We start from the raw sequence: 56,013 nt of genomic DNA, 5'->3' as shown, positions 1-56,013 counted from the left end.
GCCGAGGTGGGCACGCAGGTCGCGGATGTCGACCCGGCCCAGCCGGTGGCCGAGCACGTCCACCTCACCGCGGGTGGGGTGGGAGACCGCGCCGAGCAGGCCGAGCAGGGTGGACTTGCCGGCTCCGTTGGGCCCCAGCAGCGCCCAGTGCTCCCCGGGCTCGATGGCCAGGGTGATCCCGCGCAGCAGGTGGCGGCCGTTCCGGACCACCTCGACGTCGCGGGTGCGCAGCAGCGGGCCCGTGGGCAGCGGGTCGGACGTACTCATGGCGGTCGGTCCTCCGGGGGCTTGGCGCCGGGCAGGGGGCGGGGGCGACGCCGCACCGGACGGGCCGGCGCCGACCCTCCGCGTGCAGAGTACAACCGTCGGCGGGGCGGCGGCCGGTGCGGTCCGAGGCGTGGACGCCGGCCGGCGGGACGCCGTGCGGTGAACGCCGGTCGGCAGGCCCGGGAGCTGGAAGCCCGATCGGCAGGGGCCCGAAAGGTGGGAGCCCGATCGGCAGGGACCCCATCGGTGGGGGCGCGAACGGCCGGGTACACCGTACGCCCCTGTCGCCGGGCCGCAGTTGGCGGCAGGATCGGAGGGAGGCACGGTACGAAGGGGGATGGACGGATGGGGTGGGACGCGGAACCGGCGGGGCGGGCGGGCACGCTGCACGGGCGGTTCGAGGAACAGGCCCGGCAGTCGCCGGAGACGGTCGCCGTCCGCTGTGGCGCCCGGGAGCTGACCTACGGTGAGCTGGACCAGCGGGCGAACCGGCTGGCCCACCACCTGGTCGCGCAGGGGCTGGAGCCGGGCGGCCGGGCGGCCGTGGCACTCGGCCGGGGCACCGAGGTGTTCGTCGCCCTGCTCGCGGTGCTCAAGGCGGGCGGCGCGTACGTCCCGCTGGAGCCGGGCGCACCGGACGCGCTGCTGCGCCACGTGCTGGCGGACGCCGACCCGGTGCTGGTGGTGACCGAGGAGGCGCACCGGGTGCGGCTGACGGACACCGGCGGGCGGAGGGTGGTCTGCCCGGACTCGGCGGCGGAGGCGATCGCGGCCCTGCCCGCCGGTCCGCCGCCGGTCACCACCGGGCCGGACGACCTCGCCTGCCTCTTCTTCACCTCCGGCTCGACCGGCCTGCCCCGGGGCGCGCTGATCGAGCACCGCAACCTGCTGGCCGCCCACCGGGGCTGGCGCGAGGTGTACGGGCTGCGCCCCGCCGACCGGATCCTGCAGACGGCGAGCCTGGAGTTCGACGTCTTCACCGCCGACTGGATACGCGCGCTCTGCACCGGCGCCACCCTGGTGGTCACGCCGCGCAACCTCACCCTCGACCGCACCGCCGACATCGCCGACCTGCCCGCCCTGGTGGCCGCCGAGCGGATCACCGTCCTGGAGCTCAACGTCCGCACGGCACGCCGCCTGTACGACCACCTGGCGGCCGTCGGGGGGTCCCTGCCGGGCGTGCGGCTGATCACGGTCGGGGCGGAGAAGTGGTACCTGGACGAGCAGCTGGGCCTGCAGCGGCTGCTCGGCACCGGCACCCGGGTGCTCAACGTCTACGGGCTCGCCGAAGCGTCCGTCGACAGCACCTACTTCGACGCGGCCGGCGCGACGGGCGGCGAGGGCAGCGAGCGGGTCTCGCTGGTCGGCCGGCCCTTCCCCGGTGCGCGGGTGTACGTCCTCGGCCCGGAGGGCTTCCCGGCGCCGCCCGGGGAGGTCGGCGAGATCGCCGTCGCCGGCCCGGGCCTGGGCCGCGGGTACGTCAACCGGCCGGAGGAGACGGAGCGGCGCTTCGTGCCGGCGGCCTTCGACCCGGACATGCGGGTCCTGCTGACCGGGGACCTCGGCCGGATCCGCGAGGACGGCGTGCTGGAGTTCACTGCCCGCGCGGAAGGCGTGGTCGGCCCGACCGAACGCGTCCGGGCCGCCGGGGTGCTCCGGCGGGTCGCCGAGGCCGCGCGGGCCGAGGGGCTGCTGCGCTCCCACCCGGCGGTGCGGGAGGCCGCCGTCGCCGAGGTCGAACCGGAGCCGGGGCGGCGTGCCCTGGTGGGCTACGCGGTGACGGCACCCGGCTCCGAGGAACCGGACACCTGGCAGCTCTCGGCCCTGCTGGCCGAGGAGCTGCCGGCCGGGGAGGCGCCCGCCGCCGTCGTGGCCCTGCCCGCGCTCCCCCGCACCCGGGCCGGGAAGGTGGACCGCACCGCCCTGCCGCTGCCGGCCCCGCGCGACCACTTCTCCTTCTCCGCGTCGCTGGGCGCCGCCGCACCGGCGGGCGGCTCCGCGCCGCTGCGCGGCAAGGCCGGCCGGGGCGGTGGCAAGGCCGGGGCCGGGAAGCCGGGCGAGGACGAGCCGCTCACGGGCTGCGGCTGGTTCCTGGTGGCGCTGCCGGTCGCCGTGGTCGCCTGGCTGCTCACCTACGGCCTCTGGCCGGGCTCCACGGACGTCTCGGCGGTGCCCGGTCCGTACGCCGGCTGGTTCCGCGTCCTCTACCTCTTCGAGTGGTTCTCGTTCGGCCTGGGGGTGGCGTGGCTCCTGGCGGGCGCCCGGGCCGTGGCCCGGCTCGGCCGGCCGCTCGGGCTCTCCGTCGCCGCGCACGTCTCGGTGTTCTGGCTACTGGCCTCCTGGTGGCCGCAGGACAACCTCTACCGGACCAGCTCGTCGACGGACTGGCCTCGGCAGGCGCTGCTGGTCTCGGTGTTCAACATCGCGCTGATGGTCGCGGCCGCGATCGTGGTCCGCTTCCTGGTCTGGCGCCCGCCCGCGGGGCGGAAGTGACGAGCGGGCGGAAGTGATGGCTCGGCGGAGGTGACGGCTCGGCGGAGGTGACGCCGGACCGCGCCGCCGCGCCGTCGGCCCGCCGGTCAGCGCAGCGCCGCGAACATCCGCTCCAGCGCCTGATTGGCCGCGGCGACCAGCGCCTCCGCGGCGTCCAGCGCCTCCAGCGCCTCGCCCGCCCCGGAGCAGCGGGCGGCGAGCGCCAGGCCGACGACCGGCTCCGGCTCGTAACCGGCCGTCACCACCAGCGGCAGCAGGGTGACGCCGAGGCGGGCGCAGCGCGGCCGGAGCCGGTCCAGGTGGTCGTACAGCGCCTCCTGGGAGAGCCTGGCGCCGAGCCGCAGGCCGTCCAGCGTGCGGACGAGGTGTCCGGGGCCGCGCACCCGGTCCAGCCGGGCGCGCAGGTTGAAGGCGATCGCCGGGCCGGTGAGCCGCAGGTTGGCCTCGGTGGGGGCGAGCCGGCGCTCCCGGTCGGTGACGAAGTCGACGTCGAACCAGCCCCGGTGGCCCGCGGCGGCGAGGCGCTCGCCCACCGCGAGCCCGAACCGCTCGGCCGTGGCGGCCACAGCCGGCGGCACCACGCCGGGACCGACCGTCACCCCCTGGTAGCAGGTGCCGTCGACGGCCATCTCACCGACCCCGACGGGGTGGACGCGCCCGTCCCGGCCGATCACGGCGTCGAAGGTGAGGTCGCGCAGGCGGTCCGCCCGTCCGCCGTCGACGAAGTCCTCCAGCAGCAGTCCGCCGTCCGCGGCCAGCACCTCGGCGCGGGCCAGCCGGCGCAGCAGCGCACGCCCGCCGCCGGCCGCGAACAGTTCGTGCGGCGTCACCACGGCGGTCCCGTAGCCGCCGACGCCGTGCGGGCTCTTCACCACCGTGGTCAGCCCGCGGACCGCCCGGGCGGTCAGCCGGCGGGCGGCGCGCCGCGGTGTGCCGGGCTGCTCCTGGCGCGGCACCGCGATTCCCGGGTGGGCGGGGGCCAGTTCGGCGAAGAGCGCGTGCGTGGCCGCCTTGGACTCGTAGCGCCGCACGGCCGCCAGTGCGGGCCCCTCCCCCTGGGCGGCGGTGCGGCCCCAGGGCAGCACCGGGCGGCCGGACTCCGCGATCCGCGCCGCCAGCGCGGGGCGGGCGGCGAGCGCCTGCGCCAGGGTCCCGCCCGGCGCGACCCCGGCGTACAGCTCGACGGGTTCCCACGCCAACTCCCGCGCCAGCCAGTCCATCCAGGCCGGTTCGACCTCGGCCGGCAGCACGACCAGGGCGGGCTCGGGGCTGTAGCAGGTCGCCATGCAGGCGTAGTGGTGCGCCTGGCGCAGCCGCCGCGCGCGCTGGGCGTCGTCCATGGCGGCGCCGAAGAACTGCTCGTTGAAGTCGGCCACGTTCCCCAGGTGCACGGCCCGCAGCCCGCCCGTCCAGGCCTCCACCCATCCGTCCATCCCGCGAGCCTAGAGCCGGCCGGGGACGGAGGTGGAGGACATCGCGCCAAAGGCCCTAGACCTTCGACTCCGGTTTCCAGTCCCGGGCGAGGAGCCCGAGCACCACCTCGTCCAGGAACTCGCCCATCACCCACGCCGAGGAGCGCAGCACGCCCTCGCGGACGAAACCGTTGCGCTCGGCGGAGCGCAGCATCGCGACGTTGTCCGCCAGCGTCTCGATCTGCAGCCGCTGCAGGCCGCGCACGACGAAGCCGTAGTGGCACAGCACCGCGACCACGTCGGTGCCGTAGCCCTTGCCGCGGGCGGACGGCAGCATCCCCAGCCCGATGTGCGCGGACCGGTGGTGGTTGTCGATGCCCCAGAGCGTCGCAGCGCCGACCAACGTTCCGCCGTCCAACTCCACCACGGAGAACGGGACGTGCCCCTCCGCGGTGTCGTCCACCACGAGCCGAGGGTCGTTCGAGCCGGGCGTGATCGGCCGCCACGGCTTGCTCTCGGCCCGCGAGGAGTTGACCACGTCGTCGTAGAGCTCTGTCACCAGGATCGGGATGTCCTCGGTGTACCGGGCCCGCAGCCCGACATTCTCGCCTCGTAGCATGCGAGCTTCCTACCCGACCCGGCCGACCGGCCGCAATCCGATTGGTCCGGCCACGGGCCGAGTCGCCCGCCCGGTCAGAGCCGGTGGAGGCCGGCGTCGGTGCTGCGGAAGCCGCAGGCGTCGAGGTAGTAGGCCCGGAGGTGGGGTTCGAAGTCGACGTGCAGCCACTCGCAGCCGGCCGCGCGGGCACCGTCGACGGCGGCCGCGATCAGGCGGGTGCCGACGCCCGTGCGGCGGGCCGCGGTGGCGACCACGGTGTCGAGGAGGAAGGCATGGCCGCCTCCGTCCCAGGCGACGTTGACGAAGCCGGTCAGCGGGCCGTCGGCGGCGGGGCGGGCGCAGACCCAGCCGAGGCTGTGCCGCTCCAGGCGGGCGCGCCAGGCGACCGGCTGGACTGGCCGGCCGAAGCCCTCCGCGTGCAGGGCGTCGAGCTCGTCGTCGGTGAAGGATCCGCGCCAGGTGTACCGGGTCGTCATGGCGTGATCGTAGGGCGTCCGCCCGCAACAGCATTCACACCGTCGTTCACACCGGCTTTCACTGCTTCAACAGCGCCTTTCACAGTGAGCATTCACACTCGATCAGTTCTGATCAGCACAGGACACGAAATGGTCAAGATCTGACTCAGCACCTAGCCGGGGTTGGCAGCGCACCGTCAATCTCTGACGCAGCTCTTTCCCTGCAGCTACCCCGACTGGAGTCAGAGTGAGCCCCACCTCCTCTCACCGCCGCCACCTCGCGGCCGGAGCCATCGCGGCCACCGCCGCCCTCGTCGCCGCCACCTTCCAGGCCGGCACCGCGAACGCCGCCCCCACCGGCCGTGACGCGGCGATCGCCCAGGCCCGCGCCAACGTGGCCCACAACGCCGGTGTGTTCGGCTTCGGCGACGGCCAGGACCTCCAGGTCAAGGACGTCATCGTCGACGCCGACGGCACCCAGCACGTCCGCTTCGACCGCACCTACCTCGGCCTGCCCGTCGTCGGCGGAGACCTGGTGGTGCACCAGGACGCCCGCGGCCGGCTCAAGGACTCCACCCGCGCGGCCGCCCACGACGCCGCCGTGAAGTCGACCGTCCCGAAGGTCCCGGCGCAGGCGAGCGCGCGTCAGGCGCTCCAGGCCGCGCCGGGCATCAACTCCGCCACCAGCTCGCCCGAGCTGGTCGTCTGGGCCGCCGACGGCACGCCCCGGCTCGCCTGGAAGACCACCGTCGCCGGCGTCGGCGAGCACGGCCAGCCGGCCGGCAAGGTCGTCGTCACCGACGCCACCACCGGCGAGCAGATCGAGACCTACGACTCCGAGCACCAGGCCACCGGCACCGGCCACTCCGAGTACACCGGCGACGTCACCATCGACACCACCGCGCAGTCCGGCGGCTACGCGCTGATCGACCCGGTGCGCGGGACCATCACCAAGGACGCCCACAACGTCTCGTCCAACTCGCTCAACGCGAACTCGGGCACCCTCGTCACCGACGCCGACAACATCTGGGGCGACGGCAAGAAGTTCTCCACCGACCGCACCACCGCGGCCGTCGACGCCCACGCCAACACCGCCTGGACGTACGACTACTACAAGAACACCTTCGGCCGGAACGGCATCAAGAACGACGGCAAGGGCGCCACGGTCTTCGTCCACGTCGGCACCAACTGGGACAACGCCCAGTGGTCGGACAGCTGCTTCTGCATGATGACCGGCGACGGCGACGGCGTGACCGACCCCGAGCAGGTCGACCTCGACACCATGGGCCACGAGATGACCCACGGCGTCACCAGCGCCACCGCCAACCTGCGCTACAGCGGCGAGTCCGGCGGCCTCAACGAGGCCACCAGCGACATCTTCGGCACCATGGTCGAGTGGTACGCCAACAACGCGGTGGACAAGCCGGACTACCTGTTCAGCGACCAGTCCACCCCGCCGTGGCTGCGCCGGATGGACAAGCCCTCGCTCGACGGCCGCTCCGCCGACTGCTGGACCCGCAAGGTCGGCCAGCTCGACGTGCACAACTCCTCGGGCGTCGGCAACCACTGGTTCTTCCTGGCCAGTGAGGGCAGCGGCAGCCGGACCATCAACGGCTTCACCTACAACAGCCCGACCTGCAACGGCTCCACGGTGACCGGCATCGGCAACCAGAAGGTCGCCAAGATCTGGTACCGCGCGCTGACCGTCTACATGACGTCCACCACCGACTACAAGGGCGCCCGCGCCGCGTCCCTGAACGCCGCCAAGGACCTCTACGGGCTGAACAGCACCGAGTACAAGGCGGTCGCGGCCGCCTGGAGCGCCGTCTCGGTCGCCTGACCTCCCGCTCCGCACCCCCGCTCCTCCCCTGCGGCCCGTCGCCCCCGTGCGGCGGGCCGCAGTCGTGCGCGCGGCCGGGCGCGCGGCCGGGGCCGGCCGTGCCTCCCGGCGCGGCGCCGTCCGCCGGGAGGCACGGCGTCCGGGAGATCGCCCGGCCCGCCGGGAGCTGCCGGTCGGGCAGGGAACATTCGGCACATTCCCTCGTTATGATGATCATTCAACCAACGGGGGAAGGGACACATGCACCACGAGGAGTCCCAGGAGCTGGGGCCGCTGCTGCGCGCACACCGCCGCGCGGCCGGGCTGACGCTGGAGGAGCTCGCGGAGGGCTCCGGCGTCAGCGCCCGCGCCATCGGCGACATGGAGCGCGGCCACAGCCGCGGCCCGCAGGCCCGCACGGTCGAGGCCCTGGCCGGTGCGCTGGCGCTCTCCCCCGCCGACACCGCCGCCCTGCTCGGCGCCGCCCGGGCGGGCCGCCGCCGGCACGAGCGGCCGACCCCGCCCGGCCTCTGCGACCTGCCGCCCGCCGTCCCGGACTTCACCGGCCGCCCGGCCGAGGCCGCCTGGCTCGCCCGCTCCGCCGACGAACCGGGGCGCCTGCCGGTCTCGATCCTCTCCGGCGCCCCCGGCCTGGGCAAGACCGCCCTGGCCGTGCACACCGCCGCCCGGATCGCCGACCGGTTCCGGGACGGCTGCTTCTTCGTCGACCTGCGCGGCCTGGACACCGAACCCGTCACCCCGCACGACGCCCTGGCCCGGCTGCTGCGCGCGCTGGGCGTGCGCGAGCGGGACGTGCCCGTCGAGACGGACGAGCGCCAGGTCCTCTACCGCCGGATGATGCGGGAGCGGAACGCCCTCGTCGTCCTGGACAACGCCGCCCACGAGGCCCAGGTGCGGGCGCTGCTTCCCGGCACCGGCGCGGGCGCCGCCTGGATCACCAGCCGGCGCACCCTCACCGGGATCGAGCACGCACGGCGACTGCTCCTCGAACCGCTGCCCGCCGACGCCGCCACCGCCCTGCTCGGGGCGATCCTCGCCCAGCAGGACGACGCCCGGTGGGACGGCACCCCGGGCGACGGCACCCCGGGCGGCAGCAGCTCACCGGAGGCCGGGGCCGGGCCGGACCCTGCGGCGCTGGCGCTGATCGCCGACCTCTGCGGCCACCTGCCGCTCGCCCTGCGCATCGCCGGCCACCGGCTGCTGAGCCGGCCGGGGTGGACCGCGCACCACCTCGCCGAGCGCCTGGGCGACGAGGACCTGCGCCTGCAGCGGCTCGCCGCCGGCGACCTGCGGATCCGCTCCGCGTTCGGCCTCTCCTACGCGCAGCTGCCCGAGCCGCTGCGGCGGCTGTTCCGCCGGCTGGCGCTCGTCCCCGGGCCAGACTTCGACGCCGCGCTGGGCGCCGCCCTCACCGGGCTCGGCCCCGGCCGGGTGGAGGAGATGCTGGACGAGCTGCTGGAGCTGGGCCTGCTCGGCCAGACGTCCACCGACCGGCTGCTGTTCCACGACCTGATCCGCCTCTACGCGCGCGAGCGGCTGCAGGAGGAGGAGTCGCCCGAGGAGCGGCGCAGCGCGGAGGCGGCGCTGTACGGCTGGCTGCTCGACACGGCCTCGGCCGCCGGCCAGTGGTTCCAGCCGGACCCGCCGCCGGCCGGCACGGCCCCGTTCGCGACGGCGCGGTCGGCGCAGGGGTGGCTGGAGACGGAGAGCGCCAACTGGCTGGCCGCGCTGCACGGAGCGGCGGCCGCCGGCCGGCACGCCGAGGTGGTGCGGACCGCCGAGTCCATGCACTGGTTCTCCGACCGCTGGACCAACTGGGGCCACTGGCACACCGTGTTCGGCCTCGCCCGGGCATCCGCCCGCGCGCTCGGCGACGACACCCTGGAGGCGACCCACGCCAACTACCTGGCCTGGGCGCTGCTGTACTGCCTGCGGCAGCCCGGCGAGTCACTGGCCGTCGCCGAGCAGGCTGCCGAGCTCGCCCGCCGCGGCGGCGACGCCGCCCAGGAGGCGTGGGCCCACTTCTACGCGGCCGCCGCCGGGAACCGCATGGACACCCTCGACGCGGCCGCCGACCGGGCCCGCCGGGCGGCCGAGCTGTTCGCCGTGGCCGGCGACCACGAGGGCCGGCCGCAGGCCCTCCTGGCGCTGGCCGCCGCCCAGCAGCAACAGGGCGACGCCGAGGGCGCCATCGGGACGGCCGACACCATCGTCGCCCTGCTCACCGACCCGGCCACCGCCCCCGCCCCGCACATCACCGACTTCACCATGACCAACGCGTTCAACCAGCGCGGCAAGGCCCAACTGGACCTCGGCCGCGCCCGGGACGCCGAGGGCTCCTTCACGGAGGCACGCCGCATCGGCGCCCGCGTCGGCGTGCCGCTGCTCCAGGGCATCGCCGCCCTCGGCCAGGCCAAGGCCCTCGACGCACTCGGCGATCGCGCGCAGGCCCTCGCCGCCGCCCGCGACGCCGTGACCTTCGCGGAGACCGCCGGCGACCCCGTCCGTCTCGCCGAGGCCACCGCCCTGGTGGAGAACTGGTGGGCCCGGGCGGCGGGCTGACGGGCCGATTCCTCCAAGGCGTGCGCGCCGGGCTCCGGTAACGCCCGGCGCGCACGGCAGCCGGATCGTGCAAGACGAACGCGAAGAGCGAACGAGCTGAAGCCCCGGCATCTTTGGGGTTTCCACCAGTACGCCGCCCCCTCCGGCGACAGGGAGACTTCCGGCCAGGGGCCGCGGCCCGTTCGGAAGGCCGACGCCAACAACAGAGGGGGACGACCCGATGAGTGGTCAGCTGTACGACGAGATCGGCGAGGCGTTCGAGGGCTTCAAGAACCTCCCGCTCGCGCGCTACGGGGAGGTGGCCGGATTCCTCGCCCTCGTCGGCGACGTGAAGGGGAAGTCGATCCTCGACGTGGCCTCCGGAACCGGCTTCTACAGCCGGGAGTTCAAGCGCCGCGGCGCCTCCCGCGTCCTCGGCGTCGACATCTCCTCCGCGATGGTCGAGGCGGCCCGGGCGCTGGAGGAGAGCGACCCGCTGGGCGTGCAGTACGAGGTGGGCGACGTCGCCGAGCTGCCCGCCTTCGAGCAGCCCTTCGATGTCGCGGTCGCCGTCCAGGCGTTCAACTACGCCGAGGACGTCGCCGGCGTCGAGCGGATGTTCCGCAGGGTCCACCGCAGCCTCGCGGACGGGGCCGAGTTCTTCGCCTTCGTCCAGCACCCGGACTTCCGCTTCGGCGGGCCGTCCCTGGCCAAGTACGGCTTCCTGTGCGAATCGCTCGGCGAGGAGACCGAGATCGGGCCGCGCGTGCGGATCACCGCGCTCCTCGACCCGCCGATCTCCTTCGTCGCCAACCCGCCCAGCCGCGAGGTCTACGAGACGTGCCTGCGGGCGGCCGGGTTCAGCGACATCACCTGGGTGCCGCTGGAGATCTCCGCCGCCGGCGTGCGCGAGTTCGGCGAGGAGTTCTGGGAGGACTTCACCGCCAACCCCGCGCTGACCATGCTGCGCTGCCGGGCCTGACCCCGGGTGGCCCGTCCCCGGCCGGTCGACGGCGCGGGGGCGGGCCGCCGTCCTCGGAAGAGGCGGCGGACGCGGCGGACGCGGCCGTGGTCACGCCGGCACCGCGGTGACCCCCGCGTCCGACCGGCGCGGCGCCGGGATGCGGGCCTCCACGGTGTGTACCTCGGCGGCGACGCGGGCACCGGCCTGCCACTCCCGCGGGGAGACTCCGTAGGCCGCCCGGAACGACCGGCTGAAGTGGCTGGCGCTGACGAACCCCCACCGCCCGGCGACCGCCGCCACCGTGACCGGGCGCGCGGTCGGCCGGGCCAGGTCGCGCCGGCACATGGCGAGGCGCTGCCGCTGGATCCAGCGGCCCACGGTGATGCCCTCGCACTGGAACAGCTTGTGCAGGTACCGCACCGACAGGTGGTGGGCGGCCGCGATCTGCTCCGGGTCCAGCCCCGGATCGCCCAGGCGGCGCAGGATGTGGTCCTTGATCCGGGCGAGCAGGGCGAGGGCCGCCTCGGAGGGCTCCGCGCCGGGCGGCCGGCCGCGGCGCTCCTGCGCCAGGACGGCCAGCAGGTCCAGCGCGGTCGCGGCCAGCCGGACCGCGGTCTGCGGGTCCAGCGCACCCACCGCCCGGGCCAGCCGGCCCAGGTGGGCGGCGACCAGCGCGGCGGTGCCGCCCTCCGCCCCGAAGTCCGTCGCCGTGAGCTCCCGCAGTTCCTCGTCGGAGACCCCGACGGCCGCCCGCGGCCAGTGGAAGGCGGTGAAGGAGAACGGCTCCGCCAGCTCCTTGCTGAACGGGCGCCCGGCGTCGGAGACGGCGAACGTCCCGGGCCGCAGCAGCACCTGACGGCCGTCCTGGACGAGTCGGGCCGTGCCGCGGTGCTGCAGGGCCAGGGTGACGTGGTCCTCGCCGCCGCGGGCGATCAGGCCGCCGCTGCGCACGACGCGCTGGGGGCCGGCCTGGACCAGCGAGACCTGGAGGGCGCCCAGGCGGTGGCTGGTGATGGTCCCTACGGAGGGCGCGGGTTCGAGCAGCCTGACGTCCAGCGGGATGAAGGTGTGCGCGATCGCCTCGTGCCAGTACTCGGCACGGTCCGGCGTCGGCAACGCGGTGGTGGAGAGGGTCGTGGCGGGCGCAGCGGCAGCGGCGGCAGCCGCAGCGGCGGGCGCGGTCACGGCGGCGGACTCGGCGGCGGATTTGGCGGCGGTGGCAACGGGAGGCATCTGATTACTCCTGCGACGGCCGGCGGGGCGGGCCCGGACATTCCGTCGGGTGAGGTCGGGGGGATGGGGACGGGACGCGGTACGGCCCCTCGGCCTCCTCCATCACACCCTGCCGGGCCTCCGGCCACCAGGAAGAACAGCAGGAAGAACTTCACCCCCGGCGACGACTGCGGCAACGAACACGGCGGCGACGGCAACGACCACGGCGACGCCCGCGGCGACGGCATGCAGTGCGGGGACAGCGGCAGGGCGCGATGGGAACAGAACGCCCCTGGACCCTCGCCTAACGTCAACTCTGCGACGCGGCAAGGAAGTCCGCGCCGGACGCCGAGAGGGTCGAAGGACCTTCCGGGCCGTCTCCGGCGCGCCGCCCTGCGCCCGCCGCCGTCACCCTCCCGCTCCGCCTCGCCCTGCCGCGAGCGCGGGGACCAGCTCCGAAAGGACTCCCCCATGATGGACTTCACCCAGGTCAAGGCCGCGCCCAGCCCCGACCTGCTGACTCCCGACAACGCCGTGATGCTCTTCGTCGACCACCAGCCGCAGATGTTCTTCGGCGTGGGCAGCGGCGACCGCACCGCGATCATCAACAGCACCGTCGGCCTCGCCAAGGCCGCCCGCGCCTTCGACGTGCCCGTGGTGCTCACCACGGTGGCCGCCGAGTCGTTCTCCGGGCCCCTCCTGCCGCAGCTGGCCGAGGTGTTCCCGAAGCACGAGGTCCTCGACCGGACCAGCATGAACGCCTGGGAGGACGCCGCCGTCGTCGAGGCGATCAAGGCGACCGGCCGCACCAAGATCGTGCTCTCCGGTCTCTGGACCGAGGTCTGCCTCGTCCTGCCCGCCCTGTCCGCCCTCGGCCAGGGGTACGAGGTCTACGTGGTGGCCGACGCCTCCGGCGGCGTCAGCCCGGCCGCCCACGAGCACGCCCTCCAGCGGATGACCGCCGCCGGCGCCGTGCCGGTCACCTGGGTGCAGGTGCTGCTGGAGCTCCAGCGCGACTGGGCCCGCCAGGAGAGCTACGGCGCGGTGATGGAGATCGTGAAGGAGCACGCCGGCTCCTACGGGCTCGGCGTGGTGTACGCGCAGAGCATCCTCGGCGCCCACGCGGCGGGCTGAGCCGGTGCACCACCGGAACCCCCACCCCGAGCGGGGGCGGCGATGAACCTCGGCCTGTTCGTCCTGCGCGTCGTCGTCGGCCTGCTGATCGCCGGCCACGGGGTCCAGAAGGTGAGCTTCCACCTCGGCGGCCAGGGGCTGGCGGGCGGCACCCGCGAGTTCCGCGGCGACGGCTTCCGCGGCGGGTGGCTCACCGCGCTCGCCGCCGGAACCGGGCAGATCGGCTCCGGCCTGCTGCTCGCCGCGGGCCTGCTCACCCCGCTCGCCGCCACCGGCGCGATCGGCGTCATGACCGTGGCGCTGACCGTCAAGCGGCCGCACGGCCTCTGGGTCCAGAACGACGGGTACGAGTACCCGCTGGTCCTCGTCGTGACCGCCGCCGCACTGGCCGCGACCGGGCCGGGGGCGTGGTCGGCCGACCACGCGATCGGTCTGACCCCGTATCCGCTCTGGTGGTCCGGCGCCGCGCTGGTCACCGGCGTCGGCAGCGGTCTGCTGACCAGGCTCGTCCTGCACCGGCGGTCGCCCGCCGACCCGGCGGGCGAGCCGGCCGAAGGGCCGGCCACCCGGCCCGGCACCGTCGAGCACGCGGGCGTCTGAACGGCTCCCCCGGACCACGGCCGCCCGAACCGTCCCCCGGTTCGGGCGGCCGTCGGCATGCCCGGACGCGCCCCCGGCGCCGCCCCCGCCCGACGCCGTACACCTGAGTGCCCCTCGACCGCGTCAACGGTCGAGGGGCACTCAGGTGTACGGCGAGGGCCGGGTCCGGCCCGACCCCAGCCGTCCGGCCTCGGCCCGGCCTCAGTCGGGCCAGCGGTGGAGGGCGACGTGCAGGGTGTCCACCGCCTGGATCAGCGCGGCCCGGGCCGTGGGGGCGTGGCGGCAGGCGTCCAGCAGGACGAACCCGTGCACGACGCCCTGGTAGCGGGTGGCCACCACGGGGACGCCGGCCGCCCGGAGCCGGGCGGCGTAGGCCTCGCCCTCGTCCCGCAGCACGTCGGCCTCGGCGGTGATCACCAACGCCGGCGGCAGGCCGGCCAGTTGATCCAGGGAGGCGCGCAGCGGGGCGGCCGTCGCCTCGTGGCGGCGGGCCAGGTCGGGCAGGTAGGCGTCCCAGTACCGGCGCATGTCCTCGCGGTGCAGGAGGTACCCCTCGGCGTACTCGCGGTAGGAGGGGGTGTCGAAGTCCGCGTCGGTCACCGGACAGATCAGGACCTGGTGGCGCAGCGGCACCGGGCCGTGCCGGCGCGCGAGCAGCGTGACGGCGGCCACCAGATTGGCGCCCGAGGAGTCCCCCGCGACGGCCATCCGCTCCCCGTCCAGGCCGAGTTCGCGGCCGTGGGCGCGGATCCACTGGGCCACCGCCCAGCACTGCTCGACGGCGACGGGGTAGCGCGCCCGGGGCGCCCGGTCGTAGTCGACGAAGACGACGGCGGCGTCCGCCCCCACCGCGAACTCGCGCAGGACCCGCCCGTACGAGTCGGCGTCGCCGAGCGCCCAGCCGAGGCCGTGCAGGAAGAGCACCACGGGGACGGGCTCGACGGCGCCGGCCGGTCTGACCACCTGGACCCGCACCCGCCCGGTCGGTCCGCCGGGCAGGGCGAGCCATTCGGCGGTGGTGTCCGAGACGTCGTCCAGCAGGTCCTCGGTCAGGTCCACCAGCAGGTCGGCGGGGGCCTCGCCCGGCCCGACAGGCTCGCCGTCCCACGTGCTCGCCGCGGGCTCGGAGGCCCCGGGCGGCCAACCGGCCGGGAACGGGCGGCCGGCGAGGGCGTCGAGGAACGCCTGGACCGAGGGTTCGAGGGCCGGGCGCCGGTCGGGCGAGGGGGTGGTGTCGGACACGCTTGTCTCCTGGCGTAGCGGCCGGTCGGCCGGATTCCACGGTGGTCGTCCTCGTTCCGGCGGCCCGACCCGGTTGACCCCCCGTGCCCCACGGCCCCTGCCCGGCGGGCCTTCGCCCCGCGGCCCCGCGCCGCCGGCCCCGGGGCCGGTCGGGTGGGGAGCGTACGCCCCGGCGCCGCGCCCCGGGCGGGACTCTCCGAGCCCGCGCGGGCACCCCGCCCAAACTAGGCGTGCAGAGAGCCGTCACCGTCCCGAGCGGGAACCACGGTTTGCCCCACAGTGCACACCGCGGGGCGCTCTGCGGCCGCGTCGGGCCGGCTCGGGCCCGGGGCCGGGGCCCGTCGGGCCGGCTCGGGCCGGGGGTCAGGCCCGGCGGCGGGCCGCGTCAGGCCCGGTCGGTGGCGCGGAGCGCGCGCCACTCACGCGGGGAGACCCCGTACGCGGCGCGGAAGGCCCGGCTGAAGTGCGCCGGGTTGACGAACCCCCAGCGCTGCGCGACCGCCGACACCGTCGGCACGGCGCGCCCGCGCCGGGACAGCTCCCGGGCGCACTCCTCCAGCCGGCGCTGCTGGACCAGCCTCCCCACCGTGACGCCCTCCCCCTCGAAGATCCGGTGCAGGTAGCGCACCGAGATCCGGTGCGCCCGGGCGATGCCCTCGGGCGAGAGCGCCGGATCGCCGAGGTTCCGGTCGATGTGCTCGCGGACCCTGCGGACGAGGTGGGCGTTGGCGCTGGGCTGCTCGGTGGCGGCGGGCCGGGTGAGCTGGGCGACCAGGGTGATGAACAGGTCCGCGACGCTGCCGGCCAGCCGGTCGCCGACGGACGCGGGGTAGGCGTGCGCGGAGTCGGCGAGGGTGCCGAGGAACGGCAGCAGGACGGCGCCGAAACCCTCGTCGGCGGTGAGCGCGCTGCCGGCCACCTGCCGGGCCTCCCGCTCCGAGACCCCGAGCAGCCGGCGCGGCACCTGGAACACGTGGGCGCGGAAGCGCTCCGGGTAGTCGATGGAGTAGGGCCGCGCGGTGTCGTAGACCACCAGGCCGCCTTGCCCGACCTCGGCCCGGCGTCCGTCCTGCACCAGCACGGCGCGGCCGGACTCCTGCACGCCCACGCCCAGCTCCGCCTCCGCCCCCGCCTCGGCGGAGCGGGCGACCAGACCGGCCGTGCGGGAGAGCCGGGCGGCGTCCGCCTCGATCGTGGACACCTGCACGTAGCCCAGCCGGTGCGACGACAGCCGGCCGTCGAACGGCCGGTCGGCGTGCGGCACCACCTCCACCGGTGCCAGCGTCCGTGAGACGGCCTCGCCCCAGAACGCCGCCTTCTCGCCGTCCGGGACGGAAGCCGTCGTCCACAGCACACCCACCTGACCTGCCCCTTTCCGGCCGAAGCCCTACTCGGCAAGCCTCCGCCGGGGGCGGCGCAGTCCTCTAAGTCATTTGACTGCCGCTCTGCGCCCGACCTGGGAATGTGCACGCGGAGTCAAGCCCGGAGGCGCGGACAGCACCGTCGGAGGGGTGGGCGAAGCGCGCGTCCCGCGCCGCACTCAGCCTTCGCCGAGGGCGCGGGCGAGCGCGGCCCGCGAGGCGATGCCGAGCTTGGGGAAGATCTTGTAGAGGTGCGCCGCGACGGTGCGGTGGGACAGGCCCAGCCGCAGGCCGATCTCCTTGTTGCTCAGGCCCGTCCCGGCGAGCCGGGCGATCCGCAGCTCCTGGCCGGTCAGCGCGGCGGCCGCCTGCGCCGACACCGCCGAACCGGCCACCACCGCGCCGGTCGCCGCCGCTGCCGCCGGCTCGTCGCCCACCGGGCCACCGGCCGCCCGCAGTTCCTCCTCGCAACGCTCCGCCCAGGGGCCGGCCCCGAGCCGGCGGAAGGTGTGGTGGGCGGCGCGCAGCACCTCGCGGGCCTCCGCCCGGTGGCGGCGGCGCAGCCAGGAGCCGTGCGCCAGCCGCAGCCGGGCCAGCTCGAACACCCACTGCTCGGCCCCCGGCACCGCGTACGCCGCCCGGTACGCGGCCTCGGCCTCGTCGTCGTCCGCGGCCACCGCGGCGGCCGCGGCGAGCAGGAAGGCGTGGTGCCCCGAGATCTCGCCGGCCCGCGCGGCCCGCCCGGCCGCGACGTGTGCCCGGGCCTCGTGCCTCCGGCCGGTGTGCACCGCTGCCTCCACCAGGTCGAAGAAGAGCGGGTGGAACCAGGGCAGGCCCCGGGGCAGAAGTCCGGGCGGGGTGAGGTCGGCGAAGTGCGCGTACGCCTGCTCGTAGCGGCCGTGGGCGAGGGCGGCGAGGCCCCGCAGGTGGGTCAGCCGGTCCAGGACGAAGCGCATCCGGGCGCGGGCCGCCGCCGGCCGGACGAGCCGCTCGATCTCGCGCAGCCCCTCCTCGTCGCCCCGGCCGGCCAGGAAGTGGGCGTAGTAGTGGCGGAACATCAGCGCGTTGCAGTGGTAGCCGAGCTCGTCCGCCACCTCGGCCTCCCGCAGGCAGACCGGGGCCAGCTCCCAGCGGCCGCGCAGGAAGTCCTGGTAGGCCTTGGCCTTCGCCACCGAGCCCTGGGTGGCGTAGCCGTGCAGTCCGGTGAAGCGCCGCCACAGCTCGCAGTCGGCGGTGTCGGCCGCGGTCGCCGTCCAGAGCAGCAGCCAGGCGGTGCCCGCCTCCTGCTCCTCGCTGAGCCCGTCGGCCATCGCCCGCAGCTCCTCGGCCGCGCCGTGCGCGGTGCGGGCCGGGTCGGACCAGGCCCGGTGGCAGAGCCGGCCGGGCGCCGAGACGTTCTCCCGGTGCCGCTCCAACGCCTGCCAGGCCCGGGGGTCGCCGGTGTACGTGGCGGCGAGCAGCAGCTTGAAGTAGACCTGGTCGACCAGGCCGCCGAAGGTCTCGGCGCCGGGTGCGGTCAGTGCGTCGAGGGCTGCGGGCAGCAGGGCGGAGGAGGACTCGAAGTCGACCCGGTGGCTCTGGTCCACGTACACCACCGCGTACGCGAACAGTGGGGCGATGTCCGGCGGCACCGGGGCCCGCTGCACCTCCTCGACCAGGGCGGCGGTGTGCCGCAGCCGCCCGCCGCGGGCCGCCATGACAGCGGCCCAGGTCAGCCGGCGGGCCCGGGCGGCCGGGTCGGCGCTGAGCGCGGCGGCGCGCTCCAGCAGCAGCGCGCCCTCCGCCTCGCCGCCGCGCCGGGCGAGCCGGCCGCCGGCCTCCTGGAGCCGGGCCGCCAGCCCCTCGTCCGGGAGCAGCGCGGCGGACGCCTCGTGGACGAGGCCGCGCGGGTCGTCCGGGGCCAGCCGGCCGGCCAGTGTGCGGTGGGCGGCGCGGCGCGCGGACTCCGGCGCCGTGGAGATCACGGCGGCGCGGACCAGCGGGTGGCGGAAGACCAGCCGCCCGGCCGGGTCGAGCCCGGCGAGGCCCTCGGCCTCGATCCGGGCCAGGCCCTCCTCTGCCCCCGCCCCGGCGACCTCGCGCAGCCAGACGCCGCTGTCGGCGTCCGTGCCGGCGGCGAGGGCGGCCAGCAGCAGGACCCGGCCGGCCTCGGGCGTCAGCGCGCCCAGCCGTTCGGCGAACATCCGCTCCAGCCGCCGGCCGAGCGGCAGCCGGTCGGGCAGCGGCGCGAGCCCGCGCTGTTCCTCGCCGCGCAGCTGGCGCGGCAGCTCGACCAGGGCCAGCGGGTTGCCGGCCGCCTCGTCCAGCACCCGGTCCGCGGCGGTGGCGGCCAGCTCCGGGCAGCTCCGCAGCAGCAGGGCGGCGGCGTCCGGCCGGGACAGCTCCCCGACCTCGACCGGCTCGACGGGCCAGGCCTCGGCCGCGGCCCCGTCCGGGCGGCCGGCGCCGGCGATCACCAACGGCAGCTCCGCGCAGCGCCGTTGGAGGAAAGCGAACACGGCGGCGCTGGAGGAGTCGATCCAGTGCAGGTCGTCGAGGACGAGCAGCAGCGGGCCGTCCTGCGCCGCCTCGGCGAGCAGCGCGAGGGCGGCGGCTCCGACGGCGAAGCCGCTCGGCGGGGTGCCGGCGCGGACGCCGAGGGCGCACTCCAGGGCGTCCCGCTGGTGCTCGGTCAGTGCGCGGGAGGCCTGCAGCAGGGGCCAGGCCGCCTGGTGGAGCGCACCGAAGGCGAACTCCCGCTCGGCCTCGGCGCCGACCGCCCGCAGCACGGTGAACCCGCGCTGGCCGGCCCGCCGCGCGGCCCAGTCGAGCAGCGCGCTCTTGCCGATGCCCGCCTCGCCCCGTAGCAGCACGGCCGAGCCGCCGGCACCGCCCGCGGCCCGTTCCAGGGCGGCCGCCAGCGCCGCGGTCTCGCGCCGGCGCCCGACCAGTCCGGTGTCGGCTTCGGCGTTCCGTCCCGTGTCCGGTCCGGCGTCCGGTTCCGCGTCCTGCGTGTGTCGCCCCATCCTCGTCCCCCGGGTCGGCCGGCCTCCCGGAGGCGGTCCGCACGTGCCTCCGGACGCTGCCCCGGTGCCCTTCGGCCCCCGGTCGTTCAGCGGGTTGCGCCCGTCACCGGGCAGTGTGAACCCTACCTTCCGCCGCAGGCCCACCGTGCCGCGCCGAGAAGCGCACCCGCCCGGCCGACCCGACCGGCCCGCCCGCGCGCCCCCGCAGGTCAGCAGGGGCGTGCGGGCGGCGCGCGCCCAGGGGGCTGCCGGGCGGACACTTCCGCACATCCGCCGCTGCGTCCGGACGGTCAGCTGCGGGTGAAGGTTCCGAGGCCCTCGTGGTTCAGCTGCTCGACCACGACGGCCGAGGCCCGACCGTCGGCGCCCACGGTGAAGGTCACTCCGGAGAGGCCGACGGCGTTCTCCCCCTTGGTCCGGAAGCTGAAGACGTCGCCGTCGTAGTGCTGGAGCGGGAACTCCAGGCCGTCCGGCCCCAAGCTCATCACCAGCCCGCCGTCCCGGGCGCTCACGGTCAGCGGCCCGTAGTGGCCGTTGCTGTACGTCCCGACGTACGCGGCGTCCGGTTCGGCCGGGGCGGCGCCGGCCGGCGGCTTGCCGTAGTCGGTCGACGAGACGCCCTCCAGTGCAGCGGCGGGGACGACCTTGCCGAAGAAGCCCAGCCAGTCGACCGTCTCCCGGCCGTTCTGGGCGAGGTCCAGGAACTCCTGGGCCACCGCCTCCGCGACGCCGATCGGCTGGCCGTTCGTCAGCACGACGATCCCGGCCTGCTCGGACGGCAGCAGCGTCACCACGGTCGCCGCGCCCAGTTCGAAGGCGCCGGAGTGGTTCAGCCGCAGCCGCCCCTGGGGGTCGTAGCTGACGTTCCAGCCGAGGCCGTAGAAGCCGGCGTTGCCCGCCGGCGCCGTCGGCGGGTTGGAGACGGTCTGCGGCACCCGGGTCTCCTTCAGGGCCGCCGGGTCCACGATCTGCCGGCCCTCGAACGCGCCGTCGGCCAGCTGCAGCCGCATCCACCGGGCGAGGTCCTGCACGGTGGAGCTCACCCCGCCGGCCGGGGCCTGTGGGTCCGGGTTCTCGGTGGCGCTGACCTGCCACCCGCCGTCGGTCCGGACGTGCGGCACCGCCTTGTTCGCCGCGCCGTCGTAGGCCGAGCGCAGCGAACTCGTGGAGCTCATCCCCAGCGGCTTGTAGAGGACGTCCGCCGCCAGGTCCTCCCAGGCCACCCCCTTGGCCTTGGCCACGGCCACGGCCGCCTCGGTCAGGCCGTAGTTGGTGTAGGCGTAGCTCGCCCGGAACGGCGCGAGCGGCTGGTCCCGCAGGTGCTGCAGGATGTAGTCGCGCGGGTGGCCGAGGTCCTCCAGCAGGTCACCGGCGTGGTCCGGCAGGCCGCTGCGGTGCGAGAAGAGGTCGGCGATCGTCACGTGGCTGCTCACCCAGGGGTCGGACAGCGCGAAGCCCGGGTCGTGGGTGGAGACCGGGTCGTCCCACGTCACCGCCTTCTGACCGACCACCCCGGCGACCACCGTCGAGGCGATCGGCTTGGACACCGAGGCGAGCTGGAAGACGGTGTCCGGGCCCACGGGCTCCTGCTTGCCGAGCTCGCGGACGCCGAACCCGTTCGCGTGGACCACCTTGTCCCGGTACACGACGGCGAGGGCCAGCCCCGGGAGGCCCGTCCTCGCCATGGCGTCCTGCACGTAGCCGTCGATCCGGCTCACCGCGGCGGACACCTTCTCGTCCGTCAACTGGGGCGCCGGCTGCGGCGGCGGTGCGGTCGCCACCGTACCGGCCGGGGTGGACGCCGGGCTCCTGGTGGACGCGGGGCTGGGCGCGGCCGCGGCACCGCCGGCGGCCGCCGAGGTGCATCCGGCGAGCAGCGGGCCGCTCAACAGCAGACCGGCCAGCAACGGCGCCGCGACGCGCAGCCCCGGCCGGGCCGCACTCCGTCTCGGCCCGGTAGCAGTCCGCCGGGCTGCGCCGTGACGATGCATCAAGGTGTCCGTCCTCCCTCGTCCGGGCGCGGCCGCGATCCGACACGCCGCCGTCCGCCTCACGGCGCGAGTATTCGACAGCCGGGTACGGCCCCGGCGGCCACCGCGCGCCGCCGCCGCGCAATCCCACCCACCTGCCGTAACCGGGGGGCGGAGGCCCGGACCGGGGTCCCGCCCCACGGCTCTGCCGGCCGGCAAGAGGTCGACAGGAATATGCAGACCGGTCTACTGTTTCCGGCATGGGAGTCAAAGGCGAGGAGACCCGCGCCCGGCTGGTGGCCGGGACGCGCAATCTGATCGAGGCACAGGGCTACTTCGGCACCGGCCTCAACCAGATCGTCACCGAGAGCGGCGCACCCCGCGGCTCGCTCTACTTCCACTTCCCCGAGGGCAAGGACCAGCTGGTCGCCGCCGCGCTCGTCCAGGCGGGCCAGGAGATCGAGGAACTGCTCAAGTCCCTGGCCCGCGAGGGCACGGACGCCGCCGCGATCATCGGACGGCTCACCGAGCTCTTCACCGCCCGCCTGGAGGCGTCCGACTACACCAAGGGCTGCCCGATCGCGACCGTCGGCCTGGAGGTGGCCGGCAGCAACGAGGCGCTGCGCCGCACCTGCGCCGAGGTCTACGGCAGCTGGCAGCAGGTGATCACCGAGCGCCTGGCCGCCCAGGGCCTAGGCCCCACCGAGGCCGAGATCACCTCCGGACAGGCTCTCGCCCTGCTGGAGGGGGCGGTCCTGCTGGCGCGTGTCCGACGCAGCCGCCGACCCCTGGACGACGCCCGGGCCGCCGTCGGCCACCTGCTCAAGGCCAAGGCGCCGGCGCCGTGACGCACGACGCCACGGCGCGGTGCATCGCCGGGCGCATCGCCGCTCGCACCTGACGAGCCGGCCGACGGGTCCGACCGCGAGCGACCTCGGCACGATGCCGATCGGTCTCCGGATGTCGCCCTCACCCAGTCCACCCATATCCCAAAAATATGCAGACCGGTCTACAGAAAAGGATCTCGCCGTACCATGACCACCGCCACTGCCCCTGCCTCTCCGCCTCCCCCGCCCCGCACCCTCGTCCTCGGCGCCACCGGCTTCATCGGCCGCTGGCTGGTGCTCGAACTCCTCGGCCGGGGCGAGCCCGTGGCCGCCGCCGTCCGCGGTGGGCGTGGCACGCCCAAGGACCGCGAGCTGCGCGGCTGGCTCCGCGCGCACGGGGCTGATGACGCGCCGCTGACCACCGTCGCCGCCGACCTCACCCGCCCCGGCCTGGGCCTCTCGCCCGCGGACGAGGCCCGGCTCGCCGACGTCCGCGACGTCCACAACCCGGCCGCCCGCTTCGAGTTCGGCCTCCCCCGCGCCGAGGCGCACGCCGCCAACGTCGACGGCGCTCTCCGCGTCCTCCACTGGGCGGCGACGCGGTCGGGGCTCCGCCGGCTGGTCCACCTCTCCGGCTACCGGGTCGGCCGGGACCTCGCACCACGCCACCCCCTCCCGGACGCCGAGACCGATGCGCTCTACGCCCGCCTCGGCGCGTACGAGGCGTCGAAGCAGCTGGGTGACGCCGCCGTCCGCGTCGAGGCCGCCCGGCTCGGCGTGCCGCTCACCACGGTGAACCCGAGCAGCGTGGTCGGCCACTCCGTGACCGGCGAAGCCGGGCAGTACCTCGGACCGGCCGAGCTGGTCCGCCAACTCTGGTACGGCCGACTGCCGTTGCTGCCCGGTACGGCACGGACCTTCCTGCCGGTGGTCGCGGTCGACCACCTCGCCCGCTTCCTCGCCGCCGTCCCCGGGCACGACCACGGCCCGGCCCACGCCCACACCGTGCTCGACCCGTCCACCCCGCCGCTGGCCGAACTGGTCGCCGTGGTCGCCGAGCACCTCGGGGTGCCGGCGCCCCGCCGGCTGGTTCCGGTCGGCCTGGTCCGCCGGCTGCCGCGCGCCCTCACCGGCGCCGACCCCGAGACCCTCACCTTCCTCTCCGAGGACACCTACGACACGGCGTCCGCCGACCGCCTCGCCGACGCCGCCGGACTCCACCACCCGCCCGTCATACCGCTGTTGCAGCGCTGGGCCACCCGGCTGGTGGCCGAGGGCTTCGGAACGGGCGGCGGCTCCACTCCTGGCGTCGACTCCGCAGCACCCCTCGCCGCTGTACCCCTCGCCGCGACCGGCTTCGCCACCGTCGCCGGGAGCCGCAGCTTCCTCCTCGGGGACCGCGAGGCCCCGCACCACGTCCTCCTCCACGGGGCCGGCACCGATGCGGGCGCCTGGCGAACGGTCGCCGCGCGGCTCGCCGGACCGGCCCTGGCCCCCGACCTGCCGGGGCTCGGCCGGTCGTCCCGGGCCACTGCCCCGGACCACCACTGGTTGGCCGAGCTCCTCGCGCCGACGGGAACGCGCCCCGTCCTGGTGGCGCACTCGACGGCCGCCGCCACGGCGCTGCGCTACGCGGCCGAGCATCCGGACCGCGTGTCCGGCCTCGTCCTGATCGCACCGCCGCACCTCGGGCCGGACTCCACCGCGGTCGCCGAGCTCCCCTCGCACCGCCCCGGTGCGGCCCGTCGCGCCCGAGCCGCACTACGGAGGGCCCGCCGGTCGTCCGAACGAGCCCGCGTGGCCGCCCTGCTGGCGGCCTGCTCGACGCCGGTCCGCCTGGTCCCGGCCCCTTCGCTCCCCCAGGCCGCCTACCCCGGCGAACTCGCCCTCGCGATCGAGGACTTCACCCGCTCGCTGCCTCCCCGGCAGCGCCCCGCCCAGGCCCTTGACCAGCGAAATTCGTCTCCGTGATCACCACTCCTCCGCTAATCTCCCCGGATGACTCGGACCCAGCGCTATCGATGGCGTACCCGCATGCGCAGTCACCTGCCGTCGTTCCTGGTCGAACGGGGACCGGCCCGGAAGGGCCGCCGGGACTGCGGGGCGCACGAGTGGTACAACCACAACGGCGTGGTCGCGCGTTGCTACCACTGCGAGGTGGGTGAGCGGCCCTGGACCGCCCCTCCCGGCGCGTGAGCCCGGAAGGCGGACGGCTTGAACGAGCCGGGCCGCCCCTCGCCCGGGGCGAGGGGCGGGCCGACCGCATGCTCGGCTGCCGCCCTTGCACCGGCCGCAGGCCGGCGCAAGGAACGTGGCTGTCCTCACCAAGGTCGTCCCGCTGACGCCTTCTCGACGCGGCAACCCCGACGAAAGCCGTTTGACCTGGCAGAACACACGGGCAGCTCCGCCGGTGGGGAGCAAGGATCGGTTGCGACGCGATGGGTTAGCGTCTGCACATGCAGACAGAGACATCTCGACCGGCACCTCCTGCGCCCGAGATGGTGGCCACCGGCACCACCGTCGCCTACACGAACCGCTGGATGACCGTCCGCGAGGACAAGACCCTCCGCCACGACGGTGTCGAAGGCATCTACGGAGTGGTGGAGAAGCCCGACTTCGCGCTCGTCGTCCCGTACGTCGACGGCGGCTTCCATCTCGTCGAGCAGTACCGGTATGCGGTCAAGGGCCGCTACTGGGAGTTCCCGCAGGGCTCCTGGGAGGACAAGCCGGACGCGGACCCACTCGCCCTCGCCCGCGGTGAACTCGCCGAGGAGACCGGACTGACCGCCGGCACGATGACACCGCTGGGGCACCTGTTCGCGGCTTACGGATATTCCGACCAGGGCTTCCACGTTCTCCTTGCCACGGACCTCTCCGCCGGCGAGAGCAACCTCGAAGAGACGGAGGCAGGTCTGATCAGCCGCTGGTTCTCCGAGGCGGAGGTCTGGCAGCTCATCGCCCAGGGCCGATTCAAGGACGCCCCCTCCCTCGCAGCCCTGGCCCTCTTCCAGCGCCACCGCGCCGCGCGCGGGGAATGACCGGAGTCACGGCACCACCGGCGAGCCGGCGGATCCGGGGTTCCAGGCGGGGCGGAGTTGTGCGGCGGCATCGGGGGCTTGGCGAAGGCCTGCCCGGTAGGCCGGTTCCCAGGCCGCGCGGTCGCCGAGATCCGGGCCGAACGCGCTGATTGCTTCCGGATCGGGCTCGATGGTCACCACTGTGTGCGCTGCGGCGACCGCCAGTTCGCGGTCGAGCAACTCACGGGGGAACAGGTGCGCCTGGGGGTCGATCACGACGAGCGTGCGGGCTCCGGCCGCGAGTCCGGCGTTGGTCGCCGACCGCAGCGAGCCGTCGATGTACCGCCGGCCGTTGACGGTGATCGGCGGGTAGATCCCCGGGAAGGCCGTGCTCGCCGCCACGGCGGAGGGCAGCGGTGCGCCACTCCCGCGGTCGAAGACCTCCTGCTCGCCGGTCTCGGCGTCCGTCGCGGTGATGAGCAGCTTCCGTGCCGGCCATCGGTCCGCGCCGGCCAGCCCGTGCATCCGGGCGATGTGCGCCCGCTCGGGGCCGGTCTCGGCGGCGAGCGCGATCCGGCCCACTCGGCGCCGGGCCTCGGCCGGGTTCGAGGCGGCGTTGCCGAGCACGGCGAACGCCTCGCCCAGCCGGCGCCCGTCCACCTGCGGCGGGGTGCCGCCGGAGCCGGCGGGGCGCACCGGAGTGGCGAGCCGGCCGGGGTCCTGACCAGTGGCCAGCACTGTGCCGATGATCGCGCCGGTCGACGTGCCGACGATCAGATCCGCCTCCCCGAGATCCACCCCGCCGCGGCGCAGCCCGCAGGCCAGTCCGGCCATCCAGGCCGCACCAACGGGGCCTCCGGCACCCAGCGCGAGTGCCCGGTCGAATGAGTGCACGACTGTCTCCCTCCCATTATTGAAACAGTCGTACCATATACTGACGCAGGCTCAGATCAGCAGTACCGAGAGGATGATCCACCGTGGGACGACCCCCGGATCCGGCCCGACGGGAGGCCACGCTGGCGCGGGCGACCGACTACGTCCTGGCGCACGGCCTGGCCGGGTTGAGCCTGCGGCCGCTGGCCGCAGCGCTCGACACCAGTCCTCGGATGCTGCTCTACGACTTCGGCAGCAAGCAGGAGTTGGTCGCTGCCGTCCTTGCCGAGGCCCGCCGCCGTGGCGCGACCCGACTGGCCGCGAACCTCCCTGCGGAGGCAGGCTCTCCGGAGGAACGACTGCGCGGCATCTGGGCCTGGATGAGCGCACCGGAGCGCGCCCCGTTCGTCCGGCTGTTCTTCGAAGTGCACGCCGACGGCCTCGTCCACCCCGAGAACTACCCGGACCGGGCCGAGGCGATCACGGACTGGTTCAACACCCTCGGCGCCACGTTCCGCGACATCACCACCGGCCCGGACGACACCGCCACGCCCACGCTGGTCATGGCCGTCATCCGGGGCCTCCTGTTCGATCTCACCAACACCGGGGACCGTCACCGCACCGACCGCGCCCTGGACCGCTTCTGCGAACTCCTCCGGCCTTGAACGGGCCTGCACCGGCCCACCCGGCACGCGCCGGCACTCGCCCCGACCGGCGTCACCGGAAAATGGGCGGAGCGGCGGGGTCCGCCTTGCTATGGTGCGCGGATGTCAGCGATCAAGAAGGTCCAGGTCACCTTTGACTGCGCGGAACCGGAGCGCCTTGCCCGGTTCTGGTGCGAGGTGTTGGGGTACGTCGTACCGCCGCCGCCCAAGGGCTTTGCGACGTGGGACGAGTACAGGGACTCGCAGTCCCCCGAGGAGCGGGATTCCTGGTTCGCCTGTATCGACCCCTCAGGTGCGGGCCCGCGGCTGTACTTCCAGCGTGTCCCCGAAGGGAAGGCCGCCAAAAACCGCGTGCACCTCGACGTGCGGGTCGCCACCGGGCTCGTGGGCGAGGAGCGCCTCGCCGCACTGGAGGCCGAATGTGCACGGCTGGTCCCGCTCGGCGCGGTTCACGTGCAGACGCTCTACGACGGCAACGACGCCTGCATCCCGATGCAGGACCCCGAGGGCAACGAGTTCTGCCTCGACTAGGGTCTGTTCATAAGTGGATCAAGGTCTGCCGTGATCCACTCGTGGGGCGTGGAGATCTGACGAGCGAGCAATGGGCCAGGCCGGAGCCGTTGTTGCCGACGGGAAAAGCCGGGGCTGTCGACCTCTCGCGCGACCTCTGCGGGAGCGATCAAGCTGACCCGCGTCAGAACGGCACTCCACTCGGCCCAGTCGTAGTCCCAGCCGCGGCGGTCGGCGTGTGCGCGCTTGATCACCATGGTGAACTTGGCGTAGTGGCTGAGGAGTTCTTGGTAGGCAACCAGCTGCTGATCCCGTGACCACTGATGGTCCTGGCCCCGCCTGGTGACGACCCCACCCACCAGCACTCCGACCGTCGCCGAGGCCGCTCCGGCAACGGTCGTGATCAGCGCTTCCAGCAAAGCCACCCCAGCCCCCGTGCCCGGCAACTGCCGCTCGATCCGCGATCGGAACATAGCACTGGTGCCTGTTGGCGCGTCAGAGCATGCGATGGCCTCGCAGCGGACGATGACATCGGTGGCCGGCCGACGCTTCTGAAACACGCCCCGATCCACGCCGAGGCGAAACGTCGAGGCTAGCGCACGGCTCCGGCCGCTCGTACGTCGGCGAGCGCTTGCCGCGCCAGCGAGCCGAAGCCCTCGCCGTTGTGGGTGTCGATCCACTGATCGAAGGCGATCTCCCAGGCGAGCATGCCCAGTTCCGTGGCCACGCGTGCGGTCAGGCTCGGGACTCCGCGGCGGGTGAGGGCCTCGGTCATCGAGGCGGCGAGGTCGATCCTCTTCAGGGCCTCGCGCTCCCGTAGTTCCGTGTTGGCGTTCAGCACGGCCTGGCGCCGGCCACTGAACTCGCGGCGGTCGTCGGTGAAGAACGTCCGGCCGAGCGCATCGAGAGCGTCGGCCACCGCGTCGAGCGGGCCGGCCGCCGACGGCGCCGAGGCGATCCCTTCGACGAGCAGGTCGGTCACCGTGCCCCTGTCGAAGAGCACCTCGCGTTTGTCCGGGAAGTAGCGGAAGAACGTGCTCTTGGTGAGTCCCGCGCGCTCCGCGATCTCGATCACGGTCGTGTTGTCGTAGCCGCGCTCCTCGAAGAGGTCGAGAGCGGCGGCGGCGAGTCGTCCCGGTGCGTCGGGTTGCCAGCGAGCCATGGGAGCAGTGTACGGGACTTGGTCCCATCGCTGGTGTAGGGTCGATGAGACCAAGTCCCATCACTGGCCGAGAGAGGTCCCCGATGAGTAGAGCTGTCCGTTACCGGCGATTCGGCGGTCCCGAAGTGCTCGAAGTGCAGGAGATACCCGAGCCGCACGCCGCTCCGGACGAGGTTCGCGTCCGGGTCACGGCCGCCGGGCTGAATCCGATGGACTGGCAGATCACCACGCAGCCCGACATGGCAGCGCGGTTCGGCATCACCTTGCCTGCCGGGTTCGGCAGCGACTTCGCCGGTGTGGTGGACGAAGTGGGCGCCGACGCCACCGGATTCGCGATCGGCGACCGGGTGCACGGGGCTGCGATCGGCCGGTCCGTCGCTGATTTCGTGCTGGTCAGGACGCCTGCGGCAACGCTGTGGCCCACCCCGGAGGGCGTCGGTGACGAGGTGGCGGCCACGCTTCCGGTGTCCGGCCTGACGGCCGCCGCCGCGATCGCCGCGATCGGGCTCCGCACCGGGGACACCGTCCTGATCGGTGGGGCGGCGGGTGGCGTGGGCGTCTTCGCCGTGCAGCTCGCGAAGCTTGCGGGCGCCCGGGTGCTCGGCACCGCCTCCGAGGGCACGTTCGGATTCCTGCGCGGGCTCGGCGCCGAACCCGTGGCGTACGGCCCCGGCCTGGCGGACCGGGTGCGGGCCCTGGCGCCCGAGGGGATCACCGCCGCAGCCGACCTGTTCGGAAGGGAGGCGGCCGAGACCGCGCTGGAGCTCGGCCTGGCGCCCGAGCGGATCTGCGTCGTGGCAGACGGTTCCGCCCCGCCGCCCGGCGTGCGCAAGGTGGGCGCCCTCGATGCGGATCCGGGCGCCCTGGGACGGATTGCCGACGCGATCCGTTCCGGCGGGATCACGGTGCCGATCGCGGCGACCTTCCCGGTCGAGCGGATTCGCGAAGCCGTCACGACACAGGCCGAGAGGCATGTCCACGGCAAGATCGTGATCGCACTGTGAACTTTCCAGCCGTGAGGTGGAGAGGACGGGGTACGGCGTCGACCACCCAAAGAGCCTCGACGCCCGCCACAACCACACCTACTACCTGGGGGAGGCCGGCGATCCGGCGGAGGCGGCCCGACTGCGCGGGGTGATGGTCGAGGACTGCACGCCGGCGTCAGGGCCTGTCGGCGGCCCGGCTCGGTGGGGCGGGTGACTCGAACCCGAGCAGGTGCCAGCTGACGCCCGGCCGGTCGTGCAGGTCCGTCCGCTCGATCACGTGCAACAGGTCGAGCCCGCGGGCCCGGGCGAGCTCGACGGTCTCCTCCGGCGTGATCTCGAACATCCGCCGGCCGGGCGGCACCGGGCCGTGCCGCAGCGAGAGGAGGACGCGCCCGCCGGGAGCGACCAGCCGGGCGAGCGTGTCCATCGCCGACGGCCGCTCGTGGTCGGCCAGATGCATCCAGACGGCGCAGAGCAGGATCAGGTCGAAGCGCTCGCCCGCCGCATGGAGCCCCGGTGCCTCGGGCAGCGCGTCGTCGACCCAGCGGATGCCGCTGTCCCCGTGGATCCGCTGGCCGGCGCGGCGCAGCTCGGCGGTCGGCTCGGCCGCGACGACCCGGTGGCCGCGGGCGGCGAGGGCGGCGGCGTCGCGGCCGGTACCGGCGCCGAAGTCGAGTACGGCGGAGGGCTGTTCGGGGAAGAGGTGCAGGACTTCGCGGTGCACCTCCTCGAACGTCACGCCCTCGTACTGCCGCAGCAGCTCCTCCGCCTGCTCGCCGTAACCCGCATTGCTCGCCAGCCCGTTCAGCACAGCTCCCCCTCCGACGCTCGGCCGCGGGCCCGGACGGCCCGTCCACCCGGCCCGTTCCGCCCGGTCGGTCGACGCCCGGTCAGAACCCGGACGGCGACGTCGGCCGTGGCGGAACGGTCGGCCCGCACGCTCAGGACGATCTTGCCCTGGTTTCCGCACCGTTCCAACTGCCGGTGCGCGTCGCATTCCAGGGCTGATGGGAATGACTCCCCCGAGGGCGGCGGCGCCCCGAACGGACAGTCGGCGTCAACAGGCTCCCCCTCGACTGCTCGCGCGGCGTCCGGGACGGCGACCCGGGCGCCGCGGAGCGGCCGGCCCGACCCCCGGGGCTCCCCGGCCCCCGGACGAATCAGGCCTCGCCGGGGTGCCAGGCGGGCCACTCCCAGGGGCGGTCGGCCCACTGGACGCGGACGGGGTCGCGCGGGTCGAGGTCCGGGAACAGCTGGTGGATGCGGGGCTCGAACTCCTCGGGGGCCAGCGGCTCCCAGCCGTGGCCCTCGAAGCGGACCAGGCGGTAGCGGCTGTCGGTGCGGAACTCGGCGACCTCGACCAGGGGCTTGTTGGTTTCCATGCCCCCAGCATGTGGCGGACCCCTGACGTCCGCACGCGGGGTACGGCAGGCAGCGTACGGGCGGCGCGGGCGGGTGGCGAACCGAGCGGCGGGCCGCTGGGCGCGGCGGTGGGCCGGCCGGAGGGCCGGTGCGGGACGACTCTCAGGAGTGAACCCCCTTCCGAGTCATGTCCCCGCGACTGCGCGCTCGTTGAGCACGGGGATCGGCTCGCCGGTGGTCGGCGGCATTCGGCAGGAGGACGTGAGCGATGGGCGGGCAACCGGAGGGCGGGCAGTGGAAGTGGCCCGAGCATGCGTGGCAGCCGCCGCCGGTACCGCCGCCCCCGCCACCCGGAGCGACGGCCGGCCGCTCCGCACCGGCGTCCACGCCCGTGCCCTTCCCCCGGACGGGCGCAGCGGGCCCGTCCGGCTCGGCTCGCGCGGGCGGGTCCGGCAACACGGCGGCCTCCGGCGCGACGGCCGGCACCGCAGCGTCCGCTGTCAGGGCGCCGCGGCGGCTGCGGTGGGCGGTCACGGCGGGCGGGACGGTCGCCGCGCTGGCGGCCGTCCTGGTGATGTGCGGGCCCGGTTCGGGTGACGAGAACTCCGGCGTGGTGGCGTTTCCGGGGGAATCGCCCTCCTCCGTGCCGTCGTCCTCCCCCGCCGCGCCCGAGAACGGCGCCCCCGAGGCGGTGTCGGTGGGGGGCGGGTCGCCGCAGACCGCTTCACCCACCGCTGCGGCGGCCTTGCCGGAGGCCGCCGCCGCACCCCGGCCGGCCCCCTCGCCCGAGGAGGCACAAGCCCAGGCCGGTCCCGGTCGGGAGGACGAGCCGTCCGGGTCCAGCCACGCCGCGGCGCCCGGGTCCAAGCCCGGCCGTACGGCCCGGCCCGGGCCGGCGCGACCTGCGGGCGGCGGCACGGCAGGGCCGGGCGCGGCTCCGGCGGCCCCCGCCCCGGCTCCGAACAAGGCCCCGAGCCCGCCGGCCGCCGGCCCTACCGTGCCCGGCATCGGCTCGCTCTGCGAGCAGGCCGAACGCCTGGGCCGGTGGGCGGCCGGCTCGGACCAGGCCCGCCTCTGCCACAGCCTCTACGGCTGACGGGACGGCCGGCCGGGGACCAGCACCGGGCCCCGGCCACCCGCCGCCGACGAACCGCGCGAGCAGTGCGAACCACGCGAACCGCCCCCCGACCACCTCACCCCGTGCCCAGCAGCCCCCGGTCCAGCCGGGGCGCCAGCACCCGGGCCAGCGTGTCGGTGATGTGCCCGGTGTCCCGGTAGAGCACGACGCCCTCCAGCACCGCCGGGCAGTCCGGACCGGTGCCCGGGCAGAGCAGCGGGCCGAGGTCGAGCACCCGCACGCGGTAGCGCTCGGCGAGCCCGCCCTCGATCAGCGGGTCGCGCTCGAAGGCGGACTCCCGGGGGAAGAAGCAGGCGTCCAACCGGCCGTCGGACGCGGCCAGGCAGGTCGGGATGTCCTTGCCGGGCATCGGCGTGTCGCCCAGGTACGCGAGCGGCGCGCCGACCGCGGAAAGGCGGTCCAGGGTGCGGGCCCAGCCGTCCGCGCGCTCCTCCTGGCTCCCGTACCGGTTGAGGCCGGCCATCAGGACCAGCTTCGGACGGGGCCCGGTGGCCAGCCGGGTGAGGGTGTTCTCGCGCCAGCGGTCGCACTCCTCGAAGGTGCGCCCGAGGACGTTGTTCCGCACGGTCAGCGTGGCCAGCGGGCAGCCCGGCTTCACCAGCACCTCCAGGGCCCAGTGCCGCTGCTCGGCGAGCGTCAGCGCGGCGGAGATCCACTGCCCGGCGTGCGAGTCGCCGAGCAGCACGATCCGGTCGGGGCTGTCCTGGTCGCCGAAGAGGCAGCGCGGGCTGGTGTCGGCGCCGAGCGGGATCTCGCAGCCCTTGCCGGGCGGGAAGTCCTCCCGGACCCGGGCCAGCGACGGTGTCAGGGCGAGCACCCTGGTGCCGGGGGCGAGCAGCACGGGGCCGTCCACCGCCCCGGCCGGGACCACCACGGGGGCGTCGGAACTCCCCAGCGCCCGGACGGTCCCCCCGCCGAGGGTCAGACCCGCGATCAGCGGGATCACCAGGGCGCTGGCGCCGACCGCGAGGCCGCGGCTGGGCGCCGGGCTGCTGCCGTACCGCAGCGGCTGTTCGACCAGCCGCAGGGTGAGCCAGGCCGGCAGGGCGGCGGCGGCCGTGAGTGCGATCAGCGTGGTCCACGGCAGCGCACCGTAGCGGGCCTGGGCGATCGTCAGGACCGGCCAGTGCCAGAGGTACCAGGCGTAGGAGAGGCGACCGACGGCCCGCAGCGGGCGGGCGGCCAGCAGGCGGCCGACGTCGGCGGTGCCGGGGGCCCGGTGCGCCGGACCGGCCAGCAGGACGGCGGCCGTACCGAGGACGGGCAGCAGGGCGGCGGTGCCGGGGAACGGCGTGTTGCGGTCGTAGCGGAAGACCGCGACGACGACGGCCACCACGCCGGCCCAACCGACCACGCGCAGCGCCCGGTCGAGCAACCGCCCGGCGGGGCCTGTGCGCGCGGACCGGACTGCCGGCGCCGAGCCGAGCAGCGCCGCGCAGGCGCCCGCGGCGAACTCCCAGAGGCGGCTCGCGGTCGAGAAGTAGCCGAGCGGCGCGGAGCCGGCGGTCCAGCGGATGCAGAGCACGAGCGACCCGGCGCCGATCACGGTGGTCGCGAGCGCGATCGCCGCGGTGCGGCGACGCCCGGTGAGAAAGCGGGCGAGGCCGAGCAGCAGGACGCCCCAGAGCAGGTAGAACTGGTTCTCCACGCCGAGGGACCAGAAGTGCTGCAGCGGGCTCGGGTCGCGTTCGGCGGCGAGGTAGTCGGTCTGCTGTCCGACGAAGCGCCAGTTGGCGAACTGCCCGGCGGCCGCGATCAGATCCCGGGCCAGATCGGTGCCGCGCAGCGGGTCGAGCAGCGTGCCCCCGGCCAGGGCGGTGGCGACCAGGACGACGGCGGCGGCGGGCAGGATGCGGCGGGCGCGGCGGGCGGCGAAGTCCCGGAGGCCGATCGGTCGGGCCAGCAGCAGGCCGGTGATCAGGAATCCGGAGACGACGAAGAAGACGTCGACGCCCACGTAGCCGCCGGTGAAGCCGGGGACGGCAGCGTGGAAGGCAAGGACGGAGAGCACGGCGACGCCGCGCAAGCCCTCGATGTCGGGGCGGAACGCCGCCCGCCGACGGGTCTCCTCACCCTGGGCGACGACGGAGGCGGACGTGACGGAGGCGGACGCGGACGCGGACGTCACGGGCGCGGACGCGGCGACGGCGGCCGGCCGGTGCACCAGCCCGAGCGAGACGGCCGACAGGGCCGCCGGATCGGCTGCGTCACCCCTGCCGGGAGCGGCGGTCGCGGGGTCGGGGTGGCGAGCGCCCCGGGATGTCGGTTCGGCGGGCGTGGGTTCGGCGGGCGACGGTTCGGCGGGCGGGCGCCCGGCATTCGGAGGTACGGCGTTCGGTGGTACGGCCGTGGTCACGGCGGTGCTCCTTGCCTGACTGGCAGCGGTGGGTCGGGGCCGCCGGGCCGATGGGGCGGCCGGGCAGCGGGTCCGCGCCGGTGGGGCGACGCAAGGAAGAGCAGGAAGAGCAGGATGAGCAGCGGAACAGGGAGAGCAGGAAGCGGGGCGGAATCCGGCCGAGCGAATCCTCGGCCGCTCAGCGGAACTCAGCGAAGCATCAAGAGAAATGACTAAGCGTCAGAAGATGAGCGGATCCGCCCAGCCCGAGGCCAGCAGGCCGCAGAGCAGCAGCACGGCGGTCACGGCGACCGCCTCGGCCCGGCCGAAGCCGAGGTCCGAGCCGCGTCGGGCGGGCGGGGCGACTTCGGCGACGGCGGCACCGTTGCCGCCGCGCAGCAGGGGCCACAGGGCCCGGAGGAGCGGGACCACCGTGTAGGCGGTGAGTCCGAGGAGCGCGGCGAGCGCCCAGTAGGGCTGCCAGCCGTGCAGGGCGACGGCCCGCACGAGGCCGGCGGCGCCCGCGACGACGACCAGGCCGAGCCAGCCGACGCCGATCAGGGCGACCGTACGGGCGAGTGAACTGCCGCCGGAGACGGCGCCGGTGGGCACCCAGTCGGCGCTGCGCCGGCGCAGCGCGTGCGCGATGGCGACCACGTGGCAGAGCCCGCCGAGGAGTTGGACCCGGGTGACCTCGAACCGCCAGCGGGTGCGGGACATTGCGGGCAGCAGGACCAGCGCGACCCAGATCGGCGGCAGGAACGGCAGCACCTGCCAGGGCTCGATCTCGTCGGGCCGGAAGAACAGCATGATCAGCGCCGGCAGCGGCACGGCGAAGACGTTCACCGCGCTGGTGAGGTAGCCGAGGATGCCGTTCCAGAAGCAGAGCCGGGCCGAGCGGGAGAGCGGCCCGCGCCGGAATCCGGGATCACCGACCAGGGCGAGCGAGCCGAGGCACCAGCGGTACTGCTGGCTGATGAAGGCGGGCAGGCCGGTGGGCGACATGCCCTTGGCGACCAGGGCCGGCACGTAGCGGGTGGTCCAGCCGGCGCGGGCGAGCGAGAGGCCGGTGTAGAGGTCCTCGCTGTGGTCGATCTCGGCGAATCCGCCGACCCGTTCGAGCGCCGCGCGCCGGTAGAGCGCGTTGGTGCCGCAGCAGACGGTGCCGTCCTGGGCGTCCCGGGAAGGCTGGATCCAGCGGTAGAAGATCTCCTGGGTGGCCCCGGCGGCGCGCTCCAGCCACGACATGCCGGGGTCGGTGTCGAAGCACTGGGGGCTCTGCACGATGCCGACCTCGGGGTTGTCGAGGTAGGGCACCAGGTGGTGCAGGAAGTCCGGGCGCGGGCAGAAGTCGGCGTCGAGGACGGCGATGATGTCGCCGTTGCCCTCGGCCAGGCCGTGGTTGAGGTTGCCGGCCTTCTTGAAGCGACCGCGGTCGGGGCGGGCCCGGTACTGGAAACCGTGGGACTCGGCGAGTTCGCGGACCTCGGGGCGGGCCGCGTCGTCGAGCACCAGGACGGTCAGCTCACCGGGCCAGCGGACGGCGGCGGTGTGCCGGTAGGCGTTGGCCAGGACGTCCAGCGGCTCACCGGCGGTGGGCAGCAGCAGGTCGACGGAGGGGCACCGGGCCGGTCGCCAGGCGCGCAGCAGCAGGTCGTGCGAGTCGCGGGTGAACCGGCGGGCGCGCTGGCCGTCGGCCAGGGAGAGCAGCCAGGTGGCGGCGTTGAGCACGGTCAGTACCAGGAAGGGCCAGAGCAGCGGCCGGCTGAGCGCGAAGAGGCCGAGGGTTGCGGTGGCACCCGCGTAGGACAGGGTGGCGCAGAGCAGCACCCAGCGGCGCTGCGGGCCGAAGTACCAGTAGAGCTCCTCGTCGTCGGGCGGCGCGGGCAGTCGGGGCGGGACGGGCGGTAAGGGCGGACCGGGAGGTCCGGGCGGAGCGGGCGGTCGCGCGGCACCGTCCGGGACGTGGTGGCGCGGACCGGTGTCGGAAGCAGGCATGGCGGTGCCACGGGCTACGGGCATGCGGAAATGGCCCCCCTGGGCTCGGACGGAACGTGGCCGTTCGTCCGCCACCCTCTCACATTGGCCTAGACCAATAATGAACGAGGTATGACATCTCCGCATCGCCCCCACCCACTGCTTGACGGCAGGTCAGGACTACTGCCGGGTAAGGTCCTTCACGAGCTTCTCGAACCTCAGGTCCGGCCGGCGCGGGATCCCGAAGCGCTCGTCCCCGTACGGGAACGGGGAGTAGACGCCGGTGCGGCGGAAGCCCCGGCGCTCGTACCAGGCGATCAGGTCGGCGCGCTGCTCGATCACCGTCATCTCCAGCTCGACGGCGCCCCATTCCTCCTCCGCGAACCGCTCGGCCTCGGCCAGCACGGCCCGGCCCAGCCCGCCGCCCTGGTGGCCCGGGCTGACGGAGAACATGCCGAAGTAGGCGTGCCGCCCCCGGCGCTCCAGCTGGCAGCAGGCGACCAGCTCGCCGTCCGGCTCGGCGACCAGGACGACGCCGTCGGGGTTGGTGACCGCGGCGGTGACGCCCTCGGCGTCGGTGCGCTGGCCGTCCAGCAGGTCGGCCTCGGTGGTCCAGCCGGTCCGGCTGGCGTCGCCGCGGTAGGCGGACTCGACCAGCTCGACGAGGGCGGGCACGTCGGCCACGGTCGCCGGGCGGAAGGCGAGGTCGACCGTCCTGGCGGCGGCCTGGGGCCGGTCGGTCTCTCGGGTGGTCTCGGGCACGGGGTCCTCGTCTCTCCGGTGGGGCGGCCGAACGCATGCCGATCCGGTACCGGATCGGTACCGATCACTGGAATCGTGCCACAGCACCGGTCGGAACCGAGCCGGCCTGCGCGGCGGCCACCGACCCCATCCGCACCGGGCCGCACCCGTCTCCGCCCACGCCCTCCCCGCCCCACCCTTCGCCGCCCCCGTCCGCTCTCCCGACCCCCGGACGCCTGCGCCGCCTCTCCGCCGGCTCTCCGCCGCCCGTCCGCGCCCGGCCACCACGGATCTTCCGCCACCTCCTGCGCGAGGCGCCGGGGCGGACATACGATCATCGGGTGTCGCCACAAACCGCTTCCTCGTTGACGCTCTGGTCCAAGGACTCTGTCCTCGCCATCGCCTCCGCCGGCTCGGTGCTGTCGATCGGCTCGGTCGGCTCCGTGCTCTCCGTGGGCTCGGTCGGGTCCGTCCTGTCGATCGGCTCGGCCGGCTCGGCGATGTCCGTCCTGTCCGCCGGCTCCTGGCTCAGCCTCGGCTCGCTGCTCTCCGCGAACTCGCGCTGGTCGGTGCTGTCGTGGCGCTCCCGCGGCGGGCTGCTGGCCGCCGGGGTGGTGGCCACCGCCGCCACGGGCGCCGCCCTCGCCGGCCGCTCCCGCCCCCGCACCCTGCACGCCGTCCGCTAGACCCTGCCGGCCCCTCCCCGACCGCCCCGCCGGAATCACCCGCCGGGGGTGGTGCGGGAACGGCCGCCGGCGCCGACCGTGGGACCGGGGGAGCCAGGCGCACCCGCCGCGCGTGCCCGGAGGCCGCCGGGCACGCGCGGCGGGCCGAGAACAGGAGATTCCGGTCATGGACGACTACCCACTGCTCAACGTCTTCCTCACGACCATGTGGTTCTTCATCTTCGTCCTGTGGATCATGCTTCTCTTCCGGGTCTTCGCGGACCTCTTCCGTGACGACTCGGTGAGTGGCTGGGGCAAGGCCGGCTGGTCGATCTTCCTGATCCTGCTGCCGTTCCTGGGCGTCTTCGTCTACCTGATCGCCCGTGGCAAGGGGATGGGCACGCGCGAGACGGCCCGGGCCCAGCAGGCCGAGCAGGAGTTCCGCGGCTACGTCCAGGAGGCCGCCGGGGAGGCGAAGAAGCCGAGCACTGCCCAGGAGCTAACCCACCTCGCCGACCTGCGGCGCAGCGGCGACATCTCGGAGGAGGAGTACCAGCGGGCGAAGGCCCTCGTCCTGTCCTGACAGACACCGGAGGTTCCGATGGCAACCGCACAGCACCACGTCCCGTCGGAGTCGTGGCACGCGTCCGGGTCCGCCCCGGTCCGCGGCGATGCGATGCTCACCTTCGCCGCCGTCCTCATGGGCGTCCTGGCCCTGTTCAACGGGCTGGACGGCATCGCGGCGATCAATCGCTCCCATGTCTTCGTCCGCGACGCGCACTACGTCTTCGGCGACCTCCGGGCGTGGGCCGGCTGACCGGCGCAGGCCGGCCCCGTCCGTACCGACCCCGCCGTACCGACCCCGCCCGCACCGGTCGACCACCGGGCCGGGTGGCCCGCCCCGGGCCACCCGGCCCGTCACCGTCCCCGGGCGGTCTGCCGGCCGGTCAGTCGGAACGCTGCCGCAGCTCGACGATCCGCAGGCCCAGCGCCTGGAAGCGGGCGAGCAGGCCGTACAGGTGCGCCTCGTCGACGATCCGGCCGACCAGCACGGTCTGGCCCGCCACGACGAAGCTCTCCAGCTCGGGGAAGCCGCCGTGCAACAGGTCGTCGGTGATCGCGCCCGCAACCCGGATCTCGTACCGCATCCACGCCTCCCGGGACCGCGCCGGCCCTCGGAGGGATCCGGTCGGCCCCGCCACCATGCTCACGGACGCGGGCGTCCCGGGCATCACCCCGCCCAGGTGAGCCCTGGCGGTAGGGGGCCGCACCTGGGCGGACGGGACGCCGGGCGTCAGGCCGCCGCCGCCCCACCGGGGCCGGCCGCGGCCGGCGGACCGGGCTTGGTTGCCTGGGCGCGCGGCACGAGCGGGCCGCCGGCCGGGTACGAGGGGGCGAAGAACTCGCGGATCGCGAAGAGCGCCAGCACCACCACGGCGAACCAGAACACCACCATGCCGGTCGGGTGGTCCCAGAAGGCGAAGATCACGGCGGCGCCGAGCAGCACCACGATGCCGATCCACCGCTTCCAGCGCCGCACGAACGCGTCCACCGGACCGGCGTGGAAGCCCGCCGAGTCGGCGGCGTGCCGGACCGCGGCCACCCCGTGGCCGCAGACCGAGCGGATCGTCACGGCGACGCGCGAGGGGCCGATCATGAGGGCGCCGATGGCCACGACCAGGGCCAGCACGCCCACCACCCGCACAGTCGTGCGCAGGTACGTCACCAGGGCGTCGTAGACGGCGCCGGCGGCGGCCGGCGAGGCGTCCGACGGCAGGTGGTCGAGGAAGTAGGACCGGAACACCGTCAGGGCGATGCCCATCAGCAGCATGGCCAGTGCGATGCCGACCGCGGCCCCCACCAGGGCGCGGCGCCGGTTGAAGGCGGTGAACACGCCCGCGGCGGCGACCAGCACCACGATCACCGGCAGCCAGTTCCCCAGCACCTCCAGGAGCCGGAAGCCGCCCTTGATCTTGGCGATGTCGGGCGAGGAGAAGACCACGAAGGAGGTGTGCACCTCCGGGATCTTCGCGGCGGGCGCGAAACCGGCGTTGACCAGCTCCGTCTTCACCTTGTCGACCATCGGCCCGATGTCGATGGTCACCTCGTCGTTCTTGAGCTGGACGGCTCCGCCGCCCTCGCCGGTCAGCGCCTTGACCATGCTGGCATGGCCGAGCCGCAGGGCCTGCTCCCAGACCGTGGCGAAGGCGTCGCTGGTGACCACCTTCTCGGCGGCGGTGTGGATGACGTTGGTGAGGGCGCCTTCCAGGGGGCCGCTCAGGCCGCCGATCAGGTCGGCAAGGCGCGGCGGCACGCCCTGCTCGGTGGCCGCCTGCGAGAGGTCGTTGACCAGGGCCTTGACGTCGATCTGCTCGGCCGCGGCGTTGGTGATCCGGTTCGCCAGCGCGTTCTGGACGTCGGGGTTGTGGGCCAGCGGGGCCAGCGAGGAGACGAACCGGTCCGTGTCGGTCACCTCGTTGTGGGCCCAGACCGCGATGACCGCCAGCAGGGAGAGGATCGAGGCGACGATCACCAGGACGGTGGAGCCGAAGGTGCGCATCCGGTGGTGGGTGGGCGCCCGCTTGGCGGCGTCGGACTCCAGCTGTGCCACGCGCTCGTGCAGTGCCTGCAGTTCCGCGGACTCCGCCGGCGTGGGCTCGGGCCCGCCGGGCGCCGGGGCGCCGGCCGGAGGACCGGCGGGCGGGGGCCCGGCCGGCGGGGGGCCACCCGCCTTCTCACCCTTGGGAAGCTCCGAGCCTCCGGACGGTTCGGAGGCCCCCGGCGCGGGACCACCCGCCGCAGGGCCCCCCGACGCGGCACCCCCCGAAGCGGGACCGCCGGACTCCGACCCACCCGACGGAGGACCGCCGGACTCGGCACCACCGGACTCGGGCTTGTCGGGTTCGGACGACGGCATGTATCTCTCCTCCAGCGGCCCGCGGGTGGGCCACCTTGACGGGCCCTCCCGACCAGCCAAGTGCCGCCCCCCGCGCGCGGCCAGCAGGACTACCCCACCGGGGTGACCCGGGGGTCCCCCGAACGACCGCACGCCGTCGGCCGCATCACCGGCCCCGGGTCACCCCCAACAGGTGATCCGCGCTCCCCCGGCGGCGGGTTAGCGTCGCAGGAGCGCGCCGGATCGCCCGCCGGGCCCTGCGGTGCGCCGATCGGACCCCACCGTCAGGAGCCGTCGTGAGCAACCAATCCAGCGAACTCGACGAACCCGGGCCCATCGACTACGTGGTCGTGGAGTTCCCGGGCAGCCGGATGACCGGCGAGGGGATGCCCGTCCTCGTCGACCTGGTCGATCGCGGCATCATCCGCATCCTCGACCTGACCTTCATCACGAAGGCCGAGGACGGCACGGTCAGCGGCATCGAGCTGGCCGACGTCAACGGGGACGGTGAACTCGACCTCACCTTCTTCGAGGGCATCGCCTCCGGCCTGATCGGCGAGGACGACGTCGCGGAGGCCGGCGCCCTGCTGGCGCCCGGTGACTCCGCCGCCGTCCTCCTCTACGAGAACCTCTGGGCCGCGCCGCTCGTGAAGGCACTGCGCCACGCCGGCGCCCGCATGATCGCGAGCGGCCGGATCCCCGTCGAGGACGTCGTCGCGGCGCTCAACGCGCTGGAGTCCTCGGTCTGACCCCGCCCCGCCGGCCGGGCGCGGCGCCATGCGTCCCTCGCGGGCCGCGCCGCCCGCCGTCCGCCCGGTCGGCGCCCACCCTTCCCCCCGACCCCAGGCAGGAAGCCATGCCCGGACTCATTCGCGGAGTCGCGCGTACCGCCGTCGTCGCCGGTACGGCCACCGCCGTGTCGAACCGTGTCTCGCGCCGTCAGGCCGGCCGCTGGGCCCAGCAGGAGGCCGCCGAGGCCCCCGCGCCCCAGCAGGCCGCACCGGCGCCCGCCGCACCGCCGGCCGGCGTCACCATGGAGGACAAGCTCGACCAGCTCAAGGATCTCGCCACCCTCAAGGATCAGGGCGTGCTGACCGAGGAGGAGTTCGCCGCCCAGAAGGCGCGGATCCTCGGCAGCTGAGGGCGGCGTCCGCCGCCCGGCCGGCATCCGCCGGCACCCCGCTGACGTCCACGCCCGGCCCGCCGCAACCGGTCGGGCCGGGCCCGACGATCTGGAGGCGTGATGGGCCGGTGGAAGCCGCTGGTCGTGCTCGGGACCGCCCAGTTCCTCATGGTGCTGGACGCCTCGGTGATGAACGTCTCGATCAGCCAGCTGGTCGAGGACTTCGACACCGAAGTGACCGCCATCCAGGCCGTCATCACCCTGTACACGCTGGTGATGGCTGCCTTCATGCTCACCGGCGGCAAGCTCGGCGACATGTTCGGCCGCCGCCGGGTCTTCGTCGTCGGCCTGATGATCTACGCGGTCGGCTCCGGGCTGACGGCGGTGGCGCCCACGCTCTGGGTCCTCGCCCTCGGGTGGTCGGTGATCGAGGGCCTCGGGGCGGCCCTCGTCCTGCCCGCCCTGGCGGCGCTGGTGGCCGGCTCCTACACGGGTCGGGAGCGCGCGGTGGCGTACGGGGTGGTGGGCGGCCTGGCGGGCGCCGGGATCGCCGTCGGCCCGCTCCTCGGCGGCTGGTTGACGACCTACCTGACCTGGCGGCTGGTGTTCGCCGGGGAGGTCGTGCTGGTCGTCGCAATCCTGCTGCTGATGCGGTGGATCCCGCCCGAGCGTCCCCCCGAGCGCCGGGCCCGGCTCGACACCGCGGGCGCCGCGCTGTCGGCCGCCGGCCTCGCGCTCATGGTGCTCGCCGTGCTGCAGAGCGGCACCTGGGGCTGGGTGAAGCCGCGCAATCCGCCGTTCACCGTGATCGGCTTCTCGCCGACCCTGTTCGTCGTCGCGTTCGGGGCCGCGCTGCTCTACGTGTTCTGCCGCCACGAGCGCCGACGCGAGGCCCGGGGGCTGGAGCCCCTGGTCTCGCTGGACCTGTTCGGCAACTCCACGCTCCGCTCGGGGCTGGAGACGCTGTTCAACCAGAACACCATCCTGCTCGGGCTGTTCTTCGTCATCCCGCTCTACCTCCAGGTGGTGCAGGGGCTCGACGCCTTCGAGACCGGCCTGAAGCTGGTGCCGGTCTCCGTGACGATGCTCGCCGCCTCGATGAGCGGCACGCTGCTGCTGCGGATCGCCTCGCCGCGGACGATCGTCCGGACCGGCCTGCTCGTCCTGCTCGCCGCCACGCTCTGGCTGATCACCGCGATCGAGCCGGAGCTGCGCGGCGCCTCGTTCGCCGGCGCAATGGCCCTGCTCGGCCTCGGCCTCGGGATGCTCGCCTCCCAGCTGGGCAACACCGTGCAGTCCAGCGTCGGGGCGGAGGACCGCAGCGAGGCGGGCGGCCTGCAGTACACCGCGCAGAACCTCGGCTCCTCGCTCGGGACGGCCCTCATCGGCGCCATCCTGATCGGCGCACTGGCCGGCGCGGTCGGCAGCAAGATCGAGAACGATCCGCGCATCTCCGACGCCGTCGCCGGGCAGGCCGCCGTCCAACTGGAGGCGGGTGTGTCGTTCGTACCCGCGGACGACGTGGCTGCGGCCCTCGCCGAGCACCCGGAGGTGCCGCCGGACGAGGCGGCCGCGATCGTCGACAACTACCGGCAGGCGCAGCTCGACGGACTCAAGGCGGCCGTGCTCGCCTGCGCGGGGATCACCGCGGCGAGCTTCCTGTTCACCCGCCACCTCCCCGGCCGAAAGCCGACCCCGGACGGGCGCACCGACGAGGAGCCCGCCACCGACGAATCGTGACCGGTCCGGCGAGCGGGCACGCCGAGTGAACGGACCGCCGGCTCCGCACAGGCACCAAGCGGCACTTGACGGTTCATCAGTCACCCCCGACCGGGCTCTCGCCTCCGCACCTCCGGCCGGGGCGCCCGCGCGTCGCCGCCGACCCCCGATCGGCCACACCGGCTACACAAAGTGACATTGCTGCGAACCCTTGCGCACTGCAATTTCACATTACTATGTTACGTATCACCGGCCGGTAACCTGCCCCTCCCACCAGGTACCGCCGCCCCTTCAACTCCCGTACGGGAACACTCCCCTGCCCTGATTCCAGGATGTCCCCGTACGGGGCCCCGGACCGGCCGGCCCTTCCACCCGGCCGGCCGCTCCCGGCACGCACCACCCCCGCGTGCCGGGGCGGCCCCGCACGCACCCACCTCCACTCCCCTGGGCGCGCGCGGCGGCCTCTGCACGACACCAGAAATCCCAACACCCCACTTTCTGAGGAGAATTGGTGTCCACCAAGCTACGCCTGCGGAACACGCTGCTCGCGGCCGCCGTGGCCGTCACGCTCGCGGCTCCGCTGATCCAGAGCGCCCGGCCGGCCGTCGCGGCCGACGTCCCGACCCCCGCAGCAGCGGCCCCGACCGGGTCGGGCGGCACCGGCGTTCCGGCCCCCGCGGGCTGGGACGGCGCCGAGCGGCTCCAGCCGAACACCGGCACCCGGCCCGGCACGCCCGGCGGTTCGCCCGGCGGTTCGCCCGCCGGCGAGCCGGCCTCCGGACCTGTCGCCGCACCCGCCGCCGCACCTGCGGGACTCGCCGCCGGCCACGACGCCTCGTGCAGCCGCGAGGCCTTCACCGCGCTCGGCCCGTCCCAGGTCGCGGACTTCCTCGCCGACCCGGCCCACGGCTACGACGACTGCCTGCTGCCCCTGCTGGGCAGCTGGGACGCCCGCTTCACCAAGCTCATCACGCCGGCGTACGTGCAGGCCGTCGCCGCCAGGGTGAGCGCGCTGGCGCCGTCCTTCGACAACGCCAACAACCACAACCAGCGCGGGCTCTGGTACTTCCTGCACGTCGCGGTCCTCTTCGACTACGACCGCGAAGAGATCGACATCAAGGACGCCGGGACCGTCGCCGCGATCGAGCGCGCAATCCAGGACTACACCGCCAACCCGCGGGTCTTCGAGGTCACCACCGCCAACGGCTGGGCCCTGGGCGAGCTGCTCCACACCAGCACCGCACCCACCCTGCGCACCAACCGCCTCGGGCTGATCAAGCGGGTCCTGCCGTACTTCGCCGCGGGCAGCACGGCCATCGGCGACGCGGGCTGGAACTGGGCCGTCTACGGCGCCCTCCGGATCAACTACCAGGGCATCGAGAACGTCGGCGAGGACCCGCAGGGCACGTTCCGGGCCGCCGTGGCCGCCGACGCGGACTACCGCGAGGCGTTCCGCGCCTACGCCGGCTACACCCACCTCAAGGGCACGAAGAGCGACTGGACCGTCGCCGACACCATGCTGGAGTACACCCGGATCGGCACCCTCCCCGGCCTGACCGACGAGGTCGCCGGCCGGCTGCCGTCCGTGTTCCGGAACGTCACCGACACCTACGGCCGGCTGAGCTACCAGTGGGGCGCCCTCGCCGCGGGGGCCACCGCCATCAAGGCCTGCGCCCCGTACCGGGCGTGCCCCTCGGACGTCGACCCGGAGATCTTCCCCCACACCTACAGCTACGACAACGGCGCCCTGGTCGTCCGCACCGCGCTCGACCGGGCCACCGCCGACCAGCTCTACTACGCCACCAAGCAGGTCAAGGCCCAGTTCTTCCGCACCATCGGCACCGACCAGCCGCTGGCCGGCGACGAGCACCCGGTGCTCACCGTCCAGCTCTACGACACCAAGACCCACTACCGGAACCTCCAGCGGCTGCTCGCCGGCATCGCCGACGTCGAGAACGGCGGCATGTTCCTGGAGGACCGCTCCACCTTCTACACCTACCAGCGGGTGGTCGGCGTGGAGTCGTACCTGAGCCTGGAGGAGCTGTTCCGGCACGAGTACACCCACTACCTGAACGCGCGCTGGGCGATCCCCGAGTCCGGCTACACCAAGCGCTGGCCGGGCGACGCCACCTTCGCCATGAACGAGGGCACCGCCGAGTACTTCGCCGGCGCCACCCGCGACGACGGCGTCAGGCTCCGCAAGAACATGGTGGACGGGATCGCGGCCGACCTCCGCCAGGGCAACCCGCGCCTGACGGTCGACCAGATCCTGCACGCCACCTGGAGCGGCCTCGGCTTCCGCGCCTACCCGTACGCGGCCACCTTCTTCAACCTGCTCGGAGAGAAGCACCCCGACCGGCTGGCCGAGATGTACCGGCTGCTGCGCGCCGACGACAAGGCCGGCTACGACGCCTGGCGCGACCGCCTCGGCCGCGACACCGGCCTCCAGGCCGAGTACACGGCGTTCATCGACGCGGCCCTCCCGCAGTCCGCGGAACTCTTCGTGCCCGACACCGACTACACGGCCAACGGCCGGCTGAACTACGCCTGGGCCTCGGAGGTGCAGTCCGCCTTCGCCGCCGCCACCCAGAACACCCCGGTCTGCAAGGACAACGCCGACTGGAACAACACGATGCGCTTCAGCTGCAGCGGGCGCATCACCGCCAACCTGACGAACTCCGCCGACACCGGCCGGGTCCGCCAGGACATGGCCTCGACGGTCGACCAGTACCTGCTCGGCCGCGGCGGCGCCGCCGCCAACAACCTCGCCGACATGAACTGCTGGTTCGGCAAGGTCGACGTCTGGCCGGACGGCCGGGCCGGCACCGCCGACTACACCTGCGACGGCCCCCTGCGCAGGTGACCGAGGTGACCCCAGGGGCCGGACCGCGCCGGCGGTCCGGCCCCGCCCCTCCCGGGCAGCGTCTCGGCCGTCCGCCGCGCCCGGTTCCGGCCGTGTCGGTGGCGGGCCGTAGGGTCGCCGCGACGGGCTGGAGGAAGGGAACGGACATGGCGGAGACGGCGGAGCGGGCCGCAGGCTGGGCGGGGGTTCGCGAGGAGGTGCTGGCCCTGCGGGAGGCGCCGTTCGCGGCGAAGGTGTTCGGCGCCGGCCAGGGGTTCGGGCACGAATTCCGGCTGGAGGCCCCGCTCGGCGAGGCCGAGGTGGCGGCGGCAGAGGCCGAGTTCGGCGTCTCCTTCCCGCCGGACTACCGGTCCTTCCTCCTCGAAGTCGGTGCCGGCGGAGCCGGTCCGCACTACGGGCTCTTCCCGCTGCAACGGGACGGGCAGGGCTGGCATTGGAGCGACGGCGGCGTCCGCAACGACGGCACGCTGCTCGGGCGGGACTTCCTGTCGGTGGAGGAGCGGACGCGGCGGGAGACGGAGTACGAGGCCCGCGAGCCCGTCGAGGCGGACTTCCCCGACGAGGAGTCCTACCGCGCGGCATTCCGGGCCTGGGACGAGGAGTGGGAGCGGCTCGACCCGGAGCTGACGGCCGGGGCGATCTGTCTCAACCACGAGGGCTGCGGCTACTACATCCTGCTGGTCGTCACCGGGCCGGAGCGCGGCACGCTCTGGTTCGACGGCCGGGCGGCCGACCTCTCGCTCCAGCCGCTCACCGGCGAAGCGGAGCGGCTCGGCTTCCGCGCGTGGTACCTGGACTGGCTGGCCCGCGCCACCCGCGAGGCACACGGGCGGTGACCCGCCCCAGCCGGGCGGCCCGGGCGCCGGTGAGCGGCATGTGTCCGGTCCGCGCCCGGGGGCGTCGCCCCCGGGCGCGGACCGGGCCGGCAACGCCGCTCAGGACCCCGACCGCTCCCGACGGGTGCGGTCGGACTCCGCCCGGACCAGGAGGTAGAGCTCGCGCAGCCGGTCGGCCGGGGCCCCGAGGCCGTTGATCCGGATCCGGGCCTGCTCGGTGCGCGCGTCCGGGTGGGAGGTGAACGCCAGATCGGCGGAGTGCCGCAGCATCCACTCGTGGTAGAGCACCAGCCGGAGCGCGTGCTCCCTCAGCCCGGCGACGTCGCCGTCGGCGGGCAGGTCCCGGAGCCTGGTCGCAAGCCGGGACCAGCGCACGGCCTGCAGCCCGGTGGCCCGGGCCAGCGTGCCGGGCACCGGGCCCGGCTCGCCGCAGCCGGCCACGACCAGGTCCGTCGGCACCTGCTCGGCGACCGCCTCGGCCAGGACGTCGGCCAGGCGGGTGAGCTGAGCGGTCCGGTCGGGACGCGGCGGTGGGCGGCGGCGCCCGGGCCAGTGCACGACGCGGGCGAGGCGCGGCAGCAGGACGCTGCGGCGGAGGACGGGGGCGGTCGGCATGGGCACCTCCCGGTCGGCGACCGGACAGGGGTGCTCGGGCCGCGGGGCCGCCCCGCTCGCGCGGTCTCGGCGGCGGCCTCCCTTCCGGCACACCCTGGCACTGGTTCTCCATTGTCCGCCTACGGGCGGACGAGCGCCCCGGCACCGCCGGGGTGCCTCCTTCCCCGGCGGTGCCGGCGCAGGAAGTCGGCCGGTCCGACGTCCCACGCCGGGGACTCGGGCGGCACTCGGGCGGGACGGGGGCGGGAACGCACCGCGCACCGGCCGGAGCCGACCGTAGTCACCGGGCCTCCGGGCGCGCCCCCGGCCGGTCGGGCCGACAGGCGCGCCCCGACCGGGTGGGCCGACCGCCCGCGCTCCCGCACACCGCCGGCAGGCGCCGACCGGGTCCGCCGCGCCGACCAGGAGCCGTCACCGGGCCGTCGGCCCGCCATCACCTACCCTGCCAGAACGGACATACCGTCAGGAAACGGAGATGCGATGGCGTCCATCCTCAACCCCTACATCGGCTTCAGCGGCAACGCCCGCGAGGCCATGGAGTTCTACCGCGAGGTCTTCGGCGGCGAGCTCACCGTCAACACCTACGGCGACTTCGGCCAGGCCGAGGCCGGAGGCGGAGCCGACCGGATCATGCACAGCATGCTCACCACCACCGCCGGCTTCACCCTCATGGGCGCCGACAGTCCGCAGGGGGACCAGGACGCGTCCGGCGGCCGCATCTCGGTGAGCGTGAGCGGCGAGGACGCGGGCGAGCTGCGCGGCTACTGGGAGAAGCTCTCCAGCGGCGGCACCGTCATGGTGCCGATGGAGAAGCAGATGTGGGGCGACATCTTCGGCATGTGCACCGACCGCTACGGGATCACCTGGCTGGTCGACATCGTCCAGCCGCGCTCCTGAGCCGACCGCCACGGCAACGCCCCGGGGTCCGACCACCCACCGGTCCGGACACCGGGGCGTCGTGCGAACACATGTGACGACCGATCAGTATGTGACCGACGATACCTGGCGGCCCTGGCGGGGACATGGCTACTCTGCTCCCGGCCGGGCCCGCACCGGCGCACCGGCTGTACCGCTGTCCACGGGTCATCAGAACCGGACCAGAGGAGTGTTCATGCCCAGCACTTCCCGCTCCGCCAGCCCCACCGGTACCACCGAAACCCCGAAAGCCCGCAGGCTCCCCGCCCTCGCCGCCCTCGCGGCGGCGGTCGCCCTGGCCGCCGGCACCGCCGCCCCGGCCTACGCGGCCGACCCCGCGCCCACCGAGACCTCCACCACCACCGAGGCGCCCTCGACCACCGAGCAGGCGGACCGCCACCTGCCGCCGATCCACCCCGAGCGCGACTTCGCCGGCTCCACCGTCGCCGCACACGAGGGCAGAGGCAGCACCGCCGGGATCGCCGCCCTCGCCGTCACCCAGACCCCCGGACTGGACGTCGCCAGCTACCAGGGCAACGTCAACTGGTCCTCGGTGGCCTCCAAGGGGGCCCGGTTCGCCTACGTCAAGGCCACCGAGGGGACCACCTACCGGAACCCCTACTTCGCCCAGCAGTACAACGGCTCCTACAACGCCGGGCTGATCCGCGGGGCCTACCACTTCGCCCTCCCGGACCGCTCCTCCGGCTCCGCCCAGGCCAACTGGTTCGTCGACCACGGCGGCGGCTGGTCCCGCGACGGCAGGACGCTGCCGCCCGCCCTCGACATCGAGTACAACCCCTACGGCGCCACCTGCTACGGCCTCAGCCAGAGCGGCATGGTCAGCTGGATCCGCTCGTTCAGCGACACCGTCCGCTCCCGCACCGGGCGCTACCCCACCATCTACACGACCACCAACTGGTGGGCCACCTGCACCGGCAACTACGGCGGCTTCGGGTCCACCAATCCGCTCTGGATCGCCCGCTACGCCTCCGCCGTCGGCACGCTCCCCAACGGCTGGAGCTACCAGACCTTCTGGCAGTACGCGGACTCCGGCACCTTCCCCGGCGACCAGAACCTCTTCAACGGCGCCTACGACCGCCTCCAGGCCCTCGCCAACGGCTGATCCCCAGCGGGCGCACTCCGGCCCGGGCCGAGGAGAATCGTTTCCTCGGCCCGGGCCACGGCGTCGCCCCGCCGGCCGCCCCGGCACCTGAGAGCCGCCGGTCCGACCGCCGACGCCCACCCCGACCGCGAGCCGGACAGATCGCCACGAATTCCGACACCGCCGACCATCATCCGATTGTCATATGCACGGATGACCGCGTCTTGCGATCAATTCCGGTCTCCTCGATTGCGGATTCGACCCTGCGGCTAAAGTCCGGACCCGAAGTCGAAAGCTACTCAATCCGGGCGATTGCGGGGAACATGCCAGAAGTCGAATGGCCGGCGAAACACCGCGACTCCCTGGTGTCCGTCACCTCCGAGATCCGGCGAAGGGCGCGGACCGGCGAGCTCTCCGGCTCCCTCCAGGTCGCCGGCGACCCCGGCGGCCAGTTCCACTTCCGGACGGGCGCCGTCGTCGAGGTGTCCTCACCGGGCGCCCCGGGCGTGGAGACCCTGCTGCTGCACTCCGGCCGGGTGAGCGAGTCCGAATGGTCGACGGCCCTGCGGGCCGGCGAGGCGGGCGACCGGGCCGGGGCCGAGCTGGTCGCCCGCGGGCTGGTCGGTCAGGCCGAGCTCCAACTGGTCTGCCTGATGGCGGCGCTGGACGCAGCGCTGGCCATCGGCATGGGGCGGATCGACGGGTTCTCCTTCGACCCGGGCGCCCCCTTCCAGCACCTCGCGGCCCCGGAGGGCATCGACGCGGACTGGCTGCTCCAGGAGGCCGAACGCCGGATCGGCGTGCTCGCCTCGCTCGCCGCGCCGCACGCACCCTTCCACGGCCGGCCCCTGCGGACGGTGACGGGCGCCGCTCTGCTGGAGGAGCCGGCAGGCCCGGGCGGGTCGTCGGTGAACGGCGACCGGCGCGAGATCCTGGTCCGCGTCAACGGGCGCCGCAGCGCCCGCGACATCGCCTTCCTCCTCGGGCGGAGCCTGTACGCGGTGACCGTCGAGATGGCGCGCATGCACGGCGAGGGTCTGGTCCGAACGGCCGGAGCGGCCGGGGCATCCGGAACGCTCAGGCCCGTCGGAGCTGCGGACGGGAACGGCCGCCCGTTCGGTTCGCCGGGCACCGGGGCGCCACCGCTGGCCGCCGGTCCGCGACCCGACCGGCCGGCGCTTCCGCTGCGACAGCGCGGGGCCAGCCGGATCACCGAACTGTTCCCGCTCCGGCCGATCTCCGACCGGCTCCCCTGAAAGGCCGCGCCGAACCCCGGCAAAAGCCTGCTGCGGAATCCCGCGCAGTTCCTCGCACCATTGCGCGGGAACCGCGCCGAACCCCTTGCCTCGCGAGAGCCCTCGTGAACGAACGAACAGATACAGGAGCACCATGCCGATCAAAGGCGACGACCTGGCTGCCGAGATGCGGCTCCTCCGCGACCGGGTGGTCGGGGTCACCGACGTGGTCGTGGCGTCCGCCGACGGGCTGCTGATCACGGCCGAGACCGACGACGCCGCCGACCCCGAGGTGCTCGCCGCACTCACCGCCGCAGCGGTCGGCATCGCCCGCAGGTCCGGCAGCGCGACCGGGAAGGGGCCGCTGCGCCACACGACGGCCAGGTTCAGCGACGGCTACCTCTTCGCCCAGGCCATCGGCGAACTGGGACTGATCGCCGTGCTCGGCGACGAGGGGATGGACATGAAGCGCCTGCACCTGGAGACCCAGGGGGCCGCGGAACGCATCGGCTCCGTCCTCGCCCCCACCGCGCCCGCGGAGCCGGCCGACCCGCGGCACACAGCCGGGTCGGCCCGTTCGGCCTGCTCGGCCGAGCCCGGGGAGCCGGTCACACCGACCGGTTGACCACCGCGCCCCTGCGACGGCCCGCCCCACCACATCCAGCAAGTGAACGACGACACCAGGAGACGAAGCACCCCCATGAACCTGCCGGAGACCCAACCCCACAGCATGTCCGAACGGGTGGCCCGCATCGTGAAGAGCCTCCGCGCGGAGTCCCCCGACTGCGTGGCCGCCGGCATCATCGACATGTCGACGGGCATGCTGCTGGCGGTGGAGACGGTCGACTCCCACCCGCCGGAGGTCCTCGACATGCTGGCCGCCGCCACGCTCGACCTCTTCCAGGGCCGCAACGTGGTGATGATCGAGGGCATCTTCAAGGAGCGCCGCGGCGTGGTCAGCGACCGGCACTACTTCCAGGAGATCCTGGTCAACAGCGACAATCTGACGCACCTGTTCCTGCGCATGGAGAGCACGGACGAGGTCGTCGCCGTGGTCGTCTGCCGCAAGACCGTGAACGTCGGCATGCTCTTCGCCCAGGCCAGGAGGGTCCTCCGGGAGCACGGTCCGCTCTGAGTCACCGGGGCTTTCACCGGGACCGCTATCATGCGTGAACGTTCGACCGGCCGTCACCGAGCCGCCCCCTGGCGGACATGCACATGACAGCCTATCAGTTCACCGGAGGGGACCGGATGTTCGACGACAGAGGCAACAGCGATGTGACGGACCTGCAGACCGACCGTCCGCATCCGGCCCGGATATACGACTACTGGCTCGGCGGGAAGGACAACTTCCCGCCGGACCGGGCCGCGGCCGAGCACGCGATCTCCATCGCGCCCGACATCCCGCAGGGCGCCCGCGAGAACCGCGCCTTCCTCCGCCGGGCCGTCCGCCTCTGCGCCGAAGCGGGCATCCGCCAGTTCATCGACATCGGCTCGGGCCTGCCCGCCCGGGGCAACGTTCACGAGGTCGCGCAGGAGATCGCCCCGGACTCGCGGGTGGTCTACATCGACAACGACCCGATCGTGCTCACCCACGGCCGGGCGCTGCTCGCGGACAACCGGACCACCACCGTCCTCACCGGTGACCTGCGCGACCTCGACGAACTGCTGGACCGCCCGGAACTCCGCGACCTGATCGACCTCTCGCAGCCGGTCGCCGTCCTCCTGCTCGCCGTCCTCCACTTCGTCGGCGACGAGCACGCCGACGCCGCCGTCCGGGCGATCCACAAGCGGGTCGCCCCGGGCAGCTACCTGCTGGTCTCGCACAGCAGCTCCGAGGGCGACCCCGTGCGGGCCGCCGAGGTCGCGAAGACCTGGGACAACACCGCCTCGAAGATCCACGACCGCGGCCGCGCCGACGTGGTGCGGTACTTCGACGACTGGGAGCTGCTGGAGCCCGGGGTCGACTTCGTCCCGCTCTGGCGCCCGGACGGCCCGACCGAGGGCTCCACCCGCTGGATGTACGCGGGCGTCGGCCGCAAGGCCTGACCCGCGGTCGGCCCACCGGCCGGCTCCCCGACAGGGCACCGCGCTCCACCCGCGGCCCGCCGCCGGCACGCCCGGCGGCGGGCCGCGGTGCGTCCGTCGGGGCACCGTTCCGCCCCGCCGCTCCCCGCCGCGCCGACGCGACCGCCGCTCCGACGCGACCGCCGCTCCGACCGGCGCCGATGCACGCGAATCCTGGCGGATTCCGTGTGGATCGGATACGCCGCGCATCGCCCCGGGGCTGCGTCAGTTACGTGGACATGAAGTGTTTCCGCACCGCTCCGACAAGGGTTCCGCGCGAACCTGACAAGACTTCAGACTGCTGTCATGCGAATTGCTCTACGCGCGTTGAAGACCCGTGCCGCCTCCGTCGTCGCCGTCGGCCTGATCGCCCTGGCGCCGACCGCCGTGTTCGCGACCGAGGCCCACGCCACCGTCAGCGGCAGCGTGTGCCTGACCGACCTGCCGGACGAGGCCTGGGACACCCTGGACCTGATCGACGCCGGCGGCCCCTTCCCGTACTCGCAGGACGGCGTGGTCTTCCAGAACCGGGAGGGCGTGCTGCCCGCCAAGTCCTCCGGCTACTACCACGAGTACACCGTCATCACCCCGGGCAGCCCGACCCGCGGTGCGCGACGGATCGTCACCGGCCGCGTCTACCACGAGGACTACTACACCTCGAACCACTACTCCACCTTCTACAAGGTGAACTGGAGCTGCTGAGCTCCCCCCGGCACGTCCACCCCCACACCCCCACGTCCGCCTGCCGCCTCGCCCCGACCTACCGGGGCGGGGCGGCCCCGCGTCCGCACCCGGCCGGACCCCGGCACCACAGCGCGCTCCGCCGCCCCGGTGCGGCGTCCGGCCGCCACCCGAGCGGACGCATCGGACCGGCGCCGTCCGGAGTCCGTCGTTAGCGTGGGCGGGACGGCGGCGCGGAACAGTACGCGCCGCGCGGGGACGACGGCAGCGGCGACGCCGACGGCGACGACGGCGGCGGCGCGGAGCAGCGGAAGGCCGGGCGGGTGCGGATGGTCAGTGGCGAGCTCGATCTCACCGGGCTGCGGCGCGTCTACGGGCGCCCCGGCAGCCGGCTCTTCTACACGGCGGTCTGCCGCAACGCCCGGCACTGGGGCTGGACGGAGCCCGGCCAGTCGAAGTGGCGGTGCTGGCGGGCGCAGCGCCAGTTGGAGGGGGTGCTGGGGCGGAAGCTGTCGCTGCCGGCCGGTTCGCGGGTGCTGGACGCCGGCTGCGGTGCGGGCGTGGTGGCGCGGGAGATGGCGAAGCGGTTCGGCCTGCGGATCACCGGGGTCGACGTGCTGGACTTCCACGTCCGGGAGGCCCGCCGGCTGAGCGTGCGGGCCGCGCTGGAGGACCGGACCACGTTCTCCTGGGGCGACTACCACGACCTGGAGTTCGCCGACGGCTCGTTCGACGGCGCGTACTCGATGGAGACGCTGGTGCACTCCTACGACCCGGCGCGCGCCCTGGCCGAGCTCCACCGGGTGCTGCGGCCGGGCGGCCGGCTGGTGCTGCTGGGCCCGATCGGGGCGCCGCGGGAGGAGCTGGGCGTCGAGGGCCGCGCGGTGCTGGATCCGTACCTGGACGCGATGGTGTTCCCGGGGGCGAAGCAGTACGACACCCGGAGTCTGAACGAGCTGCTGGCCGGGGCGGGCTTCCGGGTGGAGGAGGCGCTGGACGCCACCTCGCGGTACCGCCCGACCTCGGACGCGCTCTACGCCTACTTCCGGGTGCCGTACGCGCTGCTGCGGCTGTTCGGCCCGGCGGAGCGGTGGCTCAACATGCGGTCGGTGGTGGAGATGTACAAGGTCCGGGACTACGTCTCCTGGTACGTGCACACCGCGGTCAAGCCGTAGGGCCCGCCGTCGCCGGCCCCGGCCGCCCGGGCCGGTCGCCCCGCCCGCAGCGGCGCCCCGCGTCAGAGCATCAGAGCATCGGAGCGCCGGAGCGTCAGAGGCGGGCGCCGAGCATCCGCAGGACCAGCTCGCCGTAGCGGCGGCCGAGCTCCTCCGGGGTCTCGCTGCTGCGGTCGGTGTACCAGCGGGAGACGTCGATGCCGAGCGAGGTGACGGCCCGGGCGGCGGTGCGGACCTCGGGGACGACGAAGAGGCCGGCGCCGACGCCCTCCTCGATGAGGGTGGTCACCTCGCGCTCGATGTCCAGGCGCAGCGCCGCGACCACCGCGTAGGCGTCCTCGGGCAGGGCGTGCAGTTCGTAGTTGACCACCCGGCCGACGGTGCGGCCGCGGGCGTGCCAGACGGTGAACTCCTCGACCAGGCGGCGCATCCGGTCGGCCGCGTCGCCGTCGCGGGCCGCCGCGGCCCGGACCAGGGCGAGGGTGGCCGCGTGGCCGGTCCGGCTGATCTCGGCGAGCAGGGCGGCCTTGGACGGGTAGTGGATGTAGAGCGCGGCGGGGCTCATGCCGGCCCCGGTGGCGATGTCCCGGGTGGTGGTCGCGTGGAAGCCGCGCTCGGCGAAGGACTCCACGGCGGCCTGGAGCAGCCGGTACGCCGCCTCGGGGCGGGCGTCGGCGCCGCCGGGCCGGGCGGGCCAGAGGTCGGCGATGGGCGTGCTGGTCATGGCGCCATCCTCCCAGAAGGGTCGTGCGGGCGGTCCGGCGGCGGGGGCGGGCGGGCTGTTGACAGGGTCCCGCACCGACAGCATGCTAAGCAAGCGCTTAGTCACGAGTACTGAGGCAGAACGTGAGATCCGCCGGCCGGTCCCTCCGGCCGGCTCCCCGGCCAGCCCCGGCCCGTCCCCGGCCGGACCGCGCGAAAGGACCCTCCGTGGTGCACTCCTTCAAGGGCCAAGTGGCCGTCGTCACCGGCTCCAGCCGGGGCATCGGCCTCGGGATCGCGCGGGAGCTGGTGGCCCGCGGCGCCCGGGTCTGCCTGACCGCCCGCAACGCCGAGCCGCTCGCCGAGGCCGTCCGCGACCTGGGCGGCCCCGAGGTCGCCATCGGCGTCGCCGGCAAGGCCGACGACCCGGCCCACCAGGACGACGCGGTCGCCCGCACGATGGAGGCCTTCGGCCGGCTCGACCACCTGGTCAACAACACCGGCATCAACCCGGTCTACGGCCCCGTGCTGGAGACCGACGAGGCGGCCGCCGCCAAGATCCTCGCCGTCAACGTGCTCGCCCCGCTGGCCTGGACCCGCCGGGCGCACGCCGCCTGGATGGGCGAGCACGGCGGCTCGGTGGTCAACGTGGCCTCCATCGCAGGCATCCGGGCGTCGCTCGGGATCGGTCTGTACGGGGTGTCCAAGGCC

General features: G+C 74.4%; 51 protein-coding genes (2 of these 51 cut by a window edge). 30 read left to right on the top strand and 21 right to left on the bottom strand.

Translation table 11 applies throughout. From position 1 onward, the window contains the following. On the bottom strand, nt 1–267 hold the 5' end (the start) of the coding sequence (locus ACIPSC_RS27020) for an ABC transporter ATP-binding protein (protein ID WP_400828651.1). The gene continues 558 nt to the left of window position 1, outside the view; 267 of the gene's 825 nt are visible here — the first part of the coding sequence; its start codon is at nt 265–267; the stop codon falls past the left edge of the window. Between the two features lie 345 nt (nt 268–612). Between ACIPSC_RS27020 and ACIPSC_RS27015 the strand changes: the two genes are divergently transcribed. Beyond that, entirely contained in the window at nt 613–2,760 is a 2,148-nt protein-coding gene (locus ACIPSC_RS27015; protein ID WP_400828650.1) for an amino acid adenylation domain-containing protein, read from the top strand. A gap of 86 nt (nt 2,761–2,846) precedes the next feature. On the opposite strand, the gene ACIPSC_RS27010 is transcribed toward ACIPSC_RS27015, so the two are convergent. The 3 genes from ACIPSC_RS27010 to ACIPSC_RS27000 form a co-directional block, all read right to left on the bottom strand. Next, the gene (locus ACIPSC_RS27010; protein WP_400828649.1) at nt 2,847–4,193 is read right to left on the bottom strand and encodes a hypothetical protein; all 1,347 of its coding nucleotides are present in this window, start codon (nt 4,191–4,193) and stop codon (nt 2,847–2,849) included. A gap of 55 nt (nt 4,194–4,248) precedes the next feature. Beyond that, on the bottom strand, nt 4,249–4,791 hold the full coding sequence (locus ACIPSC_RS27005; protein WP_400828648.1) for a GNAT family N-acetyltransferase: 543 nt from the start codon (nt 4,789–4,791) through the stop codon (nt 4,249–4,251). A gap of 74 nt (nt 4,792–4,865) precedes the next feature. After that, complete coding sequence (locus ACIPSC_RS27000; RefSeq protein ID WP_400828647.1) at nt 4,866–5,267, bottom strand: GNAT family N-acetyltransferase; 402 nt, start codon at nt 5,265–5,267, stop codon at nt 4,866–4,868. 226 nt (nt 5,268–5,493) lie between these two features. Between ACIPSC_RS27000 and ACIPSC_RS26995 the strand changes: the two genes are divergently transcribed. From ACIPSC_RS26995 to ACIPSC_RS26985, 3 genes are all read left to right on the top strand, one after another. Next, entirely contained in the window at nt 5,494–7,086 is a 1,593-nt protein-coding gene (locus ACIPSC_RS26995; protein WP_400828646.1) for a M4 family metallopeptidase, read from the top strand. 240 nt (nt 7,087–7,326) lie between these two features. After that, nucleotides 7,327–9,648, top strand: a complete 2,322-nt coding sequence (locus ACIPSC_RS26990) for a helix-turn-helix domain-containing protein (RefSeq protein WP_400828645.1) — start codon at nt 7,327–7,329, stop codon at nt 9,646–9,648. Between the two features lie 220 nt (nt 9,649–9,868). Continuing rightward, nucleotides 9,869–10,609, top strand: coding sequence for a class I SAM-dependent methyltransferase (locus ACIPSC_RS26985; RefSeq protein ID WP_400828644.1), 741 nt, complete (start codon nt 9,869–9,871; stop codon nt 10,607–10,609). Nucleotides 10,610–10,699: 90 nt separating this feature from the next. Here ACIPSC_RS26985 and ACIPSC_RS26980 read toward each other — a convergent pair whose 3' ends face one another. Continuing rightward, nucleotides 10,700–11,824, bottom strand: coding sequence for a helix-turn-helix domain-containing protein (locus ACIPSC_RS26980; protein WP_400828643.1), 1,125 nt, complete (start codon nt 11,822–11,824; stop codon nt 10,700–10,702). 450 nt (nt 11,825–12,274) lie between these two features. On the opposite strand from ACIPSC_RS26980, the gene ACIPSC_RS26975 reads away from it, so the two are divergent. Together ACIPSC_RS26975 and ACIPSC_RS26970 are read left to right on the top strand one after the other, a co-directional pair. Further along, entirely contained in the window at nt 12,275–12,937 is a 663-nt protein-coding gene (locus ACIPSC_RS26975; RefSeq protein WP_395297755.1) for a hydrolase, read from the top strand. Nucleotides 12,938–12,979: 42 nt separating this feature from the next. Continuing rightward, a complete protein-coding gene (locus tag ACIPSC_RS26970; protein ID WP_400828642.1) occupies nt 12,980–13,537 on the top strand; it encodes a DoxX family protein in 558 nt (185 codons plus the stop codon). A gap of 201 nt (nt 13,538–13,738) precedes the next feature. Here ACIPSC_RS26970 and ACIPSC_RS26965 read toward each other — a convergent pair whose 3' ends face one another. The 4 genes from ACIPSC_RS26965 to ACIPSC_RS26950 form a co-directional block, all read right to left on the bottom strand. Then, entirely contained in the window at nt 13,739–14,779 is a 1,041-nt protein-coding gene (locus ACIPSC_RS26965) for an alpha/beta hydrolase fold domain-containing protein (protein ID WP_400828641.1), read from the bottom strand. A gap of 385 nt (nt 14,780–15,164) precedes the next feature. Further along, nucleotides 15,165–16,139: a helix-turn-helix domain-containing protein gene (locus tag ACIPSC_RS26960; protein ID WP_400828640.1), complete on the bottom strand. Its 975-nt coding sequence runs from the start codon at nt 16,137–16,139 to the stop codon at nt 15,165–15,167. 180 nt (nt 16,140–16,319) lie between these two features. After that, nucleotides 16,320–19,145: a BREX system ATP-binding domain-containing protein gene (locus ACIPSC_RS26955; RefSeq protein ID WP_400828639.1), complete on the bottom strand. Its 2,826-nt coding sequence runs from the start codon at nt 19,143–19,145 to the stop codon at nt 16,320–16,322. A 290-nt stretch (nt 19,146–19,435) separates the two neighbouring features. Then, nucleotides 19,436–21,136 carry a serine hydrolase gene (locus ACIPSC_RS26950; RefSeq protein ID WP_400828677.1) on the bottom strand — a complete coding sequence of 567 codons (1,701 nt, stop codon included), beginning with the start codon at nt 21,134–21,136 and terminating at the stop codon, nt 19,436–19,438. A 239-nt stretch (nt 21,137–21,375) separates the two neighbouring features. Between ACIPSC_RS26950 and ACIPSC_RS26945 the strand changes: the two genes are divergently transcribed. The 4 genes from ACIPSC_RS26945 to ACIPSC_RS26930 all read left to right on the top strand — a co-directional run bounded on the left by ACIPSC_RS26945 (nt 21,376) and on the right by ACIPSC_RS26930 (nt 24,980). Further along, on the top strand, nt 21,376–21,963 hold the full coding sequence (locus ACIPSC_RS26945; RefSeq protein WP_400828638.1) for a TetR/AcrR family transcriptional regulator: 588 nt from the start codon (nt 21,376–21,378) through the stop codon (nt 21,961–21,963). A gap of 186 nt (nt 21,964–22,149) precedes the next feature. Then, the gene (locus ACIPSC_RS26940) at nt 22,150–23,913 is read left to right on the top strand and encodes an alpha/beta fold hydrolase (RefSeq protein ID WP_400828637.1); all 1,764 of its coding nucleotides are present in this window, start codon (nt 22,150–22,152) and stop codon (nt 23,911–23,913) included. 63 nt (nt 23,914–23,976) lie between these two features. After that, on the top strand, nt 23,977–24,138 hold the full coding sequence (locus ACIPSC_RS26935) for a hypothetical protein (RefSeq protein WP_400828636.1): 162 nt from the start codon (nt 23,977–23,979) through the stop codon (nt 24,136–24,138). A 260-nt stretch (nt 24,139–24,398) separates the two neighbouring features. Beyond that, nucleotides 24,399–24,980 (top strand): NUDIX domain-containing protein, encoded by a 582-nt coding sequence (locus ACIPSC_RS26930; protein ID WP_400828635.1) that lies wholly within the window; start codon nt 24,399–24,401, stop codon nt 24,978–24,980. 6 nt (nt 24,981–24,986) lie between these two features. On the opposite strand, the gene ACIPSC_RS26925 is transcribed toward ACIPSC_RS26930, so the two are convergent. Beyond that, a complete protein-coding gene (locus tag ACIPSC_RS26925; RefSeq protein ID WP_400828634.1) occupies nt 24,987–25,853 on the bottom strand; it encodes a patatin-like phospholipase family protein in 867 nt (288 codons plus the stop codon). Nucleotides 25,854–25,936: 83 nt separating this feature from the next. Between ACIPSC_RS26925 and ACIPSC_RS26920 the strand changes: the two genes are divergently transcribed. Both ACIPSC_RS26920 and ACIPSC_RS26915 read left to right on the top strand, forming a co-directional pair. After that, nucleotides 25,937–26,497 carry a TetR/AcrR family transcriptional regulator gene (locus ACIPSC_RS26920; protein ID WP_400828633.1) on the top strand — a complete coding sequence of 187 codons (561 nt, stop codon included), beginning with the start codon at nt 25,937–25,939 and terminating at the stop codon, nt 26,495–26,497. A gap of 102 nt (nt 26,498–26,599) precedes the next feature. Continuing rightward, complete coding sequence (locus ACIPSC_RS26915) at nt 26,600–27,028, top strand: VOC family protein (RefSeq protein ID WP_400828632.1); 429 nt, start codon at nt 26,600–26,602, stop codon at nt 27,026–27,028. Here ACIPSC_RS26915 and ACIPSC_RS26910 read toward each other — a convergent pair. Next, nucleotides 27,025–27,567 carry a hypothetical protein gene (locus ACIPSC_RS26910; protein ID WP_400828631.1) on the bottom strand — a complete coding sequence of 181 codons (543 nt, stop codon included), beginning with the start codon at nt 27,565–27,567 and terminating at the stop codon, nt 27,025–27,027. The two genes, ACIPSC_RS26915 and ACIPSC_RS26910, sit on opposite strands and share 4 nt — an antisense overlap. A gap of 32 nt (nt 27,568–27,599) precedes the next feature. Beyond that, nucleotides 27,600–28,169 carry a TetR/AcrR family transcriptional regulator gene (locus ACIPSC_RS26905; RefSeq protein ID WP_400828630.1) on the bottom strand — a complete coding sequence of 190 codons (570 nt, stop codon included), beginning with the start codon at nt 28,167–28,169 and terminating at the stop codon, nt 27,600–27,602. Between the two features lie 83 nt (nt 28,170–28,252). Between ACIPSC_RS26905 and ACIPSC_RS26900 the strand changes: the two genes are divergently transcribed. Continuing rightward, nucleotides 28,253–29,173 carry an NADP-dependent oxidoreductase gene (locus ACIPSC_RS26900; RefSeq protein ID WP_400828675.1) on the top strand — a complete coding sequence of 307 codons (921 nt, stop codon included), beginning with the start codon at nt 28,253–28,255 and terminating at the stop codon, nt 29,171–29,173. A gap of 157 nt (nt 29,174–29,330) precedes the next feature. On the opposite strand, the gene ACIPSC_RS26895 is transcribed toward ACIPSC_RS26900, so the two are convergent. From ACIPSC_RS26895 to ACIPSC_RS26875, 5 genes are all read right to left on the bottom strand, one after another. Then, nucleotides 29,331–29,966, bottom strand: a complete 636-nt coding sequence (locus ACIPSC_RS26895; protein ID WP_400828629.1) for a class I SAM-dependent methyltransferase — start codon at nt 29,964–29,966, stop codon at nt 29,331–29,333. A 349-nt stretch (nt 29,967–30,315) separates the two neighbouring features. Beyond that, on the bottom strand, nt 30,316–30,537 hold the full coding sequence (locus tag ACIPSC_RS26890; protein ID WP_400828628.1) for a hypothetical protein: 222 nt from the start codon (nt 30,535–30,537) through the stop codon (nt 30,316–30,318). A gap of 1,173 nt (nt 30,538–31,710) precedes the next feature. Beyond that, nucleotides 31,711–34,011: an acyltransferase family protein gene (locus ACIPSC_RS26885; protein WP_400828627.1), complete on the bottom strand. Its 2,301-nt coding sequence runs from the start codon at nt 34,009–34,011 to the stop codon at nt 31,711–31,713. A gap of 219 nt (nt 34,012–34,230) precedes the next feature. Next, on the bottom strand, nt 34,231–36,012 hold the full coding sequence (locus tag ACIPSC_RS26880; RefSeq protein WP_400828626.1) for a glycosyltransferase family 2 protein: 1,782 nt from the start codon (nt 36,010–36,012) through the stop codon (nt 34,231–34,233). A gap of 135 nt (nt 36,013–36,147) precedes the next feature. Beyond that, nucleotides 36,148–36,729 (bottom strand): GNAT family N-acetyltransferase, encoded by a 582-nt coding sequence (locus tag ACIPSC_RS26875; protein ID WP_400828625.1) that lies wholly within the window; start codon nt 36,727–36,729, stop codon nt 36,148–36,150. A 320-nt stretch (nt 36,730–37,049) separates the two neighbouring features. Here ACIPSC_RS26875 and ACIPSC_RS26870 point away from each other — a divergent pair, with 320 nt between their 5' ends. The 3 genes from ACIPSC_RS26870 (at nt 37,050) to ACIPSC_RS26860 (ending at nt 38,190) form a co-directional block, all read left to right on the top strand. Continuing rightward, nucleotides 37,050–37,394: a hypothetical protein gene (locus tag ACIPSC_RS26870; protein WP_400828624.1), complete on the top strand. Its 345-nt coding sequence runs from the start codon at nt 37,050–37,052 to the stop codon at nt 37,392–37,394. 166 nt (nt 37,395–37,560) lie between these two features. Continuing rightward, the gene (locus ACIPSC_RS26865) at nt 37,561–37,956 is read left to right on the top strand and encodes a PLDc N-terminal domain-containing protein (protein WP_400828623.1); all 396 of its coding nucleotides are present in this window, start codon (nt 37,561–37,563) and stop codon (nt 37,954–37,956) included. 18 nt (nt 37,957–37,974) lie between these two features. Further along, a complete protein-coding gene (locus ACIPSC_RS26860; protein ID WP_400828622.1) occupies nt 37,975–38,190 on the top strand; it encodes a hypothetical protein in 216 nt (71 codons plus the stop codon). Between the two features lie 130 nt (nt 38,191–38,320). Here ACIPSC_RS26860 and ACIPSC_RS26855 read toward each other — a convergent pair whose 3' ends face one another. Both ACIPSC_RS26855 and ACIPSC_RS26850 read right to left on the bottom strand, forming a co-directional pair. Next, complete coding sequence (locus ACIPSC_RS26855) at nt 38,321–38,521, bottom strand: hypothetical protein (protein ID WP_400828621.1); 201 nt, start codon at nt 38,519–38,521, stop codon at nt 38,321–38,323. 146 nt (nt 38,522–38,667) lie between these two features. Further along, nucleotides 38,668–39,984 (bottom strand): hypothetical protein, encoded by a 1,317-nt coding sequence (locus ACIPSC_RS26850; RefSeq protein ID WP_400828620.1) that lies wholly within the window; start codon nt 39,982–39,984, stop codon nt 38,668–38,670. A gap of 581 nt (nt 39,985–40,565) precedes the next feature. Between ACIPSC_RS26850 and ACIPSC_RS26845 the strand changes: the two genes are divergently transcribed. From ACIPSC_RS26845 to ACIPSC_RS26825, 5 genes are all read left to right on the top strand, one after another. Further along, the gene (locus ACIPSC_RS26845) at nt 40,566–41,018 is read left to right on the top strand and encodes a DUF6325 family protein (protein WP_400828619.1); all 453 of its coding nucleotides are present in this window, start codon (nt 40,566–40,568) and stop codon (nt 41,016–41,018) included. A gap of 107 nt (nt 41,019–41,125) precedes the next feature. Next, nucleotides 41,126–41,410, top strand: coding sequence for an SHOCT domain-containing protein (locus tag ACIPSC_RS26840; RefSeq protein WP_400828618.1), 285 nt, complete (start codon nt 41,126–41,128; stop codon nt 41,408–41,410). Between the two features lie 102 nt (nt 41,411–41,512). Further along, a complete protein-coding gene (locus ACIPSC_RS26835; protein ID WP_400828617.1) occupies nt 41,513–43,132 on the top strand; it encodes an MFS transporter in 1,620 nt (539 codons plus the stop codon). 490 nt (nt 43,133–43,622) lie between these two features. Next, complete coding sequence (locus ACIPSC_RS26830; RefSeq protein WP_400828616.1) at nt 43,623–45,974, top strand: collagenase; 2,352 nt, start codon at nt 43,623–43,625, stop codon at nt 45,972–45,974. Between the two features lie 146 nt (nt 45,975–46,120). Beyond that, nucleotides 46,121–46,810 (top strand): SMI1/KNR4 family protein, encoded by a 690-nt coding sequence (locus tag ACIPSC_RS26825; protein ID WP_400828615.1) that lies wholly within the window; start codon nt 46,121–46,123, stop codon nt 46,808–46,810. A 99-nt stretch (nt 46,811–46,909) separates the two neighbouring features. Here ACIPSC_RS26825 and ACIPSC_RS26820 read toward each other — a convergent pair whose 3' ends face one another. Next, on the bottom strand, nt 46,910–47,425 hold the full coding sequence (locus ACIPSC_RS26820; RefSeq protein ID WP_400828614.1) for a hypothetical protein: 516 nt from the start codon (nt 47,423–47,425) through the stop codon (nt 46,910–46,912). Between the two features lie 480 nt (nt 47,426–47,905). Here ACIPSC_RS26820 and ACIPSC_RS26815 point away from each other — a divergent pair, with 480 nt between their 5' ends. The 8 genes from ACIPSC_RS26815 (at nt 47,906) to ACIPSC_RS26780 (ending at nt 54,600) form a co-directional block, all read left to right on the top strand. Then, nucleotides 47,906–48,322, top strand: a complete 417-nt coding sequence (locus ACIPSC_RS26815) for a VOC family protein (RefSeq protein WP_400828613.1) — start codon at nt 47,906–47,908, stop codon at nt 48,320–48,322. Nucleotides 48,323–48,536: 214 nt separating this feature from the next. After that, nucleotides 48,537–49,463 (top strand): lysozyme, encoded by a 927-nt coding sequence (locus ACIPSC_RS26810; RefSeq protein WP_400828612.1) that lies wholly within the window; start codon nt 48,537–48,539, stop codon nt 49,461–49,463. Nucleotides 49,464–49,765: 302 nt separating this feature from the next. Next, nucleotides 49,766–50,698, top strand: coding sequence for a MarR family transcriptional regulator (locus ACIPSC_RS26805; RefSeq protein ID WP_400828611.1), 933 nt, complete (start codon nt 49,766–49,768; stop codon nt 50,696–50,698). A gap of 133 nt (nt 50,699–50,831) precedes the next feature. After that, nucleotides 50,832–51,302, top strand: coding sequence for a roadblock/LC7 domain-containing protein (locus ACIPSC_RS26800; protein ID WP_400828610.1), 471 nt, complete (start codon nt 50,832–50,834; stop codon nt 51,300–51,302). Between the two features lie 105 nt (nt 51,303–51,407). After that, nucleotides 51,408–51,812, top strand: a complete 405-nt coding sequence (locus ACIPSC_RS26795) for a hypothetical protein (RefSeq protein ID WP_400828673.1) — start codon at nt 51,408–51,410, stop codon at nt 51,810–51,812. 83 nt (nt 51,813–51,895) lie between these two features. Continuing rightward, a complete protein-coding gene (locus ACIPSC_RS26790; protein WP_400828609.1) occupies nt 51,896–52,726 on the top strand; it encodes an SAM-dependent methyltransferase in 831 nt (276 codons plus the stop codon). A gap of 324 nt (nt 52,727–53,050) precedes the next feature. Next, nucleotides 53,051–53,446, top strand: coding sequence for a ribonuclease (locus tag ACIPSC_RS26785; protein WP_313762188.1), 396 nt, complete (start codon nt 53,051–53,053; stop codon nt 53,444–53,446). Between the two features lie 308 nt (nt 53,447–53,754). Beyond that, nucleotides 53,755–54,600, top strand: a complete 846-nt coding sequence (locus ACIPSC_RS26780) for a class I SAM-dependent methyltransferase (protein ID WP_400828671.1) — start codon at nt 53,755–53,757, stop codon at nt 54,598–54,600. 94 nt (nt 54,601–54,694) lie between these two features. On the opposite strand, the gene ACIPSC_RS26775 is transcribed toward ACIPSC_RS26780, so the two are convergent. After that, nucleotides 54,695–55,324 carry a TetR/AcrR family transcriptional regulator gene (locus tag ACIPSC_RS26775; RefSeq protein WP_400828608.1) on the bottom strand — a complete coding sequence of 210 codons (630 nt, stop codon included), beginning with the start codon at nt 55,322–55,324 and terminating at the stop codon, nt 54,695–54,697. A 206-nt stretch (nt 55,325–55,530) separates the two neighbouring features. Between ACIPSC_RS26775 and ACIPSC_RS26770 the strand changes: the two genes are divergently transcribed. Continuing rightward, nucleotides 55,531–56,013, top strand: partial view of an SDR family oxidoreductase gene (locus tag ACIPSC_RS26770; RefSeq protein WP_400828607.1) — the 5' portion only. The gene runs 276 nt beyond the window's last position; the window shows 483 of its 759 coding nt (coding positions 1–483); it begins with the start codon at nt 55,531–55,533; the stop codon falls past the right edge of the window.

It is taken from the genome of Kitasatospora sp. NPDC090091 (assembly GCF_044747365.1).
In the GTDB taxonomy this organism is placed as follows: Bacteria; Actinomycetota; Actinomycetes; order Streptomycetales; family Streptomycetaceae; genus Kitasatospora.
This window is presented reverse-complemented; position numbering and strand designations above follow the sequence as displayed.

What these genes read in the sequence shown, in the direction of transcription:
- ACIPSC_RS27015 (WP_400828650.1), top strand. Translation starts at nt 613, where the DNA reads ATGGGGTGGGACGCGGAACCGGCGGGGCGGGCGGGCACGCTGCACGGG.
- ACIPSC_RS27010 (WP_400828649.1), bottom strand. Translation starts at nt 4,193, where the DNA reads ATGGACGGATGGGTGGAGGCCTGGACGGGCGGGCTGCGGGCCGTGCAC.
- ACIPSC_RS27005 (WP_400828648.1), bottom strand. Translation starts at nt 4,791, where the DNA reads ATGCTACGAGGCGAGAATGTCGGGCTGCGGGCCCGGTACACCGAGGAC.
- ACIPSC_RS27000 (WP_400828647.1), bottom strand. Translation starts at nt 5,267, where the DNA reads ATGACGACCCGGTACACCTGGCGCGGATCCTTCACCGACGACGAGCTC.
- ACIPSC_RS26990 (WP_400828645.1), top strand. Translation starts at nt 7,327, where the DNA reads ATGCACCACGAGGAGTCCCAGGAGCTGGGGCCGCTGCTGCGCGCACAC.
- ACIPSC_RS26985 (WP_400828644.1), top strand. Translation starts at nt 9,869, where the DNA reads ATGAGTGGTCAGCTGTACGACGAGATCGGCGAGGCGTTCGAGGGCTTC.
- ACIPSC_RS26980 (WP_400828643.1), bottom strand. Translation starts at nt 11,824, where the DNA reads ATGCCTCCCGTTGCCACCGCCGCCAAATCCGCCGCCGAGTCCGCCGCC.
- ACIPSC_RS26975 (WP_395297755.1), top strand. Translation starts at nt 12,275, where the DNA reads ATGATGGACTTCACCCAGGTCAAGGCCGCGCCCAGCCCCGACCTGCTG.
- ACIPSC_RS26970 (WP_400828642.1), top strand. Translation starts at nt 12,980, where the DNA reads ATGAACCTCGGCCTGTTCGTCCTGCGCGTCGTCGTCGGCCTGCTGATC.
- ACIPSC_RS26955 (WP_400828639.1), bottom strand. Translation starts at nt 19,145, where the DNA reads ATGGGGCGACACACGCAGGACGCGGAACCGGACGCCGGACCGGACACG.
- ACIPSC_RS26950 (WP_400828677.1), bottom strand. Translation starts at nt 21,136, where the DNA reads ATGCATCGTCACGGCGCAGCCCGGCGGACTGCTACCGGGCCGAGACGG.
- ACIPSC_RS26945 (WP_400828638.1), top strand. Translation starts at nt 21,376, where the DNA reads ATGGGAGTCAAAGGCGAGGAGACCCGCGCCCGGCTGGTGGCCGGGACG.
- ACIPSC_RS26940 (WP_400828637.1), top strand. Translation starts at nt 22,150, where the DNA reads ATGACCACCGCCACTGCCCCTGCCTCTCCGCCTCCCCCGCCCCGCACC.
- ACIPSC_RS26935 (WP_400828636.1), top strand. Translation starts at nt 23,977, where the DNA reads ATGCGCAGTCACCTGCCGTCGTTCCTGGTCGAACGGGGACCGGCCCGG.
- ACIPSC_RS26930 (WP_400828635.1), top strand. Translation starts at nt 24,399, where the DNA reads ATGCAGACAGAGACATCTCGACCGGCACCTCCTGCGCCCGAGATGGTG.
- ACIPSC_RS26915 (WP_400828632.1), top strand. Translation starts at nt 26,600, where the DNA reads ATGTCAGCGATCAAGAAGGTCCAGGTCACCTTTGACTGCGCGGAACCG.
- ACIPSC_RS26905 (WP_400828630.1), bottom strand. Translation starts at nt 28,169, where the DNA reads ATGGCTCGCTGGCAACCCGACGCACCGGGACGACTCGCCGCCGCCGCT.
- ACIPSC_RS26900 (WP_400828675.1), top strand. Translation starts at nt 28,253, where the DNA reads ATGAGTAGAGCTGTCCGTTACCGGCGATTCGGCGGTCCCGAAGTGCTC.
- ACIPSC_RS26890 (WP_400828628.1), bottom strand. Translation starts at nt 30,537, where the DNA reads ATGGAAACCAACAAGCCCCTGGTCGAGGTCGCCGAGTTCCGCACCGAC.
- ACIPSC_RS26880 (WP_400828626.1), bottom strand. Translation starts at nt 36,012, where the DNA reads ATGCCCGTAGCCCGTGGCACCGCCATGCCTGCTTCCGACACCGGTCCG.
- ACIPSC_RS26865 (WP_400828623.1), top strand. Translation starts at nt 37,561, where the DNA reads ATGGACGACTACCCACTGCTCAACGTCTTCCTCACGACCATGTGGTTC.
- ACIPSC_RS26860 (WP_400828622.1), top strand. Translation starts at nt 37,975, where the DNA reads ATGGCAACCGCACAGCACCACGTCCCGTCGGAGTCGTGGCACGCGTCC.
- ACIPSC_RS26855 (WP_400828621.1), bottom strand. Translation starts at nt 38,521, where the DNA reads ATGCGGTACGAGATCCGGGTTGCGGGCGCGATCACCGACGACCTGTTG.
- ACIPSC_RS26840 (WP_400828618.1), top strand. Translation starts at nt 41,126, where the DNA reads ATGCCCGGACTCATTCGCGGAGTCGCGCGTACCGCCGTCGTCGCCGGT.
- ACIPSC_RS26835 (WP_400828617.1), top strand. Translation starts at nt 41,513, where the DNA reads ATGGGCCGGTGGAAGCCGCTGGTCGTGCTCGGGACCGCCCAGTTCCTC.
- ACIPSC_RS26825 (WP_400828615.1), top strand. Translation starts at nt 46,121, where the DNA reads ATGGCGGAGACGGCGGAGCGGGCCGCAGGCTGGGCGGGGGTTCGCGAG.
- ACIPSC_RS26820 (WP_400828614.1), bottom strand. Translation starts at nt 47,425, where the DNA reads ATGCCGACCGCCCCCGTCCTCCGCCGCAGCGTCCTGCTGCCGCGCCTC.
- ACIPSC_RS26815 (WP_400828613.1), top strand. Translation starts at nt 47,906, where the DNA reads ATGGCGTCCATCCTCAACCCCTACATCGGCTTCAGCGGCAACGCCCGC.
- ACIPSC_RS26810 (WP_400828612.1), top strand. Translation starts at nt 48,537, where the DNA reads ATGCCCAGCACTTCCCGCTCCGCCAGCCCCACCGGTACCACCGAAACC.
- ACIPSC_RS26805 (WP_400828611.1), top strand. Translation starts at nt 49,766, where the DNA reads ATGCCAGAAGTCGAATGGCCGGCGAAACACCGCGACTCCCTGGTGTCC.
- ACIPSC_RS26800 (WP_400828610.1), top strand. Translation starts at nt 50,832, where the DNA reads ATGCCGATCAAAGGCGACGACCTGGCTGCCGAGATGCGGCTCCTCCGC.
- ACIPSC_RS26795 (WP_400828673.1), top strand. Translation starts at nt 51,408, where the DNA reads ATGTCCGAACGGGTGGCCCGCATCGTGAAGAGCCTCCGCGCGGAGTCC.
- ACIPSC_RS26790 (WP_400828609.1), top strand. Translation starts at nt 51,896, where the DNA reads ATGACAGCCTATCAGTTCACCGGAGGGGACCGGATGTTCGACGACAGA.
- ACIPSC_RS26785 (WP_313762188.1), top strand. Translation starts at nt 53,051, where the DNA reads ATGCGAATTGCTCTACGCGCGTTGAAGACCCGTGCCGCCTCCGTCGTC.
- ACIPSC_RS26780 (WP_400828671.1), top strand. Translation starts at nt 53,755, where the DNA reads ATGGTCAGTGGCGAGCTCGATCTCACCGGGCTGCGGCGCGTCTACGGG.
- ACIPSC_RS26775 (WP_400828608.1), bottom strand. Translation starts at nt 55,324, where the DNA reads ATGACCAGCACGCCCATCGCCGACCTCTGGCCCGCCCGGCCCGGCGGC.